Origin of the sequence: Rodentibacter myodis, from assembly GCF_001999305.1 — a bacterium.
Lineage (GTDB): Bacteria > Pseudomonadota > Gammaproteobacteria > Enterobacterales > Pasteurellaceae > Rodentibacter > Rodentibacter myodis.
This window is the reverse complement of record NZ_MLHQ01000016.1, coordinates 1-55,054: the sequence shown is the minus strand read 5'-3', so window position 1 is coordinate 55,054 and position 55,054 is coordinate 1. Positions and strand designations below refer to the sequence as shown.

Sequence of the window (55,054 nt, the reverse complement as noted above, 5' to 3'; positions counted from 1 at the left end):
AAATATTCGGGCTTGGATTTTTTTGTTTTTATAAAATTCAAGTTATTGAAATTTATCTGATTTTTATACGAATTTTCTTAAATATTTGGTTATGTAATACAAATAAAAGAAGATAAGTATTGTATTAAAAAAGTAAAACAAAATTGAGGTTTATTACTTATGAATAAAATATTCAAAGTTATCTGGAATCATTCCTTAAGCACTTGGGTTGCCGTATCCGAATTGGCGAAGGGATATGTGAAATCAAGTGCGTCTTCATCAGCTGCGAAGCAAGCTCAAATAGGGTATAAAGACCAAGGTTCTTTTAAGCTTTCTAAGGTGGCAGTTTCGTTAATGGTGTTGACTCTTTCTAGTACTGCATTGGCGAGGACTCAAATTGGTAGTTCTTATGATAAAGGAAATTATGGAACTATTGTTATCGGTGAAACAGGGGATCGCCCCGGCTATTCATTAGGGGCATCAGCCGGTATTGGGACTGGCGATTTTACTGCGGCAACAAGGCACAGTATAGCAATTGGTGGTGGGGCGAACATCAATGGTCACGCACCTTCCTCAATTGCATTTGGTTATAATACTGTTGCCTCTAGAGCGGACAGTGTTGCTATTGGCTCTAATTCCCAAACGGGTAAGACAAATTTGGATAATGCAAGTAGTTTACCAAATTCAACCTATAAATTTGCAGCAGCACCTAACGCAAATACACCGGTTTTTTCGGTGGGAGGCTCTTCTGTTAAACGTCAAATTCAAAATGTAGCAGCCGGTTCAATTACTAGCACTTCAACTGATGCGATTAATGGTTCACAGCTTTATGCTGTATGGCAGGAATTGGGAAATGTAAGTGGTGGCGGTATTACCGGTACAATTTTCAACTTAACTACATCAAAATCTGGTACGGGAAATGTGGAAAATACCAGTGTGTCAGGGATTGAAAAAGGCAATACCGTAACGATTGATGCCAGCAATAATATTAATATTACCCAAAACGGCTCAACCGTGAGTATTGCCACTTCCGACAGACCAAATTTCACTTCTGTTGAGACCGGTAATTTAACGGTTCGCCCTAATGGTAATGTAAATTTTGGTGGTAATAGATTAACTAATGTATCAAATGGTACTGCTCCAACTGATGCAGTTAATCTTCAACAATTAAATGCAGCAAAAACTGAAGTCCAAGCAGGTAACAATGTTAATGTAACCAAAGCGAGCGGTGTAAATGGTACGGTTTATACGGTAAACGCAGATAAAGCGACCGTAAGTAATGGTTCGGATAAAGTCAAAGTTACTTCTACATCAGGTGCGAATGATACGACTAATTATTCAGTCGATCTTTCTGATGATGCCAAGGCGCAGTTAGCGAAAGAAGAAAGTGTCAATTCGACCTCTTCCAATGTAATTGTTACAGAAGATGGTAAAAATAATACGGGCGGTAAAAATTATTCCATAGCGTTAAATAACACATTGGATTTAACAAATGCAGGTAGTGTAAAAACAGGTGATACAGTCTTAAATAATACAGGGTTAACTATCACAGGGGGACCTAGTGTAACTCAAGGCGGAATCAATGCAGGTAATAAGAAAATAACCAATGTCGACAACGGTACACTTTCTTCAACCAGTAAAGAGGCAGTTAATGGCAGTCAACTTTATGCGGCAAACCAAAATATTACGAATGTAAGTAATGAGGTTGCGAAAGGTTGGAATCTTACTACGGCAAAAACCGGGACGGGGAATGCTGTCAGTAGTTCAACGGCCAATGTGAAAATGGGCAATTTAGTAACAGTTACTGCAGGTGACAATATCAATATTACACAAGCCGGTAAAAATATTACTATTGCAACATCTTCTACACCAAACTTCAGTTCTGTTGATACCGGTGGTTTAACAGTTCGTCCTAATGGTCAAGTAAATTTTGGTGGTAACGTTCTGCAAAATATCGGTGCACCGGTTAATAATAATGATGCGGTAAATAAGAAATATGTTGATGATGGTCGTACAACAGTTGGTTCAACAGATAAAAGCGTCACGGTCACAAGTTCAGGAAATAACCCGAAAAACTATGATTTATCCGTGAATATGAGTAAAGTTGCGAATGACGTTAAACTGAAATATTCCGGTGATAACAATACTACGGGTGAAAACGCGCTGTCTGAACGTGTGAATTTTAAAGGCTCTGATTATATTACGACTAATGCAAGCAATGGGCAGGTTGTTTTTGATTTAACTCAAAACGTTAAGGACAAAATTAACAATCTCAATACTTCTAGTGCTGTCGCTACTGAAGTCAAAGCCGGTAAGAATGTTAATGTTACCAATGAAAAAGCAACAGACGGTCGTACTGTTTATACCGTGAATGCAAATACTTCAAGTGTGAGTAATGGTTCTGAGCAAGTTGTTGTAAACGGCACTCATAATGCTACAACCGGAGTAACAGATTACAGCGTAGATCTTTCTGATACAGCTAAAAATCAGTTGAAGAAAGAAGAAAGCGTTTCTGCAGGTGATAGTAACGTTAATGTTACCCTTAACGCGAGTAGAAATTCAACGAATGGTACTGATTATATCGTTACTTTAAATAAAGATGTAAACCTTACAAAAGACGGTAGCCTAACTATTGGTAATACCACCTTAAATGATAATGGTTTAACCATTACTAAGGGACCTAGTGTAACGAAAGATGGTATCAATGCGGGTGATAAAAAGATTACTAACGTTTCAAACGGTATGATTTCTGCGGATAGTAAAGATGCCGTAAATGGCAGTCAACTTTATGCCACCAATCAAAATATTACCAACGTTAGCAATGAGGTGGCGAAAGGTTGGAATCTTACTACCTCAAACGTAGGCACTGGCGCAGTTAGTGGTTCTAGTGTTAACAAGGTGAGTATGGGCGATACCGTGACGATTGAAGCGGGCGATAACATTAATATTACTCAAGCAGCAGGTAAGATCAGTATTGCAACGTCTAAAACGCCTAACTTTACCAATGTCACAACCAACGGTTTAATGGTGACGCCAAATGCGGTTGTCAACTTTGGCGGAAACGTTTTAACCAATGTAGGCGCACCGACGAATAATACCGATGCGGTGAATAAACAATATGTTGATGCTGGTCGTACAACAGTGAATTCTACTGATGGTAGTGTGACGGTAAATTCAACAGGAACTAATCCGACCAATTACGACTTAGCCGTGAATATGACGAAAGTGGCGAATGATGTCACTCTAAAATATAGTGCGGATAATGGCAACGGTAGTAACAAATTAGCTGACCCGGTGAAATTCAAGGGGTCTGACTACGTTAAAACAACGGCAAAAGATGGTGAAGTGACATTTGATTTAAGTGATAACGCAAAGAATAAAATCAATAATGCAATGCAGAACTTCACGGTTGGAGCGGATAAAGCCAATACTGCTACAGGATTAAATATTACCAATGGCGGACGTTTTGATATTGTGGGTTCTGAAAATAACTATATCGAAACAGCAGTAAGTGGTAACAATATTACCGTAGGGTTAAATTCAACGGCAGTTGATTCAATTCAAAAAGCACAAAAGGGATTTGGTTTAAAAGCGCAAGACGGAGCGAATGTTACCCATCAGTTAGGTGAAGCGATTGAAGTGATTGGGGGCAACAGCAATGTAAATACCACTATTGCAGATGGTAAGGTTAAAGTTAACCTGAACAATACTTTAGATTTAACCAGAGATGGTGGTATTACTATTGGCAATAGCACTTTAAATGATAATGGTTTAACCATTAATAATGGTCCGAGCGTGACGAAAGATGGTGTTAATGCCGGAGACAAGAAAGTTACGAATGTAACTAACGGTACCCTTTCAATAGATAGTAAAGATGCCGTCAATGGTAGTCAACTTTATGCGACAAATCAAAACGTTACAAATATCAGTAATGAAGTTGCGAAAGGCTGGAATATAACCACATCAAAATCCGGTTCAGGTCATGTTGAGGGGACAAATGTCACTAATGTGAAAATGGGCGATACTGTAACGATCGATGCGGGTAATAACATTAATATTACACAAACAAACGGTACAATCAGTATTTCGACTTCTGATACACCTGTTTTTGGTAATATTACTGTAGGTAAAAACGGAAAAGACGGCTTAATCGGATTGAATGGTAAAGACGGTAAGTCGGCCAATATTACGGTATCGGATGGTCAAACAACAGTAAATCCAAAAGACAAAGGTCAGAATATTACCCGTATTGTGTATAACACAACAGATGCACAAGGTAATACTGTAACCCGTGAAGTTGCGACGATGGATGATGGCTTGAAGTTCAAAGGTGATAATGACACGATTATTAACCGCACTTTAGGTAGTCAGTTGAATATTACCGGTGGCGCGAATAGCTCAACGTTAACAGAGAACAACATCGGTGTGGTGGGTGATGTCGGTGGTAATCTGGCATTGAAATTAAACAAGGATCTGAACCTTACCTCGAATGGTAGTCTTGTGATTGGTAACGCTACTTTAAATGGTGGCGGTTTGACTCTCGTTGATGGGCCGAGCGTAACAAAAGATGGCATAAATGCCGGTAGTAAACCGATAACTAATGTTTCAAATGGAACAAATGCAACTGATGCGGTTAATATTCAGCAATTAAATGCCTCAACAGCAGCGGTAAAAACTGAGGTTAAACAAGGCAATAACGTTGTTATCACTAATACGACAGCAACTGACGGTCATACTATCTATACCGTAAATGCGAATGCGTCAAGTGTAAGTAATGGCTCTGATGATGTAGTAGTAAATGGAACATATAATGCGACAACCGGAGTGATGGATTATAGTGTTGACTTGTCTGAAAAAGCTAAAAAACAGATTGCTAAAGAAGAGAGTGTTTCTGCCGGTAGTGATTTGGTTAGTATAACAGCAAATTCTACTAAAAATAGTACGGGTGGTAACGATTTCATCGTTAATATCAATGCTCAAAAAGTCGTTGAAAGTGCGCAATTACCAGTGGTTTATACTAATGTAAACGGGGATAAATTAGTTAAAGTTGGCGATAAATTTTATAAAGCTGGTGATGTAACTAATGGTACGCCTAATAGCGGTGCAACAGCTGTAAATAATGGTGATGTAATTGCTTCCTTAAATAATGGTGATAATAGTACCAATACCCCGATGAATTTAGGTAACCTAAAAGGAAATCTAGGTAATGTCACAAACAGCAGTACTGGCAATCCTGCAGACGCGAATAAATATGATAATGTCAAAAATAATGCAGCGACAGTTGGTGATGTATTAAATGCTGGTTGGAATTTACAGGATAATGGTCAAGCAGTTGATTTTGTTACTCATGGTAATACAGTTAACTTTAATAACGGTACAGGGGTGTCGGTCAAAGCCGACTACAACAGTACAACAGGTGCAACCAACATTACGTTTAATACTACAAATAGCTATGTTGACGAGAAAGGTAATTTAACGAATGAACCGACTAATATCGTGAAATTTGTCGGTAGTAATTCAACTGCACCGGTGCTGATTACGCATGTTGCGAGTGGCGTTGATACACCGAATACGAATGGTACGACTTGGTTCGATAAATTTGCTAATGTATCGGGTGATGCACTGAATAATGTTGTTAATGTAGGCGATTTGAAAAACGCAGTAAATTCAAGTGTCGGCTCGATCGGCTTTAACTTAACCTCTAAGGCGGTAACCGGAACAAATGGTGATTCAAAAGTAGCCGAGAATCTGGCTGCTGATGATAAACGTTTAACCAACAACGATACTTTCACCTTGGATGCCGGTAACAACATTGCTATCAAACAAGTCAAAGATGGCTATGAGATTGCTACGACTGAGAATGCGACATTCACTAATATTACGGTCGGTAAAGATGGCAAAGACGGTACAATTGGTGTAAACGGTGCAAATGGTACGGGCATTGTCTTAAATGGTAAAGATGGTTCAATTGGTTTAACCGGACCAAAAGGTGCGGATGGTAAAAATGGTGCTTCTGCAAATATCAGCGTAGCAAACGGTTCAACCACGGTTAACCCGAAAGACAATGGTCAAAACATAACCCGTATTGTTTACAACACTACGGATGCGAACGGTACAACCGTGATTCGTGAAGTAGCAACGCTTGATGACGGCTTGAAGTTCAAAGGTGATAACGACACAGTAATTAACCGCACTTTAGGTAGCCAATTAAACATCACTGGCGGTGCAAAAGAAGCCAACTTAACTGACAATAACATCGGTGTGATTGGTAATACAAATGGCGATCTTGTGCTGAAGTTAAACAAAGACATTAACTTAACCAACAACGGTAGCCTCGCTATTGGTAACAGCACGTTGACAGATGGTGGCTTAAACATCATTGGTGGTCCGAGCATCACGATTGGCGGCATTGATGCGGGTAATAAGAAAATTACCAATGTAGCGGACGGTAACGTATCAAGCGGTAGCAAAGACGCTATTAATGGTGGACAGTTATACAGCGCAATTACTAATAGTGGCTTTAATTTAGCAACCAATGGTAATGCGACGGGCGTGACCGATAAACGGATTAATAACAATGAAACTTTCAATTTAAATGAAGGTAAGAATATTGTTGTTAAACAAATTGAAAACGGTTATGAAATTTCTACCGGTAATAATTTAGTGATTGGCGAAAAAGGTCAAAACGGTCAAAACGGTCAACCGGGTAAGGATGGCATCGATGGTTCAATCGGTGTGAACGGAAAAGATGGCTCTGCAGTAGTAATTAATGGCAAAGACGGTTCAATCGGCTTGAATGGTAAGGACGGAGCTAACGGTTTAACTATTAAGGGCGGACAAGGACCTGCAGGTGTTAACGGTAAAGATGGTGAAACTGTTACCCGTATTGAATACGTTGATAGTAATAATGCTACCCATAAAGTAGCAACGCTAGATGACGGTTTGAAATTCAAAGGTGATAGCGGTGAAGTTATCAATAAGAAACTTAACGAAACCTTAAATATTACCGGCGGTGCAAATGGTTCGTTAACGGATAATAATATCGGTGTTGTTAATGAAAACGGTAACTTAACCGTTAAATTGGCTGAAAATATCACTTTAGGTAATAACGGTAGCTTAACTATCGGCAATGTAACGGTTAATAAAGACGGTTTAAATGCTGGTAATACGATGATTACCAATGTGAAAGGTAACCTAGACAATGTGACGAACGACACTAAGTCTAATCCGGATACAGCGAGCAATAAATATCAAAATATTACCAAGAATGCCGCCACTGTAGGTGATGTATTAAATGCGGGTTGGAATTTACAAAATAACGGCCAGGCAGTTGATTTTGTTACCCATGGTAATTCAGTGAATTTTAATAATGGTACGGGAGTATCGGTTAAAGCAACTTATGATAATGTAACCGGTACAACTAATATTACCTTTAGCACCACAAACAGTTATGTTGATAATAACGGTAATTTGACAAATGAACCGACCAATAAGGTGAAATTTGTTGGCGGTAATGTTTCCGCACCGGTATTAATTACTAATGTGGATAGTGGTGTATTACCAAATGGTACAACGGTTCCGGCGAATCAAACCTTTAATAGTGTATTGAACAATTTAACCGGCGATGCATTGAATAATGTTGTTAATGTAGGCGACTTAAAAAATGCGACGAAAGATATTACCAATACCACATTAAGTGCGGTCGGATTTAGCTTAAAATCGGCAAAAGTGGATGGCACTACTGGAATAGTGGAAGAAGCAAGTGGTTTAACGGATGAAGATAAACGTTTGACCAATAACGAAACTTTCAGCTTAAATGCCGGCAATAACATTGTAATTAAACAAATTACAAATGGTTATGAGATTGCTACTTCAAACAACGTTACAATCGGTAAAGATGGCAAAGACGGTGTGGACGGTAAGTTAGGTGTAAATGGTAAAGACGGTGCATCCGTTGTTCTTCACGGTAAAGACGGTTCAATTGGCTTAACCGGACCACGTGGTGCGGATGGTAAAGATGGTGCATCCGTGAATATTACGGTTGCTAATGGAACCGGTACATTAGATTCGGCGGATAAAGGTGGTAAAGGTATTGAACGTTTGGTTTATAACACAACCAATACGGACGGTAGCGTAATAACCCGTGAAATTGCAACTAAAGACGATGGCTTGAAGTTCAAAGGCGACAAAGGTCAAGAAGTTGTGAAGAAACTGGGTGAAACCTTGAACATTACCGGTGGTTCAACAGGTACGTTAACCGACAATAACATTGGTGTAGTCAATGAAAATGGTAACTTAACTGTTAAATTGGCGGAAAATATCACTTTAGGTAATAACGGTAGCGTGAATATCGGTAATACTACGGTGAACAATGATGGTTTAACCATTAAAGGTGGCCCAAGCATTACTGTTGGTGGTATCGATGCCGGTGGTAAGACAATTACCAATGTAGGAAACGGTACGAACGCAACCGATGCAGTGAACTTGTCGCAATTAAATGCGTCTGCAGCGGCGGCGAAAACCGAAGTTACAGCGGGTAAAAATGTTAATGTAACCTCTGACACTGCTACGGATGGGCATACCATTTATACCGTTAATGCAGAAAAATCGGTAGTTACCGGTTCGGATAGTATTACTGTAACGCCTAGTGATGATCGTGCTAACTTTACGACAACCTACAAAGTTGAGCTTTCTCAATCAATGAAAGATCAAATTGCGAAGGAAGAGAGCGTTACCGCAGGTGATAGCAATGTGAAAGTAACGCCAAATGGTACAAATGCCTCCGGCGGTAAAGACTTTGCAGTGAGTTTGAATAAAGATCTTAATCTTACTTCAAACGGTAGCGTGACACTTGGCAATACCACGTTGAAAGACGGTAATCTCGCAATTGGCAATACTACGTTAAAAGATGGCAATCTCACAATGGGTAACACCAGCATTACTAATGAAGGTGTGACAATTAAAGATGGCCCTACTATTACGAATGAAAAAATTGATGCCGCTAATATTACGATCTCAAATGTAGGTAATGGTGATATCAGTCCGACCAGTAAAGATGCGATCAACGGTAGTCAGTTATATAATTCCGGTTTTAATTTGACAACCAATGGTCAAGATGTTGCAACGGATAAACGTATCAATTACAACGAAACTTTCGTATTAAATCAAGGTAACAACATTGTTGTGAAACAAATTGATAACGGTTATGAAATTGCAACAGCAGAAAATGCAACTTTCACTAACGTGACTGTCGGTAAAGATGGTAAAGACGGTGTGGACGGTACTATCGGTGTAAACGGCAAAGACGGTGCGTCTGTCGTGATAAATGGTAAAGACGGCTCAATCGACTTAACCGGACCGAAAGGTGCGGATGGTCAGGATGGTGCTTCAGCAACCGTTCAAGTAGTGAATGGAGCGAAAGGCTTAGACGGCAACGATGGTAAAGACGGCGAAAGTAAAACCCGTATTGAATACGTGAAAAAAGACGGCAATAAAGAGCAAGTAGCGACTTTAAATGACGGCTTAGAATTCATGGGTGATACAGGAACGGTTTCTCAACAGAAACTTAATACGCGCGTTAATGTGGTTGGTGGTCAAGCAGATGAATCCAAACTATCTTCTGCACCAAATATTGGTGTAGTGTCTGATGGTAAAGGTACATTAACCGTTAAATTGGCAAAAGATATCGATCTTGGTCAAGACGGTAGCTTGAATATCGGCAATACCACCGTGAACAATAATGGCTTGACTATTAAAGGTTCTGATCCGCAAGGCAGAGACACCGTAAGCGTGACCGACAACGGTATCAGCGCAGGCAACAAAGTGATCAGCAATGTTGCACCGGGTGTTAAACCGACCGATGCAGTCAATAAAGGACAGCTTGATCAGGTACGTGGTGATATCTATAACGTCAACAATCGTGTTGATGACTTAGATAAACGTGTACGTGGTATCGGTGCGAATGCGGCAGCGGCTGCTTCATTACCTCAGGTTTATATTCCGGGTAAATCAATGGTGGCGGCAGCAGCCGGCGGATATAGCGGTGCATCTGCTATTGCAGTCGGTTACTCAAGAGCCAGCGATAATGGTAAAGTTATCCTGAAATTAACCGGTACGGCGAACTCCGCAGGACATTACTCCGGTGGTGTAGGTGTAGGTTATCAGTGGTAATCATTAGCCAATAGTAAAAATGCAACCCTTAGGGGTTGCATTTTTTTTGCTTTATTTACACATTTTTCAATGCTATATAAGCGGTTGTACTGTGAGCAATTTCTTAGAGAAAAAGTAGGGACACCACGCTGGTGTTCTTAATTTTAATCCATTGAAATTGTTTGTTTTTATAAGGATATGATCATCGCGCTCCGACCAATCATATTATTTAACTTCCGATCCTTTTAACCATTTCCTTACCCACGCGCGATTTGCAGATAAGTTTTGCAGAATATCTTCACCTAACGGCAAGGGTTCATCATAAATTAAGGAAGCCAATGCTTCGCCTAATAAGGGGGCGGAGGTTAAGCCTCGAGAACCTAATGCGGCGGTGAGAAAAAGATTGGGAAAATTGGCCGCACTTTTTATTGGCTGTTTACGGCGGCGAAGATTAAAGAGGTTATGATAGTCTTCGCATTGCCGGGCGAAGTTTGGCACATTACCGACCATTGGGGCAAGATCCCGCACGGAGCAACGAATACCCACTCGGGCAAGATTGCCTGAGGTGTTCACCTCTTGTGTCCAAGGTTGGGCGATATTTTGTTGGAGTTTTTGTTGATTTTCCCGTTGCTCTTGTGGGCTGAAAGTGCGATCGGTGTTATCCCGTAGATGACTTGCCCCAATGCAATGTGTCAGTTTTGCCTTATCAACAGGGGTGAGATAGCCGTCATAACAAAGCACGGATTTAAGTTTGAGTAAGTTTTTGGAAGTGGGAATTTGGCTAACCTGTCCACGGATTGGATACAGTGGAAGTTTTTCGGTTTGGGAAAAGTCGGTGATTTTATATCCGTTTGCCAGTATAACAACTTCGTGTTGCATTGTTTCATTTTCGGCATTAACCAACCGCCAACCTGATTGGGTTTGTGAAAGTGCGGTAATTTTTTGTGATGTTTTAATTTTTACGCCGTATTTTTCTAACAAGGCAAAGGCATTTTGCACAAATTGGCGTGGGGCAAGCCAGCCGCCTTGAGAAATAAAACCACCGCCACAAGAAAGGGGTAAGCCCACTTTTTCGCTTAATTGTTCTGCATTGAGGCGTACAAATAATTCTGTGGGTAAGCCTAATTGCGAAATTTTATCTAATTTGACCGCACTTTTTTCGTTGTAACCACACAAGGCGACACCACAAAATTGATGTTCAAATTCAATGTCTTGTTCGACCGCCCAATCAAGTAATTGTTTGCCATAGGCGAAAGCGTGTAGGTAAAAACGTACGGTGAGTTCGTTGTCATCACTTAATTGGGGGTAAAATGCCCCTTGTTTATTACCGGAAGCATTGAGTGCGGGTTGTTCGTTTTCACAATAAAGGGTGATGTTTGCTCCGCGTTTCAACAAAGGGATTGCGGTGCAAAGCGAGGCAATGCCGCCGCCGATAATGGCAATATCCTGTTTTTCCATTTGTGCGGATTGGGGGAGATACCAAGGGGTGGAAAGTGCGGTCGGTTTTGATTGTGTTTTTTGTCCGTTTAAGCATTCCCGCTTTTTGCCAAAGCCTTTTCGTTTGGTGATGGTAAAACCGGCAAATGTTAATCCTTTTCTGACCGCACTGGCTGCGGTGAAAGTAGCAAATGTGCCATTTAGGGCGGTGAAGCGATACATTTGGTGGTAGAGATTTTCGTTCCACATTTCAGGATTTTTACTTGGGGCGAAGCCGTCTAAAAACCAAGCATTAACGGATTCATTCATATAATCACCAAGTTGCGGTAAATTTTCCACCACATCGCCAAACCACAAATCAAGGATAGTTTCCTCAAAATGAATACGCCGGCAACCTTTAAGAGGGAATTGCCAATAGCGTTGTAAATGGTTGGTTAATTCGGCAAATTGCGGATAGGCACGATGGGCTTGTTGAAGTGCGGTCAATTTCAGGGGATATTTTTCAAAAGAAATAAAATACAAGCGTTTTAATGGCGCAGAGGGATGTTGTTGGCGAAATTCACGAAAGCGTTTGGTTGTGGCAAAAAAATTTAATCCCGTGCCAAAGCCGGTTTCGGCAATAACAAAATGTGGGTGTGGATGGGTGAGCCAGCGTTCCCATAATTGATTTCCTTGCAAAAAAACATAATCCGTTTCAGCCAATCCGTCTTGATTGGAAAAATAAACATCATCAAATTGATCGGAAACGGGGGTATTTTCTTCATTAAAATGAATTTTTGCATAGTCAACGGTGAGCATTTTTATTCCTTTCTTGCATAGTTGAATTGGCTTATAATAGCCGAATTTCTTGGCTTGTTGAATTTGTTGGCGGGAATAACTGGTCAAACAAATCAAGAATTGCTTGAAATATTTTCATTTCGTAGTAGTTTTGAGCCGCTATTTTTTATGTAAAACAAAAGGGAAGAAGCAATGAAAAGAGCTGTGATTACAGGTTTTGGTATTATTTCAAGTATCGGTAACAATAAAGAAGAAGTGCTTGCTTCGTTGAAAGCAGGTAAATCGGGCATTGAAGTGGTGCCGGAATTTGTGGAAATGAAAATGCGTAGCCACGTTGCAGGTACGATTAAGCTTGATCCAAGTGAACATATTGATCGTAAAGTGTATCGTTTTATGGGCGATGCGGCAGCTTATGCTTATCTTTCTATGCGTGAAGCGATTGAAGATTCGGGTTTGACGGAAGAGCAGGTTTCCAATGATCGTACCGGTCTTGTGATTGGGGCGGGAACGGGATCTGCACATAACCAATTAGTGGCTTGTGATGCGGTGCGTGGCCCACGTGGCGTGAAGGCAATTGGCCCTTATGCCGTCACCAAAACGATGGCATCCAGTGTGTCTGCTTGTTTGGCAACACCTTATAAAATCCGTGGTGTGAACTATTCGATTAGTTCCGCTTGTGCCACTTCGGCACATTGTATCGGTCACGCCGTAGAATTGATTCAATTAGGCAAACAGGATGTAGTTTTTGCCGGCGGTGCGGAAGAATTATCTTGGGAATGTGCAACGGAATTTGATGCAATGGGCGCGGTTTCAACCAAATATAACGATACTCCGGAAAAAGCCTCCCGTGCTTACGATGCTAACCGTGACGGTTTTGTTATCGCCGGTGGCGGTGCCGTGGTGGTGGTTGAAGAATTGGAACACGCCCTTGCCCGTGGTGCGAAAATCTATGCTGAAATTGTGGGTTATGGTGCGACTTCCGATGGTTATGATATGGTTGCGCCAAGCGGTGAAGGGGCAGAGCGTTGTATGCGACAAGCTATGGCAACTGTTGATAGCCCGATTGATTACATCAATGTTCACGGCACTTCAACACCGGTTGGGGATGTGAAAGAATTAGGGGCGATTAAAAATGTTTTTGGTGCAAATATTCCGGCGATTTCTTCCACCAAATCAATGACCGGTCACTCATTGGGGGCGGCAGGCGCGCACGAAGCTATTTATACCCTGTTAATGCTTGATAATGATTTTATTGCACCAAGTATTAATATCGAAACCTTAGACGAAGCGGCGGAAGGCTGTAATATCATTACCGAAACCAAAGAAAACGCCGGTTTACAAACCGTGATGTCAAACAGCTTTGGTTTTGGCGGAACGAACGCAACCTTAATCTTTAAACGTTATAATGGTTAATCGGTTGAAAAGTGCGGTGAATTTTTGAAGTATTTTTTTTAAAGTAGGACGCTGTGCTTGGTGTCTTTATATTAATCCATTGAAATTACTTGAATTTTAATAGGGACGCCTGCGTGGCGTCCCTACTCGCATTATTTTTCTTTTGTGCGTTTATAACCTAATACCGAAAAATTGCCCGTTTTTTGATTAAAATAAAAGCCCTGAATTTAATTTCAGGGCTTTTTCACTATCAATGACTAGTTTGCAATACCTTTATGTCTTAGTAAGGCATCTAACTGTGGTTCACGTCCACGGAAACGTTTAAACAGTACCATTGGTTCTTCTGAGCCGCCACGGGTTAAGATTTCATCTAAGAAAGATTTTCCGGTAATTGGATTGAAAATACCTTCTTCTTCAAAACGTGAGTAAGCATCGGCAGATAACACTTCCGCCCATAAATAGCTGTAATAGCCTGCGGCATAGCCCCCTGCGAAAATATGGCTGAAGCTGTGTGGGGTTCTTGCCCAATCAACGCCTTTAATAACGGCAACTTGAGCTTTCACCGCTTTCAATGTATCCAAAATTTGATTTAGTTTTTCCGCATCAAAAGTGTGGTGCAAACGGAAATCAAAAATACCAAATTCAAGTTGGCGTAGCACAAACATTGCCGCTTGGAAATTTTTGGCTTTCAATAATTGGGTGAGTTTTTCTTTTGGCAGAGGTTCTCCCGTTTCATAATGACCGGAAATAAATGCCAGTGCCTCTTCTTCCCAACACCAATTTTCCATAAATTGACTTGGCAACTCCACCGCATCCCAAGGTACGCCGTTGATCCCTGCCACATCGGAAACATCAATTTGGGTAAGCATATGATGAATACCGTGACCAAATTCGTGGAATAGGGTGGTTACCTCATCGTGAGTAAACAGGGCGGGTTTATTGCCAATCGGCGCGTTGAAATTACAGGTTAAATAAGCAACCGGTGTTTGGATTGCACCGTCCGCTTTGCGTTTTCTGCCAATGCAATCATCCATCCACGCGCCGCCACGTTTGTTTTCACGGGCGTAAAGATCGAGATAGAAACTGCCACGAACCTGATCTTTTTCATCAATAAGATCAAAGAAACGCACATCTTTATGCCAAGTATCCACATCAAAACGTTCTGCGGCACGAATGTTGAAAATGCGTTTAATCAATTCAAATAAGCCTGAAATAACACGATCTTCAGGGAAATATGGGCGAAGTTCTTCATCATTAATGGCATATAAATGTTGTTTTTGTTTTTCGCTGTAAAAGCCAATATCCCAAGGGGCAAGCTCGGTTACGCCAAATTCTTTTTGGCAATAATCTTGAAGTGCCTGCAATTCTTTTTCTCCCTGTGGTTTTGCACGCTCTGCCAAGTTATCTAAGAAATCTAAAACCTGCTGCGGATTTTCTGCCATTTTGGTGGCGAGAGAAAGCTCGGTGTAGGTGTTGAATCCCAGTAATTTTGCCAACTCCACACGCAAAGTCAGAATTTCTTCCATCACTTTGCTGTTATCCCATTTGCCGGCATTCGGCCCTTGGTCTGAAGCTCGGGTGGCGTAGGCTCGGTACATTTCTTCACGCAATGCCCGATTTTCGCAATAAGTCATCACCGGTAAATAGCTTGGAATTTCAAGGGTAAAACGATAGCCTTTCAAGCCTTTACTTTCGGCAGATTGTTTTGCCGCCTGTAAAGCCGATTCCGGTAATCCTTTGAGTTCCGCTTCGTCTTCTATCACTTTTTCCCAACCCATTGTGGCATCGAGTACATTATTGCTGAATTGCGAATTGAGTTCGGATAAGCGTGCGGAAATTTCGCCGTATCGTTTTTGTTTTTCTTCGGAAAGTCCGATACCGGAAAGATCAAAATCACGGAGTGAATTTTCGATTGCTTTCTTTTGAGCAACAGAATAAGTGGCAAATTCAGGGTTGTTTTTTAACGCCAAATAAGCATTGTAAAGCCCTTTGTGTTGCCCAACCCAAGTGCCATACTCGGAAAGTAATGGCAGGCAGGCTTGGTAGGCTTCCCGTAATGCCGGGCTATTTTTCACCGCATTTAAGTGGGATATTGGCGACCAAGCCAGACTGAGGCGATCGCTGACTTCGGTCAACGGTAAAATGAAATTTTCCCAGCTAAAGTGCGGTTGATTTAGCACTTGTTCTATCGTATTGCGACAATCTTGAATGAGTTGTTTAACGGCTGGTTGAATGTGTTCCGGTTTGATTTGTGAGAAAGGCGGTAAGCCTTGAATATTCAGTAATGGATTTGACATAAATGTTCCCTTTTTTAAAACAGTCCTTTATGTGACGGCGAATTCTATAATATCAAGGTTGAAAAATCTAAAAAATCCGCAATAATGGTTCGCATTTCTATGATTTCGGAAAGGTTATGAAGTTCATTTATATCTTGTTGGGATTTCTTTCGCTCGCACTGGGCATTATTGGCATTTTTGTTCCGATTTTACCGACAACACCTTTTTTATTGCTTACCTTATTTTTCTTTGCCAAAGGTTCAAAAACCTTAGAAAACTGGTTTCTTGGCACTTCCCTTTATCAACATCATTTGAAATCCTTTAATGAACGCCGTGCAATGACGAAGAAAACAAAAATATCGATTTTGGCACTTTCAACTACAATGTTGTTAATCGGGTTTTACTTTACACCGAGTGTGATTGGGCGAATCATTATTGCTTTGTTGATTGGCATAAAATATTGGTTTTTTCTCTTTTGGATCAAAACCGAACCGGAACGTGGTGAACAAATGCAGGCGGATGGCGAAAATGAATAATATTTTTTCATTGGGAGTAAAAAGTGCGGTCATTTTTTTCGTACTTTTTGCGTTGAATGCTTGCGATAAGCTAAACAGCCCGAAAACGCCTCAAATTCAGTCCTCATCAACGGAGGACGTGAAGACGGTTTCCCCTCAAGTAGCATTAGATCCATCGCCGCGTGAAAAATTGGTTCGAGGTATCAAATTTGAGCCGATTTTAGATCCTTGGCTGGTAAAAGAGGAAGAACAACTTTCCCTCATTCGTGATTTATTTGAAGGATTAACGGCTTATGATGCCGAGGGCAATATTGTGCCTGCCGCAGCGGAAAGTTGGCAAACCAAAGACAATAAAATATGGCGATTCGTACTACGGCAAGAGGCAATGTGGTCAAATGGCGAACCAATGAAAGCGCAGGATTTTGTGCTTTCTTGGCAAAGGCTTTCACAATCTCAAACAGCGTTAAAATCTTATTTATTGTATTTGAATTTGAAAAATGCAAAGGCGGTATTAGAGAAAAAACAGCCTGCGGAAAGTCTTGGAATCTCGGCAGAAAATGACCGCACTTTGCTGATCACTTTGGATAAACCTACCCCTTATTTGCCTGAAATGTTGGCGCATATCGCTTTGTTACCACAATATCCCGATCCTGCCGAAAAGGTATCAAATGGGGCTTATGTATTTTCATTCCGTGATGATAATGGCGTTCATTTGGCGAAAAATCCGCACTATTGGAAAAAAGACTCGGTAGCGTTCAAACAGGTGGATTATGTGCTTTTGGGGTCAACATCCCTTGCAAAATTCGATGTAGTTTGGAATGTTGGGCAAAAGTCGGACAATATTCAATATTTCCCGAAATTATGCAGTTATTTTTATGAGTTTAATTTGCGTGATCCCAAATTGACCAATCCGTTAATCAGAAAAGCCATTGCTTCCTTAATTTCTGTAACGGCGATTACTCATAATGAAATGCCAAATAATATTGCCGGTTCTTATTTTTTACCGAAAGCGATGTTGCAAGGGCAGGATTCAAAATGGGAACCGGTGGTGGCGGAACAGTTATTGGCACAGGCAAAAATTACTGAAAAACAGCCCTTAATTTTACGGCTGAGTTATGATGATGTCGCACCACATCGTCATATTGCACAGCGTATCACCCAGCAATTATCGGAATCGGATTTATTGCGTGTGGAGGCATTGCCGATGAGCTGGCAGCAGTTGCAGGAAAAGCGAATAGCAGGACAATTTCAGTTGATTCGTTCCGGCTGGTGTGGGGATTTTAATCACCCGATGGCATTTTTAGGGCTGTTTTATTCAAAAAGCCCTGATAATAAAAACGGCTATGCGAATCCACAATACGATAAACTTTTTGAGCAGGCATTGAAAAGCACGTCAGAAAAAGAGCGGTCGGAAATTTACTTAAAATTAAGCGAGATCATTCAGCAGGAAAATATCGTTCTTCCGTTATTTCAATATACCGTGCCGGTTTATATTGCCCCTTCCATTATGGGGGCAAAACCAAATCCAACAGCAGGCGCAATTTCCAGTAAGAATTTATGGCGAAAGGTGGTGACGGGCGAGCCGAATATGGAATAATAAAAGCCCCGTTGAGTAACGTAACGGGGCTTTTTATCATTGGGAATAATTTGGGGAATAGTCTATTTTTTATCGTCTTTTTTAATTTCTTCGCATTTATCAATATCGCTACATTTGCCGTAAAGATACAAACTGTGGGCTTTTAATTGAATGCCATATTGTTCGCTGATTTCTTTTTGGCGTTGTTCGATAAGATTATCGGAAAATTCAAAGACTTTACCGCAATCTTCACAAATAATGTGATCGTGGTGTTCGGTCGGGGCGAGTTCAAAAACCGATTTATTTCCCTCAAAATTATGGCGAATCAAAATATTTGCTTCATCAAACTGGTTTAATACCCGATAAACCGTGGCAAGACCAATATCGCTACCTTGTTCCAACAAAATTTTGTACACATCTTCAGCGGAAAAATGTTCATTTTTGTGGTTTTTCATTAATGCCAAAATCGTCAAGCGGGGTTCGGTTACTTTTAGCCCCACTTTTTTTAGCAATTTAATATTTTCTTCAGACATAAAGTTTCCTTGTGATAATGTTAGGCAAGTTCCGCCAAACACATTTCTTCATAAATTTGTTTGCACCATTTTTCTACCCGCTCTGCGGTGAGTTCCGGTTGGCGATCTTCATCAATACACAAACCGATGAATGTGCCATCTTCCAAGAGTGCTTTGGAGGCTTCAAAGGTATAGCCTTCTGTTGACCAGTTACCCACAACAATGGCGCCACGTGGTTCAACAATATCACGCACCGTGCCAATGGCATCGCAGAAATAATCAGCGTAGTCTTCTTGGTCGCCACAGCCGAAAATGCCCACTAACTTGTCGGTAAAATCAATTTCTTCTAAGGTTGGGAAAAAATCATCCCAGTCTGCTTGCGCTTCACCGTAATACCAAGTTGGGATACCAAAAAGTAAAAAATCATAGGCTTCAATATCTTCTTTTGAAGTTTTGGCGATATCACGAATATCTACTAATTCACTGCCTAATTGTTTTTGAATCATTTTGGCGATGTTTTCGGTATTGCCCGTATCGCTACCATAAAATAGACCCACTACTGCCATTTTTCTTTCCTTTAAATAAATTTAATCACGATAAAAATGAGGGGAAACGCCCCACAAGTTGGCGAACTATAGCACAAATCAATTCTCATTTGAATCAATTAATTCTTATTTAGAAAGCGCGAGATTGCCCGAATAACAAAGTCCGGTTTTTCAGCGTGAACCCAGTGACCGCAACCATTTATGATGAAGGAAGAAGCATTTGGGAATTGGGCTACAATACGGTCGCTATCCTCCGGTTTGATATAGCTGGAATTGCCCCCTTTGATGAACAAAGTTGGAGTGTTTACTTGAAGGTTCTGCCAATCCATTAAGTGTGGATAATTATTGAAAAGTGCGGTTAAATTGAAGCGAAAAAATTCCGGTGATGTAGGTTCAAAGGATTTCAGCATAAATTGCACCACGGCAGGATCTTGAATTTTTTGTTCCAAGATCGGTTTGGCTGCTTGGCGGTTTTGTGGGGCGGCAGTTTTTACCGCAAATAAACCTTCAAACACGTCTTGATGTCCGCCGTTTCCATAGGCAATCGGCGCAATATCAATCACAACCAATTTTTCTACCCATTCGGGGTGAAGTGCGGTCAATTTCATCGCCGTTTTTCCGCCCATCGAATGGCCGATCAAAATAACCTTTTCCAATTTGAGATGTTGAATTAATTGGAACACATCTTCCGCCATTAAATCATAATCCATTGATTCCGAATGAAAACTTTGTCCGTGATTACGTAAGTCCACCCGCAAAATGTTGTAGTCATCGCTAAAAGCACGGGCAATGACACCAAGGTTATTCATATCCCCGAATAAACCGTGAATAAAGACTAAGGTTGGACGGTTAATTGTTTGTTTTGTCGGGTGAAATTGATAGTTTAATAATTGGGAATGAGGCATATTTTTCGCGTGAGAATTTGTTGAGAAGTCGTTATAATGGGCAAAAATTTTAGCAAACGGAGAGAGAAAAATGAAGATTATTGAAGTAGATGAAGAGTTATATCAATACATTGCCAAACAAACGCAATCTATTGGTGAAAGTGCTTCCGATATTCTTCGCCGTTTGCTCAATCTTCCTGCCAATCCAAGTCATACCTTGGATTTTGTTTCTTTTGACAATGCGAACAATGAAAGTGCGGTCAAATCCGACAATATTTCCGCTCAACAAAATCAATCGAATGAGATTGTTTCTTCACCGCTAGACGCAGTAGCCGAGGTTGCCGAACCGATTGTGCCGAAAACCGTGAAAAAAACGTCAGATGAAGCCATTAGTCAAATCACGGATAAAGTGCGTGCATTGTTAAATTCCGCAGAATTTAAAGAGGAAAGCAAAGCCGTGGTGCGTTTTTTGGCGATTTTACGGGTGCTTTATCGTACCAATCCGGAAAGTTTTGCACAGGCAACGGAATCCTTACAGGGGCGTACGCGTGTTTACTTTGCCCGTGATGAAGCTACTTTACTGGTGGCAGGCAACCATACCAAACCGAAACAAATTCCGGACACGCCTTATTGGGTGATTACCAACACCAATAGCGGACGAAAAATGCTGATGTTGGAAGGGGCAATGCAATCAATGAATTTGCCGGAAAGTCTTATTGATGAAGTGCGGGCGTATTTTGTCAGCAACTAAATTATTTCCTTGGCAATATTTTGCCAATCATTCCCAATATGCAAATAAAATCGCGTTGCGTTCATCGCAGGGCGATATTTTTACTTGGGCGGAAGTTGCCGAAAAAATAGCACAAACGGTGGCGTTTTTACAGGCTCGGGGTGTAACGCCGAAAAGTGCGGTCGCTTTTTGCGGTAAAAATTCGGAAGCGATGTTGTTGCTTTATTTGGCGGCAATTCAATGTGGTGCCAAAATCTTAGGGTTAAATCCTGCTTTTCCGACAGAAAAAATTGAAGCATTATGCCAAGAATATGGTGTTGAATTTTGTTTTAAAAATGAAGATCTTACGCTGATTGAGCCGTATCCCGCCGAAATTTCCCTTTCACAAGGGGATTTTTCCCGTCCGGCAACAATGACCTTGACTTCCGGTTCAAGCGGTTTACCAAAAGCAGTGGTGCATAATGTGCAGGCGCATTTAGATAACGCCAAAGGGGTTTGCCAATTAATGCAGTTTAATGCTACCCAATCTTGGTTGTTATCTTTGCCGTTGTATCACGTCTCGGGGCAAGGCATTGTGTGGCGTTGGTTGGCTTGTGGGGCGGAATTGCATTTTCCTCAGACAGATTTTTATGCCTCGTTATTACAAGCTACGCACGCTTCCTTAGTGCCGACCCAACTTCAACGTTTGCTTGATTATTTGACACAACATCCGCAGAGGGATTTTAAAACACGTCATATTTTATTGGGCGGTGCGCATATCCCGCTTGAACTCACGCAAGCCATTCGCCAATATGGCATTATTTCATACAGCGGCTATGGGATGACGGAAATGGCATCCACGATTTTTGCTAAACCATCCGATGACTTAATAGGCGTAGGGCAACCCCTATTAGGACGGGAATACCGCTTAGTCAATGATGAAATTTGGCTTAAAGGGGCGGGACTTGCCTTGGGATATTGGAAGAAAGGGAAAATTTTTTCCCTTACCAATGAACAAGGGTGGTTGCAAACCAAAGATAAAGGCGTTTGGCAAAATAATGAACTGGTGATTATCGGACGTTTGGATAATATGTTTATCTCCGGTGGTGAAAATATTCAGCCGGAAGAAATAGAAAAATGGATCTTACAATCAGGTTTGGTAAAACAGGTGTTTGTATTACCTAAGCAAGACAAGGAATTTGGTGCAAGACCGGTTGCTATCCTTGAGTTTTATGAACCGTTCACAGAAAGTACGGTCGAAAAATTGCGTATTTTTTTACAAGAACACTTAGCACGTTTTAAACAACCCGTTGCTTATTACCCATTGCCTCAAGATTTACAACAGGGGGCAATTAAGATTTCACGTAAAGTGCTGGCGGAATGGTTGGCACAACAACACAATGAGAAATAGGAAGAATATGAAATTACCTCGTTTTTTAACCGCACTTTCTTTAAGTGTTTTACTGGGCTTGGCATTATCCCACTCGGTTATGGCAGAACCGGCGACATCTTTGCCTACCGAGCAAAGTTTAAAATCGGCATTAGCTGATGCGCAGAAATTGGATGATGCGGATTTGAAAAAAACACGCGTGGAGCAACTACAAACTTCATTGGATTTGTTACAACAGATTCAAACGCAGCAAAAAAATAATGATGAACTTAATGACACCATTAATCGTGCCGATGCGAAAATTCAAAAAAATGGAAAGGAATTGCAGGATCTGAAAAAAGGGCTGGGACAGGCGAAACCGGACGATTATAAAGGCAGTTCTTTAGAGAACTTGCAGGGCTCGCTCAATACATTGAATACCCAACAGCAGGAAACACAAACCGCATTGAGTACCGCCAATGCTTTGCTGGCGGGGCAAAGTTCCGTTTCCGAACGTGCGCAAACGGCGTTGACGGATAATTTAAAGCGAAGCCAAACTTTGAATCAACAGCTTTCCGATGGGACACAGGATAATACATTACAACAGCAATATCAGTTGGAATTACAACTGATTGAACTGAAAAACAATTACAATCAAACCTTATTAAAAAATAGCGATCAGCTTTCTTTGCTTTACCAAAGTCGGTATGACTTGCTAAGTACCAAACAACAACTTCAGCTACAACAGATTGCGGCAATTCAAGAGGCGATTAATCAAAAAAATCTTGAGCAAACCCAAGATAAAGTTGAACAGGCACAGCAACAACAGCAAAGTGCGGTCAAAAATGATTACATTCAAAAGGAATTGGATCTAAATGCCCAATTAAGCCAATATTTGTTACAACAAACGGAAAAAACCAATACTTTAACGCAAGATGAACTCAGAATGCGTAATGTGTTGGATAGCTTAACGCAAACACAGCGTACCATTGATGAACAAATTAGTGCCTTGCAGGGAACGTTGGTGCTTTCCCGCATTATTCAGCAACAAAAACAAAAATTGCCGACAAATCTCAATATTCAAGGCTTGTCAAAACAAATTGCCGATTTACGTGTGCAGATTTTTGATATTACGCAACGCCGTAATGAACTCTACGATCTTGATGCTTATATTCAAAAAATCGAAACGGATGAAAATCGCACCTTCACGGCGGCAGAAAAAACACAGCTTACCAATTTATTAACGGAACGCCGTAAAATGGGGTCGGATCTGATTAAATCACTGAATAATCAATTAAATTTGGCGATTTCATTAGAATTAACCCAACAACAAATCACGCAAATTAGTGATGAAATCCAATCTAAGTTGGAACAACAAAGTTTCTGGGTGAAAAGTAACAATCCGATTAATCTGGATTGGGTGCAAGCCTTACCAAGATCATTAAAAGCACAATTTGATGGTATGGTGAAGCATTTAGGCTTCCCAACCAATTATGATAACTTGCCGGCATTATTGACTTATGCTTTCATTCTTTTGGTAATCGGTGGGGCGATTTTTAAATTTAAACCGAAAATCAAGGAACGTTTGGCGGTGATCAATGGGGAAATCAATACATTACGTTCAGATACCCAATGGCACACCCCCATTGCCTTGATTTTGACCTGTTTGTTAAATTTATCCGGTACGCTTTGGTTTTTGGCGATTTGTCAATTAATCGGCTTTTTCTTCTTCCGCAATCCGCAAGAGTTTTGGGATTGGTCGTTCCGAATGGCAGGATACTGGTGGTTCTTTAATGTGTGGTTTGCCATTTTCCGTCCTAACGGTATTTTTGTACGTCATTTTGGTTTTGCACAGGAAGATGCGGAGAAATTCCGTGGCGTGGTAAAACGCATTATTATTACCGTTGTGTTGCTATTAAATACCTCGGTGTTTAGCAATGTGATGGATAATGGCTTGGCAAATGATGTACTGGGTGAACTCAATACCATTGCAGCGCTTATTTTCTGTATGCTGATTGTTGCGCCCCGCTTTAGTCGAGCCGTAAAAGCTTATGAAGAAAGTCAGGCACAACGTAATGTTATCATAAGAGTTATTCAAATTCTGCTGCAACTGACCCCAATTGGTTTCATCATTTTGATCGCGTTAGGCTATTACTATACGGTGCTGAATTTAATTCAACATCTCATTAGTTCTTATATTGCGTGGTGTGTGTGGTTTGTTTTACGCAATGTGATTTATCGTGGAATTACCGTGTCATCACGCCGTTTGGCACATCGCCGTTTAATGGAAAAACGTACACAAAAAGCAGAAGGATTTAATGATGGCACACCTTCAGATGATGTGGTGATGGTGAGCGATCAAGAGGAAGGGTTGGCACTCAATGAAGTAAGAAGCCAATTATTACGTTTTGCCGATCTCTTTATTTGGACGGCATTATTCGCCATTTTCTACTTTGTTTGGTCAGATCTTGTGACGGTGGCAAGTTATCTGCGGGATATTACCCTATGGCAACAGGTTTCGGTTGTTGATGGCGCAAACGTCACGGAAAGTATTACGCTGTTTAATTTATTGGTCGCCCTGATTATTGTGGTGATTACTTATGTTTTAGTGCGCAATATTTCCGGTATTTTAGAAGTGATGTTGTTCTCTCGCTTAAAATTATCGCAAGGCACGCCTTATACGATCACCACTTTATTAACTTACATCATCGTGGCGGTTGGTGGAGCTTGGGCGTTTGCTACATTGGGAATGTCTTGGTCAAAATTACAATGGCTATTTGCCGCACTTTCCGTAGGGCTTGGTTTTGGTATGCAAGAAATTTTCGCAAACTTTGTTTCCGGGATTATCTTGTTATTTGAGCGTCCAATTCGAGTGGGTGATACGGTGACAATTAACGGCGTAAGTGGCACGGTGGCGAAAATTCGTATTCGGGCGATTACCTTGATCGATTTTGATCGTAAAGAAGTGATTGTGCCGAATAAATCTTTCGTAACAGGGCAGGTGATCAACTGGGCGCTTTCAAGCACAATGACACGTTTAGTCATTACCGTTGGCGTTGCCTATGGTTCGGATTTGGAATTAGTGAAAAAATTATTGCTTCAGGCCGCTCACGAACAACCAACCATTTTGAAAGATCCTGAACCAAGAGCATTATTCTTGAGTTTTGGTGCAAGCACATTAGATCACGAATTACGGGTTTATGTCGGTCAAATTGGGGATCGTACCAATACGACAGATGTGCTTAATCGCCGTATCAACGAGCTTTTTGCCGAAAATAATATTGATATTGCATTTAACCAACTTGATGTCTTTATTAAAAATAACGACACAGGAGAAGAAATTCCGTTTGTGGATGTAAATGCAACAAAATTAGCCACAAAACAATAACAACAATTAAGGGGAAAATATGGCAGGTAACAGCATTGGACAACTTTTCCGTGTGACAACCTTTGGGGAATCTCACGGTATCGCATTAGGCTGTATCGTAGATGGCGTGCCACCGAATATGGCATTATCCGAAGCGGATATTCAACCGGATTTGGATCGCCGCAAACCAGGCACTTCCCGTTATACCACCGCACGCCGTGAAGCGGATGAAGTGCAAATTTTATCCGGTGTTTTTGAAGGAAAAACCACCGGTACGAGCATTGGAATGATCATTAAAAACGGCGATCAACGTTCGCAAGATTATGGCGAAATTAAAGATCGTTTTCGTCCGGGACACGCTGATTTTACCTATCAACAAAAATACGGCATTCGTGATTATCGTGGCGGTGGGCGTTCTTCTGCACGTGAAACCGCAATGCGGGTGGCTGCCGGTGCGATTGCCAAAAAATATTTGCGTGAACAATTTGGCATTGAAGTTCGTGGTTTTTTAAGCCAGATTGGGGAGATCAAAATTGTGCCACAAACCCTAAGCAACATTGATTGGGAAAAAGTAAATAGCAATCCCTTTTTCTGTCCCGATGAAAGTGCGGTCGAAAAATTTGATGAATTAATTCGCGATCTGAAAAAAGAAGGGGATTCCATTGGGGCAAAATTGACGGTGATTGCGGAGAATGTTCCCGTTGGATTGGGGGAACCGGTCTTTGATCGCTTAGATGCCGACCTTGCCCACGCCTTAATGGGCATTAATGCCGTGAAAGGGGTGGAAATAGGTGACGGTTTTGCGGTGGTGGAACAACGGGGCAGCCAACATCGTGATGAAATGACACCGAATGGCTTTGAAAGTAATCACGCCGGCGGTATTTTAGGGGGCATTAGTTCCGGACAACCCATTATTGCCACGATTGCCTTAAAACCCACTTCCAGCATTACCATCCCCGGACGTTCCGTCAATTTAGAGGGGGAGGCGGTGGAAGTGGTGACAAAAGGTCGCCACGATCCTTGTGTCGGTATTCGTGCTGTTCCCATTGCCGAAGCGATGGTAGCGATTGTGTTATTGGATCACTTGTTACGCTTTAAAGCACAATGTAAATAGTATAAATAAATGAGTCTTTGAATGAAAAAAATGCTATTAAAAACGGCGGTCATTTTTACCGCACTTTTTTCTTTAAACTTACAAGCCGCACCACAGGATTGGCAGCAAATTAAACGTCCAATTCCAAGTGAAGATGGCAAAGCGAAACCGATTGGCAGTTATTCCAACGGTTGTATTATTGGCGCACAAGCCTTGCCGGCAAAAGGGGAAGGCTATCAAGTGATTCGTATGAACCGCAACCGTTATTACGGCCATCCGGCGATGATTAAATACCTTGAACGTTTGGGCGAACGGGCAAAAGCAGCGGGCTTACCGACAATGCTGGTGGGGGATATTGCAATGCCGGGTGGTGGGCGTTTTCTAACCGGACACGCCAGCCATCAAATGGGATTGGATGCGGATATTTGGTTACGAATGGGGGCGATGTCTGATGCGGATGCCCTTAATTCCGATGGCAAAGGATTATTGGTGGTGAATCGTCAAGCACAGCGAGTCGATGAACGCGTGTGGAACAATCATCACGCAACATTAATTAAATTAGCCGCACAAGATCCCGATGTTACCCGCATTTTTGTCAATCCGGCGATTAAATTAAAACTCTGCCAAACGGCAGGGGCAGATCGGGGATGGTTACATAAAATTCGCCCTTGGTTTGGACACGATTCCCATTTTCACGTGCGATTAAAATGCCCTGTTGACGCTGCATATTGTGAAAATCAAGCCCCTGTTCCTGCCGGTGACGGTTGTGGTGACGAGCTTTATTCGTGGTTTGAACCGTCAAAACCAAGCAGTGGCTCGACTAAACCGAAAGTAGTTCCGCCTGAACCCTTTTTATGTCAACAGGTGTTAAGTTCACCAAATCGTCACGAATGGTTAAAGTAAACTGAAATTCACAATCGGGAAAGAAAATGGAATTAGGTATTGATGTTTTAGTCATACTTTTTGTGGTGGCATTTGTCGCTGCATTTATTGATGCCATTGCCGGTGGAGGTGGTTTAATCACCATTCCCACCTTATTAATGACTGGTATGCCTCCCGCAGTTGCTTTAGGCACAAATAAATTGCAGGCAATGGGCGGTGCATTTTCCGCAGGAATGTATTTTCTGCGCAAAAGAGCGGTCAATTTGCGGGAATTTTGGTTTATTCTTCTCTGTGTCTTTATGGGATCAGCGTGCGGCACAGTGCTGATTAGAATGCTGGATGTGTCTATTTTCAAAAAGTTATTGCCCTTTCTTATTTTAGCGATCGGCTTGTATTTTTTATTTACCCCAACATTAGGGGAAAGTGATCGCAAACAACGTCTCAGGTATTTTTCTTTTGGCGTGATAGTTAGCCCTTTTCTCGGTTTTTATGATGGCTTCTTCGGGCCGGGAACGGGATCGATAATGAGTTTGGCTTGCGTGGTATTGCTCGGCTTTAATCTTTCAAAAGCAACCGCACACGCCAAAGTAATGAATTTCACCTCAAACTTTGCTTCTTTTTTACTGTTTTTCGCCGGCGGACAAATTTTGTGGACGGCAGGTATTGTAATGATGTTGGGCAGTATTCTTGGCGCAAATTGGGGGGCAAAAATGGTGATGACAAAAGGCAAGCAACTCATTCGACCAATGGTTGTGCTGATGTCATTGGGAATGACAGTGAAAATGGCGTACGATCAAGGCTGGTTTAATTTTTAAAGTGCGGTTAATTCCGCAATCGTTTTTATTATGACAGATTCTCAAAAAAATATACGTTTAACCGCACGAGTGGGTTATGAACCGCATTTTTCGTGGTCGTATTTAAAACCCCAATATTGGGGAATATGGCTGGGTATTTTTTTCTTACTATTACTGGCACTCATTCCTTTTCGCTTACGCGACAAAATAGCCGGAAAATTGGGTGTCTGGATTGGGCGAAAAGCCAAAAAACAACGTAAGCGCGCGCAAACCAATTTACAACTGTGCTTTCCCAACTGGACAGAACAACAGCGTGAACAGGTGATTGATAAAATGTTTGCAGTGGTAGGGCAGGTGATGTTTGGTATTGGCGAAATTGCCATTCGCTCTAAAAAACATCTGCAAAAACGCAGCGAGTTTATTGGCATTGAGCATATTCAAAAGGCAAAAGCAGAAGGCTATAACATTATTTTAATGGTGCCGCACGGTTGGGCGATTGATGCTTCGGGGATTATTTTACACACTCACGGTATGCCAATGACATCAATGTACAATCCTCATCGCAACCCATTGGTGGATTGGCTTTGGACGATTACCCGCCAGCGTTTTGGCGGAAAAATGCACGCCCGCCAAAATGGTATCAAGCCTTTTTTAAATTATGTCCGCAAAGGGGAAATGGGCTATTACTTGCCTGATGAAGATTTTGGGGCAGAACAAAGTGTGTTTGTGGATTTTTTTGCAACCTATAAAGCCACCTTACCGGGATTAAATAAAATGGCAAAACTTGCCAAAGCAGTGGTGATTCCAATGTTTCCACGCTATAACGCCGAAAGCGGAAAATATGAAATGGAAATTCACCCCGCTATGGTGCTCAGTGATGACCCTGAACAATCCGCCCGCGCAATGAATGAAGAAATTGAATCTTTCGTCACCCCCACACCGGAACAATATGTATGGATCTTGCAATTATTAAGAACCCGTAAAGACGGAGAGGATCTTTATGATTAAGTCAATGGGGAGGATGAAAAGGCCGTTAGACGATTTGATATTGTGTAGTACATCAAGTTGATATAGCACATTAAGTTGGAACAATGAGATGGGTAGGGACACGATGCTTCGTGTCCCTATTTTATATTCGAGAAATTTTAGTGGACTAATATCACGGACGTTAGCGTATTATTCTTACTTCTGTGTCTATTGTGCAGTAGCGATATACCAAAAACTTCGTCATTTTTAACCGCACTTTCTTCGCATTATGCGGCAAATTTTAACAGATTGCGTTTCGGTTGAATTTGATGAATGGTGTTAGTCACTGTTCCCACAATGGGTAAACTTGCCCATTCTCTCGTTTTAATGTTTTGCATTTTAGAATCAAGCGCCATAAATACAAATTCATCATTGTGGGCGATAAATTCATAAATATGAAATTCATTTTGGCTTTCAAGTACAACAAGATCGCCTAATGAAATCTCATCTTTTCTTTCCACAACCAACATATCCCCTTGTTCTATTCCCCAAGCGAGCATATTTGGATTCGTGACACGAATAAAGCAGGTTTGTTGCGGGCGTTTAATGCAGTAAAGATTTAAATCAAGTTTTTTACTGAATGTGGTGTTTTTCTCAATATCGTTAAAAAATGGCATAGGATGATAAGAAAACGTCATATCATTTTGTGTAGCGGTATTTGCGTAATTCATCATCGGATTTCCTTTGGTTAAAAAATAATTGGTTGTTTATACAGTGATAAATATACTGTTGTTCTATACAGGTTGTCAACCATCGGTAGAAAAAATTTTTTTATTCGGCAAAATTTTAGAAAAAATATAATGAATGGCAGAAAATTATTAAACCCTTACAAAAGAAAGAAAAAAGGTTTTCTTTTAGATAAAATTTAAGCTATCTTTAGTTCGCTTTGGGGGATCGGCAATGATCCGAAGTTCAACCTTACTTTTATCTAAATATTATTATGAATGTATCACGTTTATTTCATTTCTTTTTCCAAGGCAATTTGGTTAAACGAATTGCTGTGGGGCTTGTCCTAGGAATCCTTGTTGCGTTGGTAAATAGCAGTATTCAACAGTCTTTGGGGTTTGATCTTGCCTCGGCTGTGGGGGTATTGGGACAAATTTTTGTAAAAGCCTTACGTGCGGTTGCACCAATCTTAATTTTCTTTCTTGTTATGGCAGCTTTGGCAAATAAAAAAGTTGGCTCAAAAAGCAATATGAAAGAAATTGTTGTGCTTTATCTGTTAGGCACGTTTTTAGCGGCGGTTGCTGCCGTGGTGGCAAGTATGCTTTTCCCTTCCGAAGTGGCATTGTCCGTAAAAGAAGATGCCAGTTCTGCTCCGCAATCCGTCAGTCAAGTTTTATTAACCTTAGTGCTTAATGTGGTGGATAACCCATTAAATGCGATTTTTAAAGCAAACTTCATCGGGGTGTTGGCGTGGTCTATTGGTTTAGGCGTGGCATTGCGTTATGCTTCCGAATCGACCAAACAGGTTGTTGCAGATTTTGCCGAAGCCATTTCAAAAATTGTTCACGTCATCATTTCTTTTGCTCCGTTTGGCGTTTGGTTTAGTGGCAGAAACCTTATCTGACAAGGGATTAGTTGCTTTAGGGGGATATGTTCAATTATTGTCCGTATTAGTGGGAACAATGCTCTTTACGGCATTCGTATTGAACCCTATTTTGGTGTATTGGAAAATCCGCAAAAATCCTTATCCGTTAGTATGGACTTGCGTACGCGAAAGTGGTGTTACTGCATTCTTCACGCGTAGTTCGGCGGCAAATATTCCGGTCAATATCGGTTTGGCAAAACGCTTGAATCTTGATGAAGAAACCTATTCCGTGGCGATTCCACTTGGTGCGAATATCAATATGGCGGGTGCGGCAATCACTATTACCATTTTGACTTTAGCGGCAGTGCATACTTTAGGCGTTGAAGTATCTTTTGTAAGCGCGGTCTTGCTAAGTGTTGTGGCAGCCCTTTGTGCTTGTGGGGCATCGGGTGTTGCCGGCGGTTCATTACTCTTGATTCCATTAGCTTGTAGCTTATTTGGCGTATCCGATGATGTTGCGGCACAAATGATTGGTGTGGGCTTTATTATCGGTATCTTGCAAGATTCTACCGAAACCGCATTGAATTCATCTACCGATGTTTTATTCACCGCAGCGGTATGTATGGAAGAAGAACGTAAAAACAACGCATAATTCAACATTTAAAAAGGCGGGTACATCCCGCCTTTTGTTTTTTAGGAAAAGAGAATATGGGACTTTTGATTCGCAACGCGAGCTTTAAACTCCATAAAAATCATCACTTAAATTTACCGCACTTTACTATTAAACCTCATCAATATTGGGTGATCGTTGGTGGAAATGGAAGTGGCAAAACGGCATTTTCTCTTGCTTTGCAAAATAAATTGCCTTTAGAAGCGGGAGAATATTGCCGGCAATTTAAACAAATTTATGCGTTATCTTTTGAAAAACAACGCAAGATGATGGAAGCCATTTTAAAAGATCTCAATAATGACGATACAGATCCGCAATTTTTCGGTAAAACGGCACGGGAGATTATTTTAAGTGGTGGCGATAATCTTAAACATTGTGAAGAAATTGCCCATAGGCTTGGTATTCGGGATTTGTTAGATCGCTTTTTTATTAAACTTTCAACGGGCGAATCCCGTAAAGTTTTATTGGCACAAGCCTTGCTAAATAAGCCGGATTTATTGATTCTTGATGAACCTTTTGAAGGGCTTGATCAGCAATCGGTGAAAGATTGGAGGGCATTATTGGGGGAATTAACATCAACTTGCGCAATCGTACTTATTGTCAATCGTTTGTCTGATATTCCCGAACAGGCGACACATTTAGCGATGTTGGAGAATGGCGGGTTAATTTTGCAGGGAAGACGAGAGGAAATTGAAACACAAACTGTTTATCAACAGTTGGTTTATGCGGAAAAAGCCATTAATGTTGCCTTGCCGGAAGCGATTTCAACCTTGCAAAAACTGCCTCAAAATCAACCGCACTTTGAATTAAAAAATGTGGTGGTGAAATACGGTGAGAATATTATCTTAAATCATCTCAATTGGACGGTGAATGCCAAGCAAAATTGGTGGATTAAAGGGCCGAATGGGGCAGGAAAATCAACGTTACTTTCGTTAATTACCGGCGATCATCCACAGGCTTTTTCTAATCACGTCAAGATTTTTGGTAAACAGCGTGGTTCCGGCGAAACCATTTGGGAGATTAAGCAAAAAATCGGCTATGTCAGCAGCCAACTCCACTTAGATTATCGTGTGAATTGTGCCGTTTTAGATGTCATCATTTCAGGTTTTTTCGATAGTATTGGTGTCTATCAAAAAGTACCGGATAGCATTCGCTTAAAAGCGATGCAGTGGTTGGAACGTTTGAATTTAACGGCATTGGCGAAAACACCCTTTCAATCGCTTTCTTGGGGGCAACAACGGTTATTATTAATTGCAAGAGCAATGGTCAAACATCCACCGGTCTTAATTTTAGATGAACCTTTTCAGGGGCTTGACGGACTTAATCGCAAGTTAGTCAAACATTTTATTGAACAACTGGTTAATAATAGTGAAACCCAACTTTTATTTGTTTCCCATCAGGATTCGGATGCGCCAAATTGTATTACGCATCTTTTTGAATTTGTGAAAGAAAAGGCACAATATTCCTATATACAGCGTGCGGTTTAATTTGCTAGACTTTCGCCGCTTAATCTAACTTAAAAGAGGAAATAATATGGACGGTTTATCAATGGCTACTTTAGTCTTTCTGGTGCTTGTCGTGGCAATCCTATTCTCAACGGTTAAAACCGTGCCGCAGGGCTACAACTGGACGATTGAACGTTTTGGCCGCTACACCCGTACATTAATGCCGGGGTTGAATTTGGTTGTGCCTTTTGTGGATCGTGTAGGTCGCAAAATCAATATGATGGAACAAGTATTGGATATTCCTTCGCAAGAGGTCATTTCTAAAGATAACGCTAATGTATCTATTGACGCAGTGTGTTTTGTACAAGTGATTGATGCACGCAGTGCGGCGTATGAGGTAAACCACCTTGAACAAGCCATTATCAATCTTACGATGACCAATATCCGTACTGTATTAGGTTCAATGGAATTAGATGAAATGTTATCGCAGCGTGATTCGATTAATGGCCGCTTACTCGCCATTGTTGATGAAGCAACCAATCCTTGGGGAATTAAAGTTACCCGCATTGAAATTCGTGATGTTCGCCCACCACGTGAATTAATTGATTCAATGAACGCACAAATGAAAGCGGAACGTAACAAACGGGCGGAAGTGCTAGAAGCGGAAGGGATTCGTCAGGCAGAAATTTTACGTGCCGAAGGGGAAAAACAAGCACGCATTTTGAAAGCGGAAGGGGAGCGTCAAGAAGCCTTTTTACAAGCAGAAGCACGCGAACGTGCGGCTGAAGCGGAGGCGAAAGCCACCCAAATGGTTTCTGAAGCCATTGCAAGTGGTGATACGAAAGCGATTAATTACTTCATTGCACAAAAATATACAGAAGCCTTAAAAGAAATTGGCGGATCGCAAAATAGTAAAGTGGTGCTTATGCCATTAGAAGCGGGGAATCTAATTGGTTCGGTGGCAGGTATTGCGGAATTATTGAAAGGCGATAAAAAATTGTAAGGCAATGCTTTAAAGTGCGGTCAAAAGTTACGGTATTTTATATAGCGGTTGCACAATAAAGGGCTATTTGGAAAAAGTGGGGATGACACGCTTGGTATCCCTACCGTTTACATTATTTCCCTTTTATGCGTTTTCTACATAATGCCAAAATTTATTGAATTTTATGACCGCACTTTTCTATTGGGGAAATTTTTACGGAGACAACAATATGGCGGAATGGTTAACAACGTGGACATTATGGCATTGGTTGGTGTTGGGGTTTGTGTTGCTTATTGCCGAAGTCATTATACCGGGCGTATTTCTGCTTTGGTGGGGCTTGGCGGCACTTATCACCGCTCTACTTCAATTTCTTTTCCCGAATTTATCCCTTGCCGAACTGGCGATTTTCTATGCCTTACTAGCCTGTATTCTCTCGGTGCTTTGGTGGAAATATCAGCATACTAAAGACAATCGGGATCAATCGCATAGCACATTAAATCAGCGTGATCACGCAATGTTGAATAAACAGGGAATCGTTGTAGAAATTGCCGCAAATGGCATTGGGCGCGGGGCTTTTGGCGACACCACTTGGCGTATTCAAGGGGAACATCTGGCAGCGAATGATTTGATCAAAGTCGTTCGTGTAGACGGTATAACACTTATTGTAGAAAAGGTAACAAAATGAATCATCTTATTATTTTTGCCCATCCGAATTCTAAAGGCAGTTTTGGACGGGCGATTGCCGATCGTGTGGCAAAAGCGAGCCAAACCCTTGGGGTAAGCACACAATTTCGCGATCTTTATACATTAGATTTTAATCCGATCATTTCTTTTGAAGAATTGCAAGCGGCAAACCAAGGCATTATTCCCGAAGAAGTCAAATATGAACATCAACTTATTCGCCAAGCGGATTTGATCACTTTGGTTTATCCCCTTTGGTGGATGGGCTTTCCCGCTATTTTGAAGGGGTATTTGGATCGCGTATTAAGCCACGGTTTTGCGTATAAAACGGAAAATGGTGAATCCGTGGGCTTGCTTCAAGGCAAACAAATGCAACAGTTCATCACACTTGGTAGCAATGTGGACAAATATAAAGAATTTGGCGTGGATAAGTCCTTGGATCATTGTTTAATCAACGGCTTATTTAATTATTGCGGTATTTTGAATGTGGACTATGAACTCTTCGGGGATATTCATCTGATTGATGACGAAGCCCGCCGAAAAATGATTGATTTGGCGGAACAAAAAACACGGGAAAAACTGACCGCACTTTTAAATGGAAAGATGTAATGAACACAGAAAAACAATTTAATAATTTCTCTTTAATCAGCCGATTATTTGGTAATTTATTTTATCGCGCCCCGACGGATGACGTCCTTGCCGGTGTATTTGCTTGGTTGCAACAAAAAGGCTTATCGCAAGTTTGGGCATTGGATACCGATAAAGAAAGTTTGGCGGCATTGGACAATCTTCAACTAAAAATTGATTTATCACTACTCGATCAAGAATATCAAAAGCTCTTTGCTAAGGACGGTAGCGTTGCCACCGCTATCTCGGCTTATGGTATGAAGGTGGAAGATTTTATTGCTTTCCGTCAAGCAAGGGGAATGCCCGAAGTGGAAAGTGCGGATCATTTTGCCTTACTTTTGCTCACAGCGTCTTGGTTGGAAGATAATGTGGATTCCATTTCTGCCCAACAAACCTTATTTGAGGCATTTTTATTACCCTGTGCCGCAAAATTTTTAACACAGGTAGAAACCTACGCCACATTGCCGTTTTACCGCTCACTTGCTTATTTAACCCGAGAGATCTTGGCCGCAATGGCGGATGAATTGGAAGAAAATTGATGAAAAAGGCTTGTTCAAAAACAAGCCTTCTTTTTTCTGATTACCTTAAGGTCGCCAAAATAATCTGCGCCTGATCAATATGTACCCAAACCGATTGCCCGACTTGGTAAGTGTTTGATGGGGTCACAGTGGCACAAAATTCAATATCGGTATGACCAAATTGTAAAATCCCTTCTTCTTCGTTGAGGGATTTTATTGTCACCGGAAACTGATTCTCCTGATTTTCTAAGGGGTGTTCGGTGATTTTCACCCAAGGGGCTTTAAACATTAACATCACTTCTTTTTCCGTCATCAGCTTTAACCGCTCCGCACTTTTGGTGGTGATAGAAACTTGGAAAGGCGAGGGCAATTCTGCCACATCAACATCCACAATATATCGGGAATGAATCATCCGTTGGCGGGCCACTTTGCCGAAGAATTGATTACGTGCGCTACTTTGTAAGGAAAAACGGGCGGTCGCACTCAGTAAGCTATCAAGGGGAATCGATTCATCTTGTAAAATTCGGAAAGCGTGATCTTGGGTACTTTCCAATAAATCATAAAGTTGAAGTAAACGTTTGGCATAATTTGTCAATGTCGTGCCGCCGCCGTTTTTTCCACCGATATTGCGTTCCAACAACGGACGGGGACTGATTTTATTCATTGCTTCAAGGTGATCCCACGCACTTTTATAACTGACATTGGCATTTTTTGCCGCCTGATTAATTGAGCCACATTGCTGAATTTCTTTGAGTAAACGAACACGTTTCGGATCAATAAACAGTGTTTGTTGAAGTTTGATTGTTAATAAAATTTCAGTATTTTTCATTGCCATTCCCTATCATCGTGAGGGGATATTTTACTTGAAAATGAGATTTTCTGTGTGTTAATTTAAAATTTCACTATATAATGAAGTAAATAACGAATAATCATAGGAGATGATTTATGAAAAAAACAACCGCCGTTTCAACCGCACTTTCCTCTTTATTTTTCACTGCTGCACTGAGTTTTTCGGTAAATGCTTCGGCAAAAGTAACCGTGTTTGCCGCCGCCTCAATGACAGATGCATTGCAGCAAGTCGCCGCAGATTATGCAAAACAAAATCCTCAAAATGAAATTGTGTTTTCTTTTGCTTCCTCTTCAACTTTAGCAAAACAGGTGGAAGAAGGTGCGCCTGCCGATATTTTTGTTTCCGCAAGCAATAAATGGATGAAATATCTTTCTGAAAAAGACTTAACCGTAAAAGACACGGAAAGACCACTTGCCGGCAATGCATTAGTGTTAATTGCACCGATAAAAAGTGCGGTCGATTCTGTGAAAATTTCTCAAGGAGAGTGGATTAATGCCTTAACAGATAGCTATTTATCTGTGGGTGATCCGGCACACGTACCCGCAGGGCAGTATGCGGAAGAAGCCTTAACGAAGTTAAATTTGTGGGATAAAGTGAAAGACCGTTTGGCACGGGCAAAAGATGTGCGCGGTGCATTGGCATTGGTTGAACGTGCCGAAGCACCTTACGGCATTGTATATAGCACCGATGCCAAAGTAAGTAAAAAGGTGAAAACCGTGGGGGTATTCCCTGCTGAAAGCCACAAAGCGGTGGTGTATCCGATGGCGATTTTAAAAGATCACGATAATGCCGATTCGCGTGATTTCTTTAAATATCTTGAGTCTGATTCCGCCCAAAAAGTGTTGGTAAATTATGGTTTTTCGGTGAAGTAAATTATGGTTTATGTTGATCTATTCCCCTTTCCTCCTCTCTCTTTGACGATTAAGAGGATATTTTAATGGGTAAGAAAGTGCGGTCAAAATTGGGAATATTTTTGGCATTATATAGCCATTACACAATAGAAAAAGTAGATACCATAAGAATAATCTTCGCTCCTTCCGTTTACAGAGGGAGCCGGGCGTAGCCCTGAGGGAGGGAGCAACGCAGTTGCAAAAACAACCGTACTTTTCCCTCCCTCCGCCTTCGGCACCTCCCTCCGCAAGCGGAGAGAGGGAAGATAAATTTGGTATTTTTAAATATTTCACGTTATAAACAAAAGGAAAGGATATTTTGCTGTGTTTTGTTATAACCACACAAAAATCAAATAACGTGTTCGTAGAGACGCCACGCTGGCGTTATTAATGTTAACTTATTGAAATCAATTAACTTTTTAATAAAAGCGCGAAGCATCGTATCCTTACTGATTGCATTATTTTCGCTTTGTGCATTTGCTATAACGGCGAATATTCTCGGTTTATGTTATAAATGCACGTTATTCAAATAATGAGACCGATAGGAATGTTATCGGTACTAACATTTAACCCATTTCAAAATAAAAAGGATTTCCCTTTGCTCTCTCAAATTTTTTCTTTTTTCAATCTTAACCCATTAGAAATTGAGGCTATCCGCCTTAGTTTAAGCGTGGCATTTAGTGCAATGGCGTGGAGTTTGCCTTTTGCCGTGTTCACCGCTTGGTTATTGGCACGCAAAAATTTCTACGGTAAATCATTCGTCACAGGGATTATTCATCTGCCTTTAGTTCTTCCGCCTGTTGTTATCGGGTATTTACTCTTAGTGGCAATGGGTCGAAATGGTTTTATCGGCAAATATTTGTATCAATGGTTCGGCTTATCTTTTGCTTTTAGTTGGAAAGGGGCGGTACTGGCTTCGGCAGTGGTGGCATTTCCTTTGGTAGTGCGTGCTATTCGGCTTTCTTTAGAAAGCATTGATATTAAATTGGAACAAGCCGCGCAAACCTTGGGAGCTTCTGCTTGGCGTGCCTTTTTCACCATCACATTGCCCCTTTCATTACCGGGTGTATTAGCCGGATTGGTGCTTGGATTTGCCCGATCTTTAGGGGAATTTGGAGCAACCATTACTTTTGTATCCAACATTGCCGGTGAAACACAGACAATTCCCCTTGCGATGTATTCTTTTATCCAAACACCGGGGGCAGAATCGCAAACCGCCCGATTGTGCCTGTTTGCGATAATCCTTTCATTGATTTCCTTGCTTGCTTCTGAATGGTTAAGTAAGCGAATGCAGAAAAAATTGGGGCAGGGCAATGTTGCACATTAATGTAAAAAAACAACTGGGACAACTTGCTCTGCAAGTAAATCTACAAATTCCCGCGCAGGGTGTCACGGCGATTTTTGGTTTATCGGGTTCAGGCAAAACCTCCTTAATTAATTTAGTGAGTGGTTTAACACTGCCCGATGAAGGATTTATTTGTTTAAATGACCGCACTTTAGTGGAGACAAACAAGCCAAAAAATATACCGACTCATCAGCGAAAAATTGGCTATGTCTTTCAAGATGCCCGCTTGTTTCCCCATTATACGGTGAAAGGAAATTTACGTTATGGCGCAAAGCATATTGATCAAGCGGATTTTGATTATATTGTGGATTTATTGGGGATTCGGCATTTACTCAAACGTTATCCCATCACGCTCTCCGGCGGTGAAAAACAACGTGTTGCCATAGGGCGTGCGTTGCTCACCGATCCCGATATTTTGTTAATGGATGAACCGCTTTCCGCCTTAGATTTGCCGCGTAAAAGGGAGCTAATGCAGTACTTAGAACGCCTTTCTCACGAAATCAATATTCCGATTTTGTATGTCACCCACAGTTTGGATGAACTTCTTCGCTTGGCTGATCGGGTGGTATTAATGGAAAACGGTTTAGTGAAAGCCTACGATACACTGGAAAATATTTGGAACAGTCCGATTTTTGTACCGTGGAAAGGGGAAAGCGAGCAAAGTGCTGTCTTGGCGTTGCCGGTTTATTTGCATAATCCACCTTATAAAATGACCGCACTTTCTTTAGGTGAACAAACCCTATGGATTAATCAAGTACAGGGGCAAGTGGGCGATAATGTGCGGGTGTGTATTTATAGCTCGGATGTATCAATCGCCCTACAAAAGCCGACACAAACCAGTGTTCGTAATATCTTATACGGACAAATTGTGCAGGTTGAATTATGCGATCATCGGGTGGATGTCGCCGTGTTGGTGGAAGGCTATAAAATTTGGGCAAGCATCAGCAGATGGGCACAAAATGAATTGCGTTTTTCTGTGGGAATGACGGTTTATGTACAAATTAAAGCGGTATCGGTGGTTTAAATCTATATAGTATTTGGTTATAAGCTATCACAAAAAATAATTAGATTTTTTATGATGAAATTTATCTAATACCGCTATTCAATGATTTTATGAAGGAAAAACGGAAATGCTCTTTCTCACATTCATTATTTTTGCCCTAATTCTTGTGTTGCTTGGTTATCTTTATCAAAAAACGCAAAAGCTCGGACAAACGGTATTTATTGGCTTAGTGCTGGGTTTAGGCGTTGGCGCTTTGTTGCAAAATATTGGTGATGAAGACACCATAAAAACCGCCTTAGATTGGATTAACCTTGTGGGCGGCGGCTATGTGCGTTTATTACAAATGATTGTAATGCCGTTGGTTTTTGTCTCCATTTTATCGGCAATTACCCGCTTAAATGAGGCGCGTTCTTTAGGCAAAATTAGCTTCAGTGTGCTTTCGGTATTGCTTATTACCACAGCGATTGCTGCATTTATCGGTATTATGATGGTGCAAGTATTTGGTTTAACGGCGGAAGGATTAGTGGCGGGCGAGCGTGAACTTGCAGCCCAAACCAAAGTATTGGGACGTGCGGATCAAATTAACACATTAAGTATTCCTGCGATGTTGCTTTCTTTTATTCCGAAAAATCCTTTTGCGGAATTAACCGGTGCCAATCCGACTTCAATTATTAGCGTGGTGATTTTCTCTGCCTTTTTAGGCGTGGCAGCATTGAGTTTACGCAAAGAAAATCAAGCATTAGGCGATCGCATTGCGCAAGATGTGGAAACGTTGAATAAATTGGTGGCACGCTTGGTTCGTTTTGTTATTCGCTTAACGCCTTATGGGGTTTTTGCCTTAATGATTAAGGTGGGGGCAACCTCAAAATGGGCGGATATTTTAAATTTAGGAAGCTTTATCGTTGCCTCTTATCTCGCCATTTTCCTAATGTTTATCGTACACGGCGTATTGCTTTTCTTGTCCGGCATTAATCCAATTCAATATTTCAAAAACGTAATGCCGACTTTAGCCTTTGCTTTTAGCTCCCGTTCCAGTGCGGCAACAATTCCGCTTAATATTGAAACGCAAACGGATAAACTCGGTAACAATCCGGCAATTGCCAATTTCTCTGCCACCTTTGGAGCAACAATCGGACAAAACGGCTGTGCGGGAATTTATCCGGCAATGCCGGCAATGCTCGCCGTAATGATTGCCCCTACAGTGGGAATCGATCCCTTTAGTGTGAGCTATATTGCCACCTTGGTTTTAGTGGTCGCTATTTCTTCTTTTGGCATTGCAGGCGTAGGCGGTGGGGCAACCTTTGCGGCTATTGTGGTACTCTCCACCTTAGGGTTACCATTGGAATTAGTGGGATTATTGATTTCTATCGAGCCATTAATCGATATGGGACGTACCGCTTTAAATGTGAACGGCGCAATAACGGCAGGCACATTAAGCAGTAAATGGTTGAAGTTGAAAGACTAAGATAACAACGTAAAAAAAATAATACGTTTTGTCGGATCGACATCAGTAGCCCATAATATAATCCATTGAAATTATTTCAAATGTTAATACGAAAACAAGGTGTTACATTCCCGGTCATCACCTTGTTTTTATTTTGCATTTTATGCAGAAAAAACATCCCTAATTTTGACCGCACTTTTCTTCCTTATATCACTTAAAGTACAGTATTTTGTCGCAAACACACAAAGAGGAAATAAGGTGATAGAGGAGGACGCCATGTTGGCGTCCTTATGTTAGGTAATTGAAATTCTTTGGTGTTAGATAAGGACACGAACTATCGCATCCCTACTCTTTCTGAGGAATCCTTCTAAGAACTATTTCTCGGATTTACCCAAGTTATCAAAGAATTTCTTCACACCGTCTAAAAAGCCGGAAGATTTTGGACTATGTTTACTGAGTCCTTTTCCTTGTAGGCTTTCCTCAAGTTTTTTCAGTAATTCTTTTTGCTCGCTATTTAAATTGACCGGTGTTTCCACCACAATACGACAAATTAAGTCGCCGGTATAGCCGGTTCGGGTCGTGCTGACACCTTTACCCCGCATGCGGAATAATTTTCCGGTTTGGGTTTCTGCAGGAATTTTGAGTTTTACTCTGCCGTCTAAGGTTGGTATTTCAATTTCGCCACCTAATGCAGCGGTGGCAAAACTAATCGGCACTTCACAATAAAGATTATTGCCGTCCCGTTCAAAAATATGGTGATCTTTTACGTGAATCACAACATATAAATCACCTGCCGGCGCGCCGTTTTCGCCTGCGGCACCTTTACCTGCCAAACGAAGTTGGTTGCCGGTATCCACCCCTGCCGGAATTTTAACGGAAAGGCTTTCTTTTTTATGAACCCGCCCTTCACCGTGGCATTTTTTACAAGGATTATTGATTTTCTTGCCCGTGCCGTGACAAGTTGGACACACGGTTTCGGATACAAAGAACCCTTGTTGGCGGCGAACACGTCCCGCGCCGTGGCAGGTTGGACAGGTTTCTACTTTAGAACCTTTTTCCGCACCCGAACCCTCACAGTGATCGCAATGAGCCAAGGTATTAATCTGAATATCTTTGGTTGTACCTTTTACGGCTTCTTCTAGGGTGATTTCAATGTCGTAGCGTAGATCTTCACCGCGAACAACGCGTTGACGCGAACGACCGCCGCCACCGAAAATATCACCAAACATATCGCCAAAGATATCACCGAAATCAGCACCGCCGAACCCGCCACCAAAGCCGCCTTGTTCAAATGCTGCGTGACCATATTGATCGTAGGCAGCACGTTTTTCTTTATCGCTTAGGATTTCATAGGCTTGTTGAATTTCTTTAAATTTTTCTTCTTTTTCTTTATCCCCTTGCGTGCGGTCAGGGTGATATTTCATCGCGAGCTTTTTATATGCCCGTTTAATTTCTTTTTCATCAGCACCTTTTGAGATACCGAGAAGTTCGTAGTAATCTTGTTTTGCCATAACTAATACTTACTTATCTACAAATTTTATTTTAAATATCTTTACTGCAAGTTTTACTGCATATTTTGGAATTACAAATGCTGAAGGTAGTGCAACAAGAAAAGCGGTTGCCCAATTATGTAACCAAGTCTCTATAAAACCGTCAAAAAAACCTTTCATTATCCACATCATTACAAAAGACATAAAGCCTGACATAGATAATACTGCAAAAGGAGTAAGAACGCATCTTTCCCATTTTTTATTAATTAAAATCATTATTTTCCTTATACACTAAAAGGGCGTTACCGCCCTTTAGTTAAAAGTGCGACTAAAATGACCGCACTTTCTAGAAAGATTATTTATCTTTCACTTCTTCAAACTCTGCATCAACAACATCATCATTTGATTTGCTGTTGCTTTGAGCTTGTTGTTCGCCTTGTGGTTGCGCCGTTTGGGCGAGTTTTTGCGCTGCTTCTGCAAGGGCTTGGATTTTCGCTTCGATTGCCGCTTTATCTTCGCCTTTCGCCGCTGTTTCCAAATCGCTTAACGCACTTTCAATCACACCACGATCTGCAGCAGGTACTTTATCCCCGGCTTCTTCTAGTTGTTTGCGGGTGCTGTGTACAAGGTGATCCGCTTGGTTACGGGCTTGTACTAATTCTTCAAATTTACGGTCTGCTTCGGCGTTGGCTTCCGCATCACGCACCATTTGTTGAATTTCATCATCACTTAAACCGGAAGAGGCTTTAATGGTGATTTGTTGTTCTTTACCGGTGCCTTTATCTTTCGCAGAAACGTGGATAATACCGTCTGCGTCAATATCAAAGGTGACTTCAATTTGTGGCATACCGCGTGGTGCAGGGTTAATCCCTTCAAGGTTGAATTGACCTAAGGATTTATTCGCTGAGGCTTGTTTACGTTCACCTTGTAACACGTGGATGGTTACCGCGCTTTGGTTATCTTCCGCTGTTGAGAACACTTGTGATTTTTTGGTTGGAATCGTGGTGTTTTTCTCAATTAAGGTGGTCATCACGCCGCCCATCGTTTCGATACCAAGTGATAATGGGGTAACGTCTAATAACAATACGTCTTTCACATCACCGGCTAACACACCGCCTTGTACTGCCGCACCGATTGCCACCGCTTCATCAGGGTTTACGTCTTTACGTGGTGCTTTGCCAAAGAATTTTTCTACTTCTTGTTGAACAAGCGGCATACGGGTTTGACCGCCCACTAAAATCACGTCATCCACTTCAGACGCACTTAAACCGGCATCTTTTAATGCAATGCGAACCGGCTCAAGGGATTTCGCCACTAAATCTTCAACTAAAGATTCTAATTTCGCACGGGTTAATTTAATGTTTAAGTGTTTTGGCCCTGTTGCATCTGCGGTGATGTAAGGAAGATTTACATCGGTTTGTTGTGAAGACGAAAGCTCAATTTTGGCTTTTTCTGCCGCTTCTTTTAAACGTTGCATTGCAAGTGGGTCATTACGTAAATCAACGCCCTGTTCTTTTTTGAATTCATCCACTAAGTAGTTGATGACGCGGGTATCGAAGTCTTCACCACCTAAGTGGGTATCCCCGTTGGTTGCCAATACTTCAAAGGTTTTTTCACCGCCCACTTCATCAATTTCGATAATGGATAAGTCGAAGGTACCGCCCCCTAAGTCATATACGGCGATGGTTTTGTTGCCCTGACCTTTATCCAAACCATAAGCCAATGCTGCTGCGGTTGGTTCGTTGATGATACGTTTTACTTCTAATCCTGCGATACGGCCTGCATCTTTTGTAGCTTGACGTTGCGCATCGTTGAAGTATGCCGGCACGGTAATCACGGCTTCGGTTACCGGTTCACCTAAGAAATCTTCTGCGGTTTTTTTCATTTTTTTCAATACTTCGGCAGAGATTTGTGGTGGGGCAAGTTTGTCGCCTTTCACATTTACCCAAGCATCGCCATTGTCTGCACGGGCAATTTCAAATGGCATAATGTCGATGTCGCGTTTTACTTCTTCATCTTCAAAGCGGCGACCGATTAAACGTTTGATTGCAAATAATGTATTTTTCGGATTGGTGACCGCTTGGCGTTTTGCCGGTTGACCGACCAATGTTTCGTTGTCATTTGTATAAGCAATGATTGACGGCGTTGTACGATCGCCCTCGGCGTTTTCAATGACGCGAGGTTTGTCACCGTCCATTACAGCCACACAAGAGTTGGTTGTACCTAAGTCAATACCAATAATTTTTCCCATTTTGTACTCCTAAGTAAAATTTTGAAATTCAGTGTAATTTGTTACGGGTTGTAAGATGTGGATATTCTTTCGCATTTCAAGAGAAAATTTTAAAAATTTATTTTCTGACTAAAAGTGCGGTCATTTCCGTTCTTGTTTTGCAAAATAAGAACGAACCGACAAACTTCAAGGGGAAGATTGTAAAATTTTTGATAAAGACTGGTGAAATCGGAAAAGTGCGGTAGAATCAGCGGCAATTTTTTCTCAATATAGTCAAAAGGATAATTTATGAAAAAATCAAAAGTGGCAATCGGTGTGATTGCGGTGCTTGGTATTGCTTGGGTGGGCGGCGCGTGGTTTACCGGTCAAACGGCGGAAACGGAATATAAACGCCAAATTGAACGTGCGAATCAACAATTTCAGTCTTTGAAAGCCTCGAATTCTTTTAATGTGGTATTTAAAAATAAACAATTTGAACGGGGTTGGTTTCGCTCTCAAGTGGAAGATGAACTGGTGATTTCTCTCCCACAAACCCAACAGCAATGGACGATTCCCCTTTCCACCACGCTTTACCACGGGCCGTTCCCCCTTAATCAATTGGCAAAATTAAATTTAATGCCGGCGATGTTTGCGGCTGAGGGGTTCATCGCCAAAAATGAAAGTACGCAACCGTTATTTGATTTGATGAAATCCGATAAGCCGATTCAATACCGTGCTTCAACAGGCTACGGTTTAAGCACAAAAGGCAGTCTTTCTTTTGCAGCCGGTGAATGGCGTGATCAAGAAAACGATCAAAATAAATTGCTTTGGTCCGGTGTGAAGATGAATTTTAATGTCAATCAAGATCTTTCCGGTCATTATGATTTTGCCGCTGAAGATGTAACAGCTTTATTTGATTGGGAAAAAGAGATTGATGAAACGCCGTTTAAATCCCTAAAAGTACAATGGAAAGGCATTAAGTTTAACAGTGATTTTGCCCCGACTAAATGGACGTATATTTATACCGGAAAAGGAGGATATTCTGTTGATGCGCTTGAAATGACACGCTTGGATCGTGAAGATCAAACGGCTTCTTTTATTAAAAAAGGCTTGAAAAGCACTGCAGAAGTGAACCTTGAAAGCGATTTTGTTAACCTTAAAAGCACAAGTTCAATCGACTCGGTAATGAGTGATCATCAAGATTTAGGAAAAGTGACTTATAACCTTGAACTTAATCATTTTGAAGGAAATGCGGTGAATGCCTTTATTGAAACCTTAATGAGCATTTTTAACGAGGCGAAAGGCGATAATGCAAATGCAGTGGCGGGTCAGCTTTTACAAAATTGGGTGCTACAACACGGATTGGAGATTTTGAATAATCAACCACAGGTAAAATTAAACCCAATGTCCATTTCTGACGAACAGGGGAAATTGTCACTGGATTTAAATGTTGCCCTTGCCCCAAATCCAACATTCAAGCGGGGCAATCTTTATAAGCAATTTAAGGATTTCTCTTTGAATATTTGGTTGGATAAAGCCACCGCGGAAAATATTCTGGCGAAATTACCACCACGGGAAGATCGTGCGGCGATTAAAGCACAAATTGAGGAATTTGCCCTTGAAGGTGAAAAAAATGGTTTTGCCGTAAATAGTGAAAAATCGGTGAGCGTAAAACTTATGCTTGAAAATGGTGAATTAAAACTGAATGGCAAAGTCATACCGGAAGAACAGGCACAAGGTATTATTTTTATGCTATTAATGGGGGCAGTGATGCCACGCTAACTGAGTTTTAACTTTAAATTGACAAGTTGACCGCACCAAAAGTGCGGTCAAAATTTGGGGTGTTTTCAGTATTATGTCGCAAACACATAAAGAGAAAATAATGTGATCGAGAGAGACGCCACGCGGCGTTCCAACCTTTTATCCCAAACGTTCTTTTAAATACCCTTCATAATCAGGAATTTCAATTTCTACATTTTGTTCAAATAATGCGGAAGTCAGCAAAAAATCGGCAGAAGCTTGGTTGATAGCAACGGGGATATTCCACACGGTGGCAATACGCATTAGGGCTTTCACATCGGGATCGTGCGGCGCGGCATTCATCGGATCCCAAAAGAAAATCATCATATCAATTTTCTTTTCGGCAATCAGCCCGCCGAGTTGTTGATCGCCGCCCATTGGGCCGCTTAACAAAGGTTGAATGGTTAAACCGGTTTCACGTGCCAGTAAATGTCCGGTTGTGCCGGTGGCATAAAGTTGATGAGGCGTAAGGGCAATTTTATGCTTTTGTGTCCATTGAATGAGGTTTTTCTTGCAACTGTCGTGTGCAACCAGTGCAATGCATTTATGTTGAGCGAGGATTCGTGTGGTGGTGTTCATTGATTGTCCTTTATGTAAATGATAGTGTGCAGACTTTAGAGTAATCCTAATATGGATGCAATATTTTAGTTATACCTTTCATCATTGAATAAAAATATGTTGAAAAATGACCGCACTTTTATCTCAATTTCATCAAAATAAAAGCCGAGAAAAAGGCGGTTTGATGAAAATTCACTATCTTTATTTCAAAAAATCTTCTAAAATTTGCAGTATTTGTTAAATGTTTGTGAAATTAACGCAAGCATTTCCCATCTTCGTGTTTGGTGTTGAGCCAAGCTAATTTTCACTAATAACAGATAAGGAAAACCTATGTCTGAGATTTTAAAAAATGATGTTGATCCAATCGAAACGCAAGATTGGTTACAATCGTTAGATTCTTTGATTCGTGAAGAAGGCGTTGAGCGTGCGCAGTATATTATTGGGCAGGTAATCGGTCAGGCGCGTGCCGGTGGTGTTTCATTGCCAACAGGTGTAACCACAGATTATGTGAACACGATTCCTGTTTCCGAGCAGCCGGCTTATCCGGGTGATCACGCTATTGAACGCCGTATCCGTTCAGCTGTTCGTTGGAATGCGATTGCGATGGTTTTGCGTAGTCAGAAGAAAGATCTGGATTTAGGTGGTCATATTTCAACTTTCCAATCTGCCGCAACGATGTATGAAGTGTGCTATAACCACTTCTTCAAAGCCGCAACCGAGAAAAACGGCGGCGATTTAATTTTCTTCCAAGGTCACGCGGCACCGGGTATGTATGCACGTGCTTATGTGGAAGGCCGTTTAACGGAAGAACAGTTAGATAATTTCCGTCAAGAAGCCTTCGTAGATGGCTTATCTTCTTATCCTCACCCTAAATTAATGCCTGAATTTTGGCAATTCTCTACCGTTTCAATGGGTTTAGGTCCGGTGAATGCGATCTACCAAGCCCGTTTCTTAAAATATTTAGATAACCGTGGTTTGAAAGATACCAAAGATCAAAAAGTGTATGCTTTCCTTGGTGACGGTGAAATGGATGAAATTGAATCGAAAGGTGCGTTAACCTTTGCCGCCCGTGAAGGATTAGATAACTTAATTTTCACCGTAAGCTGTAACCTCCAACGTTTGGATGGGCCGGTAAACGGTAACGGTAAAATCGTTCAAGAATTAGAAGGTTTATTCACCGGTGCCGGTTGGGAAGTGATTAAAGTCTTATGGGGTAGCAACTGGGATAAATTATTCGCAAAAGATACTTCCGGTAAATTAGCACAGTTAATGATGGAAGTCGTGGATGGTGATTACCTCACGTTCAAAGCGAAAGACGGTGCGTATATTCGTGAACACTTCTTCGGTCGTTACCCTGAAACGGCAGCATTGGTTGCAGATATGACCGATGATGAAATTTGGGCATTACGCCGTGGTGCGCACGATTCCGAAAAACTTTATGCCGCTTATGCCAAAGCACAAAAAGCAACCAAACCGGTTGTGATTTTGGCGCAACAGGTTAAAGGCTATAAAATTCCTGAAGCGGAAAGTAAAAACACCGCACACCAATCCAAAAAAATGTCTTATGAAAGCCTTAAAGGTTTCCGTGATTACTTTGAATTACCATTAACGGACGAACAAGTTGAGAACCTTGAATACATTAAATTCCCTGAAGGTTCTGAAGAATACAACTACCTACACGGTCATCGTAAAGCGTTAAACGGTTATGTGCCTGCCCGCCGTTCTAAATTTGATGTGGAATACAAAGTGCCTGCATTGGAAGAATTCCAAGCATTACTTGAAGAACAACCGCGTGGCATTTCAACCACAATGGCATTTACCCGTGTATTAAATACTTTATTAAAAAATAAAGATATTGGTAAAACCATTGTGCCAATTATTGCCGATGAAGCCCGTACTTTCGGTATGGAAGGGTTATTCCGTCAAGTAGGTATTTATAACCCTTACGGACAAAACTATGTGCCTTCGGATCGTGATTTAGTGGCTTACTATCGTGAAGCGAAAGACGGTCAAGTATTGCAAGAAGGGATTAATGAATTAGGTGCAACGGCTTCTTGGTTGGCGGCAGCAAATTCCTATTCCGTCAATAACCAACCGATGATTCCGTTCTTCATCTATTACTCAATGTTTGGTTTCCAACGTGTGGGCGATATGATGTGGGCGGCAGGTGACCAACTTGCACGTGGTTTTATGATTGGGGGGACTTCCGGTCGTACAACCTTAAATGGTGAAGGTTTACAACACGAAGACGGTCACAGCCATATTCAAGCGGGCGTGATTCCTAACTGTGTGACTTACGATCCGTCATTTGCCTTTGAAGTGGCGGTGATTATGCAAGACGGTATCCGCCGTATGTACGGTGAAAAACAGGAAGATGTGTTCTACTATATGACCACGTTGAACGAAGTAATGGATCAGCCTGCAATGCCGAAAGGGACAGAAGAAGGTATCCGTAAAGGGTTATATAAATTTGAAACCGTTGAAGGTAAAGGCAAAGGTCGCGTTCAATTATTAGGTTCAGGTGCCATTATGCGTCACGTTCGTGAAGCGGCACAAATCCTTGCTAATGACTATGGTATTACATCCGATGTATTCTCTGCACCGTCATTTAATGAATTAGCACGTGAAGGTCACGATGTGGCACGTTGGAACTTATTGCACCCAACAGAAAAACAACGCGTTCCTTACGTTGCACAAGTCTTAGCCGATTTACCGACTGTTGCTTCAACCGACTATATCAAATCTTATGCGGATCAAATCCGTGCATTTGTACCGACTAAACATTATCACGTGTTAGGTACGGATGGTTTTGGCCGTTCAGACAGCCGTGCAAACTTACGCGAACATTTTGAAGTAGATGCCCGCTATGTCGTGGTTGCCGCCCTTTCGCAATTAGCTAAAGAAGGCACAGTAACCAATCAAGTGGTGGCGGATGCTATTGCGAAATTCGGTTTGAATGTTGATCGTATCAATCCGCTTTATGCGTAATTGATAGAAAATAGCGGTCAAAAACACGTGTAAATTTGACCGCACTTTATGTTTCTGAAGGAATAAAAAATGTCAAAACAAATTCAAATTCCAGATATCGGTAGTGATGAAGTTACCGTAACTGAAGTGATGGTGAAAGTTGGCGATACCGTTTCGGTGGATCAAAGCATCATCAATGTAGAGGGCGATAAAGCCTCGATGGAAGTCCCTGCACCGGAAGCGGGTGTAGTGAAAGAAGTATTGGTGAAAGTGGGTGACAAAGTTACCACCGGCACACCAATGTTAGTCTTGGATTCTGCGGAAGCAGCCGCACCGGCTCAAGCGGAAGTACAAGCTGCTCCTGCAGCGACTGCACCGGCTGCCGCAAGCATTGTGGAAGTGAACGTACCGGATATTGGTTCTGACGAAGTCAACGTCACCGAAATTATGGTGAAAGTAGGTGATGCCGTTGAAGTGGATCAATCCATCATCAACGTTGAAGGCGATAAGGCTTCTATGGAAGTGCCAGCACCTATCGCCGGCGTGGTGAAAGAAATTTTAATTAACGTGGGTGATAAAGTTTCTACCGGCAAATTAATTATGAAATTTGAAGTAGCGGGTGCCTCACCGGCAGCCTCTGCACCGGCACAAGAAAGCGCACCTGCGGCAGCGCCAAGTGTTGCGGCAATTAAAGATGTGAATGTACCTGATATCGGTGGCGATGAAGTCAATGTTACTGAAATTATGGTGGCAGTGGGCGATACCGTCTCGGAAGAACAATCTTTAATTACCGTTGAAGGTGACAAAGCCTCAATGGAAGTACCGGCACCATTTGCAGGCGTGGTAAAAGAAATTTTAGTGAAATCCGGCGATAAAGTATCAACCGGTTCATTAATTATGCGTTTTGAAGTGGCAAGTGCCGCCCCGGCTGCTCCGGTAACACAAACCGCCGCACCGGCACCAAAAGCCGAATCCGCTCCAACCGCTCAAGCCTCACAAAGCGGTAATGTTTCAGGATTAAGTCAAGAACAAGTGGTAGCAAGTGCAGGCTATGCCCACGCAACGCCGGTAATTCGCCGTTTAGCGCGTGAGTTCGGCGTGAACTTGGACAAAGTAAAAGGAACGGGACGTAAAGGCCGTATCGTTAAAGAAGATATTGAAGCCTACGTGAAAACCGCCGTGAAAGCATACGAAAGCGGTGCAACGGCTGCTGCCGCAGGCAATGGCGTGGCAAATGGCGCAGGTTTAGGCTTATTACCGTGGCCGAAAGTCGATTTCAGCAAATTTGGTGAAGTGGAAGAAGTTGAATTAAGCCGTATCAACAAAATTTCCGGTGCGAATTTACATCGTAACTGGGTGATGATTCCACACGTAACCCATTTTGATAAAGCGGATATCACCGATTTAGAAGCTTTCCGTAAAGAACAAAATGCTCTTGCGGAAAAACAAAAACTTGGCGTGAAGATCACCCCTGTTGTGTTTATTATGAAAGCGGTAGCAAAAGCATTAGAAGCGTTCCCACGTTTCAACAGCTCCCTTTCTGAAGATGCGCAACGTTTAATCTTGAAAAAATACATCAACATCGGCGTGGCAGTGGATACACCAAACGGCTTAGTTGTACCGGTATTCAAAAACGTGAACAAAAAAGGCATTATCGAACTTTCCCGTGAATTAATGGAAGTATCGAAAAAAGCGCGTGAAGGTAAATTAACCGCCTCAGATATGCAAGGTGGCTGTTTCACCATTTCAAGTATTGGTGGTTTGGGTACAACGCACTTCGCACCAATTGTCAATGCACCTGAAGTGGCAATTTTAGGCGTGTCCAAATCGGCAATGGAACCGGTATGGAACGGTAAAGAATTTGCACCTCGCTTAATTCTTCCGATTTCATTGTCCTTCGATCACCGTGTGATTGACGGTGCAGATGGCGCACGCTTTATCAGCTACATTGGTTCTGTATTGGCAGATTTACGCCGTTTAATTATGTAATCATCACGCCTCTCAACTGAGGGGCGTTTTTCAATTTCTCGTGATCGCTTAAAAGAGCGGTCAATAATTTCAACGTTTTTACGAGGTAAAAATGAGTAAAGAAATTAAAACCCAAGTTGTTGTACTTGGTGCAGGCCCTGCGGGCTATTCTGCTGCATTCCGTTGTGCGGATTTAGGCTTAGAAACCGTGCTTGTTGAACGTTATTCAACCCTTGGCGGGGTGTGTTTAAACGTGGGTTGTATCCCGTCTAAAGCATTATTGCACGTTGCAAAAGTGATTGAAGAAGCAAAACACGCAGAAAAAAATGGTATCTATTTTAGCGATCCTAAAATTGATTTAGACCAAGTGCGTGCCGGTAAAGATGCCGTGGTGGCGAAATTAACCGGCGGACTTGCCGGTATGGCAAAACAACGTAAAGTTACCGTAGTGGAAGGCTTGGCGACTTTTACCGATCCTAATACTTTGGTAGCACGTGATCGTGACGGCAACCCAACAACGGTTAAATTTGACAATGCAATTATCGCGGCAGGTTCCCGCCCAATTGAATTGCCATTTATTCCACACGAAGATCCACGTATTTGGAACTCTACCGATGCACTTAAATTAAAAGAAGTTCCGAAAAAATTGCTTATTATGGGCGGCGGTATCATCGGTTTAGAAATGGGAACGGTTTACCACGCGCTGGGTTCAGAGATCGAAGTGGTAGAAATGTTCGACCAAGTGATTCCGGCTGCAGATAAAGACATCGTTGCCATTTACACCAAACAAATTGAGAAAAAATTCAAATTAATGCTTGAAACCAAAGTGACCGCGGTGGAAGCAAAAGATGACGGCATTTACGTTTCAATGGAAGGTAAAGCCTGCAACGACACCAAACGTTATGATGCAGTGCTAGTGGCGATTGGTCGTGTACCAAACGGTAAATTAATTGATGCAGGCAAAGCAGGCGTAGAAGTGGATGAGCGTGGCTTTATTCGTGTGGATAAACAAATGCGTACCAATGTACCGCATATTTTCGCTATCGGTGATATTGTTGGTCAACCAATGTTGGCACACAAAGGTGTACACGAAGGCCACGTTGCAGCAGAAGTGATTGCCGGACAAAAACATTACTTTGATCCAAAAGTGATTCCATCTATTGCTTATACCGAGCCGGAAGTAGCGTGGGTGGGTAAAACCGAAAAAGAATGTAAGCAAGAAGGCTTAAACTACGAAGTGGCAAAATTCCCTTGGGCGGCTTCCGGTCGTGCGATTGCTTCCGAATGTTCGGAAGGGATGACGAAGTTAATCTTCGATAAAGACACACATCGTATTCTTGGTGGTGCAATTGTTGGGGCAAACGGTGGTGAATTGTTAGGGGAAATTGGGCTTGCAATTGAAATGGGTTGCGATGCGGAAGATATTGCTTTAACCATTCACGCTCACCCGACTTTACACGAATCAGTCGGTTTAGCCGCAGAAGTGTTTGAAGGTTCGGTAACCGATCTTCCAAATGCGAAAGCAAAGAAAAAATAATGAAATAAACTAATCGAAAGGCAATCTCTTGGATTGCCTTTTTCTTTAGGTTAGTTATGTAAAATTTACAGGATTATGCTGAAGTTACATTAACATCAAGCTTAATGTCTCTTGTATCATAAATAAACCCTACAATGTATTAATTCCAGAGTTAAAAGGAAGAATAGAGCAGTGGTGTTCCTACAAACCATATTATCTTCGCTCCCTCCGTTTACGGAGGGAGCTGGGCGTAGTCCTGAGGGAGGGATTGCAACGAAGTTGCAAAAATTTACTTAAAAATAACCATACAAATCCTAAATAACGTGATTGGTAGGGGGGATGCTCGCGCCCTTATTCAAAAAACAAGCATACCAACCGATCATAGTATTTATCTTTGTGTATTGATTACATCATACCGAAAATTTACATTCTTACGCTAAATTTGGGCTGGCAATAATCTTTATTTTTGATAAACTTAGTCGGTTTTTATTTTTATCATTTTTTATTTTCAATTTTTGATATGTTGAAGCGAATTTTAATACTGATTGGATTAGCGATACTCACCACCGCTTGTTCAAGTGGCACAAAATATTATCAATACGCCCAAAATGGCAGAATTTCAGAAAGCGATGATGCGGCATTTACCGGATTTATTAGTCAATTAGAAAAAGGCGAACGCGGTATTCAGCATAAAAGAACAAACCGTCCACGTTCAGGGCTGATTGGTGATAAAGCATTGAGTGGCGTTTATAGTGAATGGGTTGGCACACGTTATCGTATGGGTGGCACAACAAAACGTGGTATTGATTGTTCGGCGTTTATGCAAACGGCATTTTGGTCGGCTTATGGTATTGAATTACCCCGTTCTACCGCAGAACAGCGTCATTTAGGACATAAAATTAGTAAGAGTGAATTACAAAAAGGAGATTTGGTGTTTTTCCGTGGAAATAACCACGTTGGCGTTTATATTGGAAATAATCAATTTATGCACGCCAGTTCAAGCCAAGGGGTAACGATTAGTTCGCTAGATGAAAGCTACTGGGCAAGAACCTATACACAATCCCGCCGTATTATGTAAAAGTGCGGTCATTTTTGACAAAGTTTTTGTTGTTATGTCGTAAATTTTCAAAGCAAAATAATGCTTTTTTATGTTGATATCATTAGTTTTTCTTGAGAAGTAAATTAATTAGAACTGCTTGTTTTTTAAGTATTTAATAAAATAAAAACTTTTCTTTTTAGAATAGGAGGCTCATACTGATGAACAGAACAGAACAGAAC

36 protein-coding genes and 1 pseudogene are annotated in these 55,054 nt (G+C 41.5%); 26 read left to right on the top strand and 11 right to left on the bottom strand.

Annotated elements, in window-relative coordinates:
- Positions 1-159 precede the first annotated feature (159 nt).
- Positions 160-10,149, top strand: a complete 9,990-nt coding sequence (locus BKL49_RS12330) for a YadA-like family protein (RefSeq protein WP_077424032.1) — start codon at positions 160-162, stop codon at positions 10,147-10,149.
- Between the two features lie 204 nt (positions 10,150-10,353).
- Here BKL49_RS12330 and mnmC read toward each other — a convergent pair whose 3' ends face one another.
- Entirely contained in the window at positions 10,354-12,363 is a 2,010-nt protein-coding gene (gene mnmC, locus BKL49_RS07305; RefSeq protein WP_077424030.1) for a bifunctional tRNA (5-methylaminomethyl-2-thiouridine)(34)-methyltransferase MnmC2/FAD-dependent 5-carboxymethylaminomethyl-2-thiouridine(34) oxidoreductase MnmC1, read from the bottom strand.
- A gap of 171 nt (positions 12,364-12,534) precedes the next feature.
- Here mnmC and fabB point away from each other — a divergent pair, with 171 nt between their 5' ends.
- Positions 12,535-13,755: a beta-ketoacyl-ACP synthase I gene (gene fabB / locus BKL49_RS07300; RefSeq protein ID WP_077424028.1), complete on the top strand. Its 1,221-nt coding sequence runs from the start codon at positions 12,535-12,537 to the stop codon at positions 13,753-13,755.
- A gap of 236 nt (positions 13,756-13,991) precedes the next feature.
- Here fabB and prlC read toward each other — a convergent pair whose 3' ends face one another.
- On the bottom strand, positions 13,992-16,031 hold the full coding sequence (gene prlC / locus BKL49_RS07295; RefSeq protein ID WP_077424026.1) for an oligopeptidase A: 2,040 nt from the start codon (positions 16,029-16,031) through the stop codon (positions 13,992-13,994).
- A gap of 116 nt (positions 16,032-16,147) precedes the next feature.
- On the opposite strand from prlC, the gene BKL49_RS07290 reads away from it, so the two are divergent.
- Positions 16,148-16,546: a YbaN family protein gene (locus BKL49_RS07290; RefSeq protein ID WP_077424024.1), complete on the top strand. Its 399-nt coding sequence runs from the start codon at positions 16,148-16,150 to the stop codon at positions 16,544-16,546.
- A complete protein-coding gene (locus tag BKL49_RS07285) occupies positions 16,539-18,122 on the top strand; it encodes a peptide ABC transporter substrate-binding protein (protein ID WP_077424022.1) in 1,584 nt (527 codons plus the stop codon). The genes BKL49_RS07290 and BKL49_RS07285 overlap by 8 nt, the downstream gene beginning before the upstream one ends.
- A 62-nt stretch (positions 18,123-18,184) precedes the next feature.
- Here BKL49_RS07285 and fur read toward each other — a convergent pair whose 3' ends face one another.
- The 3 genes from fur to BKL49_RS07270 form a co-directional block, all read right to left on the bottom strand.
- Positions 18,185-18,634, bottom strand: coding sequence for a ferric iron uptake transcriptional regulator (fur, locus tag BKL49_RS07280; RefSeq protein ID WP_077424020.1), 450 nt, complete (start codon positions 18,632-18,634; stop codon positions 18,185-18,187).
- A 20-nt stretch (positions 18,635-18,654) separates the two neighbouring features.
- Positions 18,655-19,179 (bottom strand): flavodoxin FldA, encoded by a 525-nt coding sequence (gene fldA, locus BKL49_RS07275; protein WP_077424018.1) that lies wholly within the window; start codon positions 19,177-19,179, stop codon positions 18,655-18,657.
- Between the two features lie 98 nt (positions 19,180-19,277).
- Positions 19,278-20,063: an alpha/beta fold hydrolase gene (locus BKL49_RS07270; RefSeq protein WP_077424016.1), complete on the bottom strand. Its 786-nt coding sequence runs from the start codon at positions 20,061-20,063 to the stop codon at positions 19,278-19,280.
- A gap of 70 nt (positions 20,064-20,133) precedes the next feature.
- Between BKL49_RS07270 and seqA the strand changes: the two genes are divergently transcribed.
- Genes seqA through lpxM form a run of 7 tightly spaced genes read left to right on the top strand, consistent with a single transcriptional unit; the run spans position 20,134 to position 29,264 of the window.
- Positions 20,134-20,793, top strand: a complete 660-nt coding sequence (gene seqA / locus BKL49_RS07265; protein ID WP_077424014.1) for a replication initiation negative regulator SeqA — start codon at positions 20,134-20,136, stop codon at positions 20,791-20,793.
- Entirely contained in the window at positions 20,762-22,162 is a 1,401-nt protein-coding gene (gene menE, locus BKL49_RS07260; RefSeq protein WP_077424012.1) for an o-succinylbenzoate--CoA ligase, read from the top strand. Before seqA ends, menE begins: the two co-directional genes overlap by 32 nt.
- Positions 22,163-22,169: 7 nt before the next feature.
- On the top strand, positions 22,170-25,508 hold the full coding sequence (mscK, locus tag BKL49_RS07255; RefSeq protein ID WP_077424011.1) for a mechanosensitive channel MscK: 3,339 nt from the start codon (positions 22,170-22,172) through the stop codon (positions 25,506-25,508).
- A 19-nt stretch (positions 25,509-25,527) separates the two neighbouring features.
- Entirely contained in the window at positions 25,528-26,601 is a 1,074-nt protein-coding gene (gene aroC, locus BKL49_RS07250; protein WP_077424009.1) for a chorismate synthase, read from the top strand.
- Positions 26,602-26,622: 21 nt separating this feature from the next.
- A complete protein-coding gene (mepA, locus tag BKL49_RS07245) occupies positions 26,623-27,483 on the top strand; it encodes a penicillin-insensitive murein endopeptidase (protein WP_077424007.1) in 861 nt (286 codons plus the stop codon).
- Positions 27,484-27,509: 26 nt separating this feature from the next.
- Positions 27,510-28,277, top strand: coding sequence for a TSUP family transporter (locus BKL49_RS07240; protein WP_077424005.1), 768 nt, complete (start codon positions 27,510-27,512; stop codon positions 28,275-28,277).
- A gap of 30 nt (positions 28,278-28,307) precedes the next feature.
- Positions 28,308-29,264 (top strand): lauroyl-Kdo(2)-lipid IV(A) myristoyltransferase, encoded by a 957-nt coding sequence (gene lpxM, locus BKL49_RS07235; RefSeq protein WP_077424003.1) that lies wholly within the window; start codon positions 28,308-28,310, stop codon positions 29,262-29,264.
- Between the two features lie 245 nt (positions 29,265-29,509).
- Here the strand turns inward: lpxM and BKL49_RS07230 are convergent, their stop codons facing one another.
- Positions 29,510-29,953 carry a LexA family protein gene (locus tag BKL49_RS07230; protein ID WP_077424038.1) on the bottom strand — a complete coding sequence of 148 codons (444 nt, stop codon included), beginning with the start codon at positions 29,951-29,953 and terminating at the stop codon, positions 29,510-29,512.
- A 269-nt stretch (positions 29,954-30,222) separates the two neighbouring features.
- Between BKL49_RS07230 and sstT the strand changes: the two are divergent.
- The 6 genes and pseudogenes from sstT to BKL49_RS07200 all read left to right on the top strand — a co-directional run bounded on the left by sstT (position 30,223) and on the right by BKL49_RS07200 (position 35,757).
- A pseudogene (gene sstT, locus BKL49_RS07225) lies at positions 30,223-31,465 on the top strand (serine/threonine transporter SstT).
- A 56-nt stretch (positions 31,466-31,521) separates the two neighbouring features.
- Positions 31,522-32,970 (top strand): molybdate ABC transporter ATP-binding protein ModF, encoded by a 1,449-nt coding sequence (gene modF / locus BKL49_RS07220; protein ID WP_077424001.1) that lies wholly within the window; start codon positions 31,522-31,524, stop codon positions 32,968-32,970.
- A gap of 46 nt (positions 32,971-33,016) precedes the next feature.
- The gene (locus tag BKL49_RS07215; protein WP_077423998.1) at positions 33,017-33,931 is read left to right on the top strand and encodes an SPFH domain-containing protein; all 915 of its coding nucleotides are present in this window, start codon (positions 33,017-33,019) and stop codon (positions 33,929-33,931) included.
- 208 nt (positions 33,932-34,139) lie between these two features.
- A complete protein-coding gene (locus BKL49_RS07210; RefSeq protein ID WP_077423996.1) occupies positions 34,140-34,595 on the top strand; it encodes an NfeD family protein in 456 nt (151 codons plus the stop codon).
- Positions 34,592-35,200, top strand: a complete 609-nt coding sequence (locus BKL49_RS07205) for an NAD(P)H-dependent oxidoreductase (protein WP_077423994.1) — start codon at positions 34,592-34,594, stop codon at positions 35,198-35,200. Before BKL49_RS07210 ends, BKL49_RS07205 begins: the two co-directional genes overlap by 4 nt.
- Positions 35,200-35,757, top strand: a complete 558-nt coding sequence (locus BKL49_RS07200; protein WP_077423992.1) for a TorD/DmsD family molecular chaperone — start codon at positions 35,200-35,202, stop codon at positions 35,755-35,757. Before BKL49_RS07205 ends, BKL49_RS07200 begins: the two co-directional genes overlap by 1 nt.
- 40 nt (positions 35,758-35,797) lie before the next feature.
- On the opposite strand, the gene BKL49_RS07195 is transcribed toward BKL49_RS07200, so the two are convergent.
- Entirely contained in the window at positions 35,798-36,565 is a 768-nt protein-coding gene (locus BKL49_RS07195) for a TOBE domain-containing protein (RefSeq protein ID WP_077423990.1), read from the bottom strand.
- Between the two features lie 116 nt (positions 36,566-36,681).
- On the opposite strand from BKL49_RS07195, the gene modA reads away from it, so the two are divergent.
- The 4 genes from modA (at position 36,682) to BKL49_RS07175 (ending at position 41,289) form a co-directional block, all read left to right on the top strand.
- Positions 36,682-37,458 (top strand): molybdate ABC transporter substrate-binding protein, encoded by a 777-nt coding sequence (modA, locus tag BKL49_RS07190; RefSeq protein ID WP_077423988.1) that lies wholly within the window; start codon positions 36,682-36,684, stop codon positions 37,456-37,458.
- A gap of 616 nt (positions 37,459-38,074) precedes the next feature.
- Positions 38,075-38,803: a molybdate ABC transporter permease subunit gene (modB, locus tag BKL49_RS07185; RefSeq protein ID WP_077424036.1), complete on the top strand. Its 729-nt coding sequence runs from the start codon at positions 38,075-38,077 to the stop codon at positions 38,801-38,803.
- On the top strand, positions 38,790-39,845 hold the full coding sequence (gene modC, locus BKL49_RS07180; RefSeq protein ID WP_077423986.1) for a molybdenum ABC transporter ATP-binding protein ModC: 1,056 nt from the start codon (positions 38,790-38,792) through the stop codon (positions 39,843-39,845). The genes modB and modC overlap by 14 nt, the downstream gene beginning before the upstream one ends.
- 106 nt (positions 39,846-39,951) lie before the next feature.
- Positions 39,952-41,289 (top strand): L-cystine transporter, encoded by a 1,338-nt coding sequence (locus BKL49_RS07175; RefSeq protein WP_077423984.1) that lies wholly within the window; start codon positions 39,952-39,954, stop codon positions 41,287-41,289.
- Between the two features lie 353 nt (positions 41,290-41,642).
- On the opposite strand, the gene dnaJ is transcribed toward BKL49_RS07175, so the two are convergent.
- The 3 genes from dnaJ to dnaK form a co-directional block, all read right to left on the bottom strand.
- Positions 41,643-42,779 carry a molecular chaperone DnaJ gene (gene dnaJ, locus BKL49_RS07170; RefSeq protein ID WP_077423982.1) on the bottom strand — a complete coding sequence of 379 codons (1,137 nt, stop codon included), beginning with the start codon at positions 42,777-42,779 and terminating at the stop codon, positions 41,643-41,645.
- A 9-nt stretch (positions 42,780-42,788) separates the two neighbouring features.
- The gene (locus BKL49_RS07165; protein WP_077423980.1) at positions 42,789-43,034 is read right to left on the bottom strand and encodes a DUF2798 domain-containing protein; all 246 of its coding nucleotides are present in this window, start codon (positions 43,032-43,034) and stop codon (positions 42,789-42,791) included.
- 79 nt (positions 43,035-43,113) lie between these two features.
- Positions 43,114-45,009: a molecular chaperone DnaK gene (gene dnaK / locus BKL49_RS07160; protein WP_077423978.1), complete on the bottom strand. Its 1,896-nt coding sequence runs from the start codon at positions 45,007-45,009 to the stop codon at positions 43,114-43,116.
- Between the two features lie 267 nt (positions 45,010-45,276).
- Between dnaK and BKL49_RS07155 the strand changes: the two genes are divergently transcribed.
- Positions 45,277-46,749: a YdgA family protein gene (locus BKL49_RS07155; protein ID WP_077423976.1), complete on the top strand. Its 1,473-nt coding sequence runs from the start codon at positions 45,277-45,279 to the stop codon at positions 46,747-46,749.
- Positions 46,750-46,887: 138 nt separating this feature from the next.
- On the opposite strand, the gene mgsA is transcribed toward BKL49_RS07155, so the two are convergent.
- The gene (mgsA, locus tag BKL49_RS07150; protein ID WP_077423975.1) at positions 46,888-47,346 is read right to left on the bottom strand and encodes a methylglyoxal synthase; all 459 of its coding nucleotides are present in this window, start codon (positions 47,344-47,346) and stop codon (positions 46,888-46,890) included.
- Positions 47,347-47,655: 309 nt separating this feature from the next.
- On the opposite strand from mgsA, the gene aceE reads away from it, so the two are divergent.
- The 4 genes from aceE (at position 47,656) to BKL49_RS07130 (ending at position 54,854) form a co-directional block, all read left to right on the top strand.
- Positions 47,656-50,313 carry a pyruvate dehydrogenase (acetyl-transferring), homodimeric type gene (gene aceE, locus BKL49_RS07145; RefSeq protein WP_077423973.1) on the top strand — a complete coding sequence of 886 codons (2,658 nt, stop codon included), beginning with the start codon at positions 47,656-47,658 and terminating at the stop codon, positions 50,311-50,313.
- Positions 50,314-50,382: 69 nt separating this feature from the next.
- The gene (aceF, locus tag BKL49_RS07140) at positions 50,383-52,281 is read left to right on the top strand and encodes a pyruvate dehydrogenase complex dihydrolipoyllysine-residue acetyltransferase (RefSeq protein ID WP_077423971.1); all 1,899 of its coding nucleotides are present in this window, start codon (positions 50,383-50,385) and stop codon (positions 52,279-52,281) included.
- A 91-nt stretch (positions 52,282-52,372) separates the two neighbouring features.
- Positions 52,373-53,797, top strand: coding sequence for a dihydrolipoyl dehydrogenase (gene lpdA, locus BKL49_RS07135; RefSeq protein ID WP_077423969.1), 1,425 nt, complete (start codon positions 52,373-52,375; stop codon positions 53,795-53,797).
- A gap of 499 nt (positions 53,798-54,296) precedes the next feature.
- On the top strand, positions 54,297-54,854 hold the full coding sequence (locus BKL49_RS07130; RefSeq protein ID WP_077424034.1) for an NlpC/P60 family protein: 558 nt from the start codon (positions 54,297-54,299) through the stop codon (positions 54,852-54,854).
- Positions 54,855-55,054: the final 200 nt, after the last annotated feature.

What these genes read in the sequence shown, in the direction of transcription:
- seqA (WP_077424014.1), top strand. Translation starts at nt 20,134, where the DNA reads ATGAAGATTATTGAAGTAGATGAAGAGTTATATCAATACATTGCCAAA.
- fabB (WP_077424028.1), top strand. Translation starts at nt 12,535, where the DNA reads ATGAAAAGAGCTGTGATTACAGGTTTTGGTATTATTTCAAGTATCGGT.
- mnmC (WP_077424030.1), bottom strand. Translation starts at nt 12,363, where the DNA reads ATGCTCACCGTTGACTATGCAAAAATTCATTTTAATGAAGAAAATACC.
- aceF (WP_077423971.1), top strand. Translation starts at nt 50,383, where the DNA reads ATGTCAAAACAAATTCAAATTCCAGATATCGGTAGTGATGAAGTTACC.
- lpxM (WP_077424003.1), top strand. Translation starts at nt 28,308, where the DNA reads ATGACAGATTCTCAAAAAAATATACGTTTAACCGCACGAGTGGGTTAT.
- dnaJ (WP_077423982.1), bottom strand. Translation starts at nt 42,779, where the DNA reads ATGGCAAAACAAGATTACTACGAACTTCTCGGTATCTCAAAAGGTGCT.
- BKL49_RS07210 (WP_077423996.1), top strand. Translation starts at nt 34,140, where the DNA reads ATGGCGGAATGGTTAACAACGTGGACATTATGGCATTGGTTGGTGTTG.
- BKL49_RS07165 (WP_077423980.1), bottom strand. Translation starts at nt 43,034, where the DNA reads ATGATTTTAATTAATAAAAAATGGGAAAGATGCGTTCTTACTCCTTTT.
- dnaK (WP_077423978.1), bottom strand. Translation starts at nt 45,009, where the DNA reads ATGGGAAAAATTATTGGTATTGACTTAGGTACAACCAACTCTTGTGTG.
- BKL49_RS07290 (WP_077424024.1), top strand. Translation starts at nt 16,148, where the DNA reads ATGAAGTTCATTTATATCTTGTTGGGATTTCTTTCGCTCGCACTGGGC.
- BKL49_RS07155 (WP_077423976.1), top strand. Translation starts at nt 45,277, where the DNA reads ATGAAAAAATCAAAAGTGGCAATCGGTGTGATTGCGGTGCTTGGTATT.
- mepA (WP_077424007.1), top strand. Translation starts at nt 26,623, where the DNA reads ATGAAAAAAATGCTATTAAAAACGGCGGTCATTTTTACCGCACTTTTT.
- modA (WP_077423988.1), top strand. Translation starts at nt 36,682, where the DNA reads ATGAAAAAAACAACCGCCGTTTCAACCGCACTTTCCTCTTTATTTTTC.
- BKL49_RS07175 (WP_077423984.1), top strand. Translation starts at nt 39,952, where the DNA reads ATGCTCTTTCTCACATTCATTATTTTTGCCCTAATTCTTGTGTTGCTT.
- BKL49_RS07200 (WP_077423992.1), top strand. Translation starts at nt 35,200, where the DNA reads ATGAACACAGAAAAACAATTTAATAATTTCTCTTTAATCAGCCGATTA.
- prlC (WP_077424026.1), bottom strand. Translation starts at nt 16,031, where the DNA reads ATGTCAAATCCATTACTGAATATTCAAGGCTTACCGCCTTTCTCACAA.
- BKL49_RS07270 (WP_077424016.1), bottom strand. Translation starts at nt 20,063, where the DNA reads ATGCCTCATTCCCAATTATTAAACTATCAATTTCACCCGACAAAACAA.
- BKL49_RS07205 (WP_077423994.1), top strand. Translation starts at nt 34,592, where the DNA reads ATGAATCATCTTATTATTTTTGCCCATCCGAATTCTAAAGGCAGTTTT.
- lpdA (WP_077423969.1), top strand. Translation starts at nt 52,373, where the DNA reads ATGAGTAAAGAAATTAAAACCCAAGTTGTTGTACTTGGTGCAGGCCCT.
- menE (WP_077424012.1), top strand. Translation starts at nt 20,762, where the DNA reads ATGAAGTGCGGGCGTATTTTGTCAGCAACTAAATTATTTCCTTGGCAA.
- BKL49_RS07230 (WP_077424038.1), bottom strand. Translation starts at nt 29,953, where the DNA reads ATGAATTACGCAAATACCGCTACACAAAATGATATGACGTTTTCTTAT.
- BKL49_RS12330 (WP_077424032.1), top strand. Translation starts at nt 160, where the DNA reads ATGAATAAAATATTCAAAGTTATCTGGAATCATTCCTTAAGCACTTGG.
- fldA (WP_077424018.1), bottom strand. Translation starts at nt 19,179, where the DNA reads ATGGCAGTAGTGGGTCTATTTTATGGTAGCGATACGGGCAATACCGAA.
- modC (WP_077423986.1), top strand. Translation starts at nt 38,790, where the DNA reads ATGTTGCACATTAATGTAAAAAAACAACTGGGACAACTTGCTCTGCAA.
- BKL49_RS07130 (WP_077424034.1), top strand. Translation starts at nt 54,297, where the DNA reads ATGTTGAAGCGAATTTTAATACTGATTGGATTAGCGATACTCACCACC.
- aroC (WP_077424009.1), top strand. Translation starts at nt 25,528, where the DNA reads ATGGCAGGTAACAGCATTGGACAACTTTTCCGTGTGACAACCTTTGGG.
- BKL49_RS07240 (WP_077424005.1), top strand. Translation starts at nt 27,510, where the DNA reads ATGGAATTAGGTATTGATGTTTTAGTCATACTTTTTGTGGTGGCATTT.
- mgsA (WP_077423975.1), bottom strand. Translation starts at nt 47,346, where the DNA reads ATGAACACCACCACACGAATCCTCGCTCAACATAAATGCATTGCACTG.
- aceE (WP_077423973.1), top strand. Translation starts at nt 47,656, where the DNA reads ATGTCTGAGATTTTAAAAAATGATGTTGATCCAATCGAAACGCAAGAT.
- mscK (WP_077424011.1), top strand. Translation starts at nt 22,170, where the DNA reads ATGAAATTACCTCGTTTTTTAACCGCACTTTCTTTAAGTGTTTTACTG.
- BKL49_RS07285 (WP_077424022.1), top strand. Translation starts at nt 16,539, where the DNA reads ATGAATAATATTTTTTCATTGGGAGTAAAAAGTGCGGTCATTTTTTTC.
- BKL49_RS07195 (WP_077423990.1), bottom strand. Translation starts at nt 36,565, where the DNA reads ATGAAAAATACTGAAATTTTATTAACAATCAAACTTCAACAAACACTG.
- BKL49_RS07215 (WP_077423998.1), top strand. Translation starts at nt 33,017, where the DNA reads ATGGACGGTTTATCAATGGCTACTTTAGTCTTTCTGGTGCTTGTCGTG.
- fur (WP_077424020.1), bottom strand. Translation starts at nt 18,634, where the DNA reads ATGTCTGAAGAAAATATTAAATTGCTAAAAAAAGTGGGGCTAAAAGTA.
- modF (WP_077424001.1), top strand. Translation starts at nt 31,522, where the DNA reads ATGGGACTTTTGATTCGCAACGCGAGCTTTAAACTCCATAAAAATCAT.